Source organism: Larkinella arboricola (genome assembly GCF_003259745.1).
Taxonomy (GTDB): Bacteria; Bacteroidota; Bacteroidia; order Cytophagales; family Spirosomataceae; genus Larkinella; species Larkinella arboricola.
The window spans coordinates 1-57,671 of sequence record NZ_QLMC01000008.1 but is presented as its reverse complement, the minus strand read 5'-3'; the positions used below and the strand labels follow the sequence as shown (position 1 = coordinate 57,671).

46 protein-coding genes and 1 pseudogene (1 of these 47 running past the window's edge) are annotated in these 57,671 nt (G+C 51.6%); 12 read left to right on the top strand and 35 right to left on the bottom strand.

The window, feature by feature from the left end; translation table 11 throughout:
• On the top strand, positions 1-482 hold the 3' portion of the coding sequence (locus tag LX87_RS25295; RefSeq protein ID WP_111631101.1) for a DNA topoisomerase IV subunit B. It extends 1,405 nt beyond the left edge of the window; 482 of the gene's 1,887 nt are visible here — the last part of the coding sequence; its start codon lies beyond the left edge, outside the window; it ends in the stop codon at positions 480-482.
• A gap of 213 nt (positions 483-695) precedes the next feature.
• The gene (gene pheA, locus LX87_RS25290; RefSeq protein ID WP_111631100.1) at positions 696-1,772 is read left to right on the top strand and encodes a prephenate dehydratase; all 1,077 of its coding nucleotides are present in this window, start codon (positions 696-698) and stop codon (positions 1,770-1,772) included.
• 3 nt (positions 1,773-1,775) lie between these two features.
• Here the strand turns inward: pheA and LX87_RS25285 are convergent, their stop codons facing one another.
• The 7 genes from LX87_RS25285 to LX87_RS25255 form a co-directional block, all read right to left on the bottom strand.
• Positions 1,776-2,720 carry a bifunctional riboflavin kinase/FAD synthetase gene (locus LX87_RS25285; RefSeq protein WP_111631099.1) on the bottom strand — a complete coding sequence of 315 codons (945 nt, stop codon included), beginning with the start codon at positions 2,718-2,720 and terminating at the stop codon, positions 1,776-1,778.
• Positions 2,717-3,406, bottom strand: a complete 690-nt coding sequence (gene truB / locus LX87_RS25280) for a tRNA pseudouridine(55) synthase TruB (RefSeq protein WP_111631098.1) — start codon at positions 3,404-3,406, stop codon at positions 2,717-2,719. The genes LX87_RS25285 and truB overlap by 4 nt, the downstream gene beginning before the upstream one ends.
• A 104-nt stretch (positions 3,407-3,510) precedes the next feature.
• Complete coding sequence (locus LX87_RS25275) at positions 3,511-4,290, bottom strand: undecaprenyl-diphosphate phosphatase (protein ID WP_111631097.1); 780 nt, start codon at positions 4,288-4,290, stop codon at positions 3,511-3,513.
• A complete protein-coding gene (locus LX87_RS25270; protein WP_111631096.1) occupies positions 4,287-4,490 on the bottom strand; it encodes a DUF3098 domain-containing protein in 204 nt (67 codons plus the stop codon). Before LX87_RS25270 ends, LX87_RS25275 begins: the two co-directional genes overlap by 4 nt.
• Before the next feature lie 54 nt (positions 4,491-4,544).
• Positions 4,545-5,420 carry a cell division protein FtsX gene (locus LX87_RS25265; RefSeq protein ID WP_111631095.1) on the bottom strand — a complete coding sequence of 292 codons (876 nt, stop codon included), beginning with the start codon at positions 5,418-5,420 and terminating at the stop codon, positions 4,545-4,547.
• Between the two features lie 284 nt (positions 5,421-5,704).
• Complete coding sequence (locus LX87_RS25260) at positions 5,705-6,091, bottom strand: DUF779 domain-containing protein (RefSeq protein ID WP_111631094.1); 387 nt, start codon at positions 6,089-6,091, stop codon at positions 5,705-5,707.
• A 111-nt stretch (positions 6,092-6,202) separates the two neighbouring features.
• Positions 6,203-7,741 carry an aldehyde dehydrogenase family protein gene (locus LX87_RS25255; RefSeq protein WP_111631093.1) on the bottom strand — a complete coding sequence of 513 codons (1,539 nt, stop codon included), beginning with the start codon at positions 7,739-7,741 and terminating at the stop codon, positions 6,203-6,205.
• Positions 7,742-7,937: 196 nt separating this feature from the next.
• Here LX87_RS25255 and LX87_RS25250 point away from each other — a divergent pair, with 196 nt between their 5' ends.
• Positions 7,938-8,867, top strand: a complete 930-nt coding sequence (locus LX87_RS25250; RefSeq protein ID WP_111631092.1) for an AraC family transcriptional regulator — start codon at positions 7,938-7,940, stop codon at positions 8,865-8,867.
• A gap of 6 nt (positions 8,868-8,873) precedes the next feature.
• On the opposite strand, the gene LX87_RS25245 is transcribed toward LX87_RS25250, so the two are convergent.
• From LX87_RS25245 to LX87_RS25225, 5 genes are all read right to left on the bottom strand, one after another.
• Complete coding sequence (locus LX87_RS25245) at positions 8,874-9,308, bottom strand: DoxX family protein (RefSeq protein ID WP_111631091.1); 435 nt, start codon at positions 9,306-9,308, stop codon at positions 8,874-8,876.
• Positions 9,309-9,411: 103 nt separating this feature from the next.
• Positions 9,412-11,562, bottom strand: coding sequence for a tetratricopeptide repeat protein (locus LX87_RS25240; protein WP_111631090.1), 2,151 nt, complete (start codon positions 11,560-11,562; stop codon positions 9,412-9,414).
• Positions 11,563-11,789: 227 nt separating this feature from the next.
• Positions 11,790-14,462 (bottom strand): MGH1-like glycoside hydrolase domain-containing protein, encoded by a 2,673-nt coding sequence (locus LX87_RS25235; RefSeq protein ID WP_111631271.1) that lies wholly within the window; start codon positions 14,460-14,462, stop codon positions 11,790-11,792.
• A gap of 314 nt (positions 14,463-14,776) precedes the next feature.
• Positions 14,777-15,298, bottom strand: a complete 522-nt coding sequence (locus tag LX87_RS25230) for a hypothetical protein (RefSeq protein ID WP_111631089.1) — start codon at positions 15,296-15,298, stop codon at positions 14,777-14,779.
• Positions 15,299-15,339: 41 nt separating this feature from the next.
• The gene (locus tag LX87_RS25225) at positions 15,340-18,747 is read right to left on the bottom strand and encodes a methylmalonyl-CoA mutase family protein (protein WP_111631088.1); all 3,408 of its coding nucleotides are present in this window, start codon (positions 18,745-18,747) and stop codon (positions 15,340-15,342) included.
• 84 nt (positions 18,748-18,831) lie between these two features.
• Between LX87_RS25225 and LX87_RS25220 the strand changes: the two genes are divergently transcribed.
• A complete protein-coding gene (locus tag LX87_RS25220) occupies positions 18,832-22,080 on the top strand; it encodes a cyclic nucleotide-binding domain-containing protein (RefSeq protein WP_111631087.1) in 3,249 nt (1,082 codons plus the stop codon).
• On the opposite strand, the gene LX87_RS25215 is transcribed toward LX87_RS25220, so the two are convergent.
• The 11 genes from LX87_RS25215 to LX87_RS25165 form a co-directional block, all read right to left on the bottom strand.
• Positions 22,061-22,654, bottom strand: coding sequence for an HD domain-containing protein (locus tag LX87_RS25215; RefSeq protein WP_111631086.1), 594 nt, complete (start codon positions 22,652-22,654; stop codon positions 22,061-22,063). The genes LX87_RS25220 and LX87_RS25215 overlap by 20 nt on opposite strands.
• 214 nt (positions 22,655-22,868) lie before the next feature.
• Entirely contained in the window at positions 22,869-23,279 is a 411-nt protein-coding gene (locus tag LX87_RS25210; RefSeq protein ID WP_229310819.1) for a hypothetical protein, read from the bottom strand.
• Between the two features lie 111 nt (positions 23,280-23,390).
• Positions 23,391-23,840 carry a hypothetical protein gene (locus LX87_RS25205; protein WP_111631085.1) on the bottom strand — a complete coding sequence of 150 codons (450 nt, stop codon included), beginning with the start codon at positions 23,838-23,840 and terminating at the stop codon, positions 23,391-23,393.
• Between the two features lie 44 nt (positions 23,841-23,884).
• Positions 23,885-24,445 carry an RNA polymerase sigma factor gene (locus tag LX87_RS25200; protein WP_111631084.1) on the bottom strand — a complete coding sequence of 187 codons (561 nt, stop codon included), beginning with the start codon at positions 24,443-24,445 and terminating at the stop codon, positions 23,885-23,887.
• A 91-nt stretch (positions 24,446-24,536) separates the two neighbouring features.
• Positions 24,537-25,493 carry a transketolase family protein gene (locus LX87_RS25195; RefSeq protein WP_111631083.1) on the bottom strand — a complete coding sequence of 319 codons (957 nt, stop codon included), beginning with the start codon at positions 25,491-25,493 and terminating at the stop codon, positions 24,537-24,539.
• The gene (locus LX87_RS25190; protein ID WP_170139453.1) at positions 25,490-26,005 is read right to left on the bottom strand and encodes a DUF4276 family protein; all 516 of its coding nucleotides are present in this window, start codon (positions 26,003-26,005) and stop codon (positions 25,490-25,492) included. Before LX87_RS25190 ends, LX87_RS25195 begins: the two co-directional genes overlap by 4 nt.
• A gap of 41 nt (positions 26,006-26,046) precedes the next feature.
• A complete protein-coding gene (locus LX87_RS25185) occupies positions 26,047-27,066 on the bottom strand; it encodes an AAA family ATPase (protein ID WP_111631081.1) in 1,020 nt (339 codons plus the stop codon).
• Between the two features lie 2 nt (positions 27,067-27,068).
• Positions 27,069-27,926 (bottom strand): transketolase, encoded by an 858-nt coding sequence (locus LX87_RS25180; protein WP_111631080.1) that lies wholly within the window; start codon positions 27,924-27,926, stop codon positions 27,069-27,071.
• Positions 27,927-28,002: 76 nt separating this feature from the next.
• Positions 28,003-28,452: a thioredoxin-dependent thiol peroxidase gene (bcp, locus tag LX87_RS25175; RefSeq protein ID WP_111631079.1), complete on the bottom strand. Its 450-nt coding sequence runs from the start codon at positions 28,450-28,452 to the stop codon at positions 28,003-28,005.
• 65 nt (positions 28,453-28,517) lie between these two features.
• On the bottom strand, positions 28,518-30,497 hold the full coding sequence (locus LX87_RS25170; RefSeq protein WP_229310818.1) for a M23 family metallopeptidase: 1,980 nt from the start codon (positions 30,495-30,497) through the stop codon (positions 28,518-28,520).
• Between the two features lie 36 nt (positions 30,498-30,533).
• Positions 30,534-31,145 (bottom strand): fumarylacetoacetate hydrolase family protein, encoded by a 612-nt coding sequence (locus LX87_RS25165; RefSeq protein ID WP_111631078.1) that lies wholly within the window; start codon positions 31,143-31,145, stop codon positions 30,534-30,536.
• A 151-nt stretch (positions 31,146-31,296) separates the two neighbouring features.
• On the opposite strand from LX87_RS25165, the gene LX87_RS25160 reads away from it, so the two are divergent.
• Positions 31,297-32,124 (top strand): M48 family metallopeptidase, encoded by an 828-nt coding sequence (locus LX87_RS25160; protein ID WP_111631077.1) that lies wholly within the window; start codon positions 31,297-31,299, stop codon positions 32,122-32,124.
• 107 nt (positions 32,125-32,231) lie between these two features.
• Here the strand turns inward: LX87_RS25160 and sucC are convergent, their stop codons facing one another.
• The gene (gene sucC, locus LX87_RS25155) at positions 32,232-33,455 is read right to left on the bottom strand and encodes an ADP-forming succinate--CoA ligase subunit beta (RefSeq protein WP_111631268.1); all 1,224 of its coding nucleotides are present in this window, start codon (positions 33,453-33,455) and stop codon (positions 32,232-32,234) included.
• Between the two features lie 162 nt (positions 33,456-33,617).
• Here sucC and LX87_RS25150 point away from each other — a divergent pair, with 162 nt between their 5' ends.
• Positions 33,618-34,286, top strand: a complete 669-nt coding sequence (locus LX87_RS25150) for an ABC transporter ATP-binding protein (RefSeq protein ID WP_111631076.1) — start codon at positions 33,618-33,620, stop codon at positions 34,284-34,286.
• Between the two features lie 297 nt (positions 34,287-34,583).
• On the opposite strand, the gene LX87_RS25145 is transcribed toward LX87_RS25150, so the two are convergent.
• A complete protein-coding gene (locus LX87_RS25145; protein ID WP_111631075.1) occupies positions 34,584-35,282 on the bottom strand; it encodes a hypothetical protein in 699 nt (232 codons plus the stop codon).
• A 176-nt stretch (positions 35,283-35,458) separates the two neighbouring features.
• Between LX87_RS25145 and LX87_RS25140 the strand changes: the two genes are divergently transcribed.
• Both LX87_RS25140 and LX87_RS25135 read left to right on the top strand, forming a co-directional pair.
• Positions 35,459-36,520 carry a PA0069 family radical SAM protein gene (locus LX87_RS25140; RefSeq protein WP_111631074.1) on the top strand — a complete coding sequence of 354 codons (1,062 nt, stop codon included), beginning with the start codon at positions 35,459-35,461 and terminating at the stop codon, positions 36,518-36,520.
• 145 nt (positions 36,521-36,665) lie between these two features.
• The gene (locus LX87_RS25135) at positions 36,666-37,529 is read left to right on the top strand and encodes an alpha/beta fold hydrolase (RefSeq protein WP_111631073.1); all 864 of its coding nucleotides are present in this window, start codon (positions 36,666-36,668) and stop codon (positions 37,527-37,529) included.
• Between the two features lie 72 nt (positions 37,530-37,601).
• Here the strand turns inward: LX87_RS25135 and LX87_RS29480 are convergent, their stop codons facing one another.
• The 3 genes and pseudogenes from LX87_RS29480 to LX87_RS25125 all read right to left on the bottom strand — a co-directional run bounded on the left by LX87_RS29480 (position 37,602) and on the right by LX87_RS25125 (position 39,849).
• Entirely contained in the window at positions 37,602-38,027 is a 426-nt protein-coding gene (locus tag LX87_RS29480) for an AAA-type ATPase lid domain-containing protein (RefSeq protein WP_510186292.1), read from the bottom strand.
• A pseudogene (locus LX87_RS25130) lies at positions 38,013-38,942 on the bottom strand (sigma-54-dependent transcriptional regulator); the annotation flags it as partial. The pseudogene LX87_RS25130 and the gene LX87_RS29480, both read right to left, overlap by 15 nt.
• A gap of 34 nt (positions 38,943-38,976) precedes the next feature.
• Positions 38,977-39,849 (bottom strand): helix-turn-helix domain-containing protein, encoded by an 873-nt coding sequence (locus LX87_RS25125; protein WP_111631071.1) that lies wholly within the window; start codon positions 39,847-39,849, stop codon positions 38,977-38,979.
• A gap of 292 nt (positions 39,850-40,141) precedes the next feature.
• Between LX87_RS25125 and LX87_RS25120 the strand changes: the two genes are divergently transcribed.
• Positions 40,142-41,260 (top strand): Gfo/Idh/MocA family protein, encoded by a 1,119-nt coding sequence (locus LX87_RS25120; protein WP_111631267.1) that lies wholly within the window; start codon positions 40,142-40,144, stop codon positions 41,258-41,260.
• A gap of 98 nt (positions 41,261-41,358) precedes the next feature.
• Positions 41,359-45,141 carry a PVC-type heme-binding CxxCH protein gene (locus tag LX87_RS25115; RefSeq protein WP_111631070.1) on the top strand — a complete coding sequence of 1,261 codons (3,783 nt, stop codon included), beginning with the start codon at positions 41,359-41,361 and terminating at the stop codon, positions 45,139-45,141.
• 63 nt (positions 45,142-45,204) lie between these two features.
• Here LX87_RS25115 and LX87_RS25110 read toward each other — a convergent pair whose 3' ends face one another.
• The 3 genes from LX87_RS25110 to LX87_RS25100 all read right to left on the bottom strand — a co-directional run bounded on the left by LX87_RS25110 (position 45,205) and on the right by LX87_RS25100 (position 47,958).
• The gene (locus LX87_RS25110; protein ID WP_146624550.1) at positions 45,205-46,485 is read right to left on the bottom strand and encodes a sensor histidine kinase; all 1,281 of its coding nucleotides are present in this window, start codon (positions 46,483-46,485) and stop codon (positions 45,205-45,207) included.
• A 408-nt stretch (positions 46,486-46,893) separates the two neighbouring features.
• Positions 46,894-47,337 carry a hypothetical protein gene (locus LX87_RS25105; RefSeq protein WP_111631068.1) on the bottom strand — a complete coding sequence of 148 codons (444 nt, stop codon included), beginning with the start codon at positions 47,335-47,337 and terminating at the stop codon, positions 46,894-46,896.
• Positions 47,338-47,415: 78 nt separating this feature from the next.
• Entirely contained in the window at positions 47,416-47,958 is a 543-nt protein-coding gene (locus tag LX87_RS25100) for an RNA methyltransferase (RefSeq protein ID WP_111631067.1), read from the bottom strand.
• Between the two features lie 166 nt (positions 47,959-48,124).
• On the opposite strand from LX87_RS25100, the gene mutS reads away from it, so the two are divergent.
• Positions 48,125-50,806, top strand: coding sequence for a DNA mismatch repair protein MutS (gene mutS, locus LX87_RS25095; protein ID WP_111631066.1), 2,682 nt, complete (start codon positions 48,125-48,127; stop codon positions 50,804-50,806).
• 81 nt (positions 50,807-50,887) lie between these two features.
• Here the strand turns inward: mutS and LX87_RS25090 are convergent, their stop codons facing one another.
• On the bottom strand, positions 50,888-52,012 hold the full coding sequence (locus LX87_RS25090) for a hypothetical protein (protein ID WP_111631065.1): 1,125 nt from the start codon (positions 52,010-52,012) through the stop codon (positions 50,888-50,890).
• 197 nt (positions 52,013-52,209) lie between these two features.
• On the opposite strand from LX87_RS25090, the gene LX87_RS25085 reads away from it, so the two are divergent.
• A complete protein-coding gene (locus tag LX87_RS25085) occupies positions 52,210-53,430 on the top strand; it encodes a nucleoside permease (RefSeq protein WP_111631064.1) in 1,221 nt (406 codons plus the stop codon).
• A gap of 164 nt (positions 53,431-53,594) precedes the next feature.
• Here LX87_RS25085 and LX87_RS25080 read toward each other — a convergent pair whose 3' ends face one another.
• The 3 genes from LX87_RS25080 to LX87_RS25070 all read right to left on the bottom strand — a co-directional run.
• A complete protein-coding gene (locus LX87_RS25080) occupies positions 53,595-55,118 on the bottom strand; it encodes a malate:quinone oxidoreductase (RefSeq protein ID WP_111631063.1) in 1,524 nt (507 codons plus the stop codon).
• Positions 55,119-55,321: 203 nt separating this feature from the next.
• Positions 55,322-56,425, bottom strand: coding sequence for a lipase family protein (locus LX87_RS25075; RefSeq protein WP_111631062.1), 1,104 nt, complete (start codon positions 56,423-56,425; stop codon positions 55,322-55,324).
• Positions 56,426-56,596: 171 nt separating this feature from the next.
• On the bottom strand, positions 56,597-57,671 hold a 1,075-nt coding region (locus LX87_RS25070; RefSeq protein ID WP_445471863.1), incomplete at its 5' end, for a DUF6909 family protein.

Sequence of the window (57,671 nt, the reverse complement as noted above, 5' to 3'; positions counted from 1 at the left end):
GTCTGGATAGTCTGCGCTACAACCGCATTGTGATTGCCACCGACGCCGACGTGGATGGAATGCACATCCGGCTGTTGATGATGACGTTCTTCCTTCAGTTCTTCCCGGATCTGGTCCGGAATGGTCACCTGTACATTCTGGAAACGCCGTTGTTCCGGGTGCGGAATCCAAAAAACCACAAGGAGACGGTTTACTGCTATTCGGAAGAGGAGAAACAGCGGGCCATCGACAAATTAACGAAAGGCGGTAAGAAAGTTGAAATCACCCGGTTTAAGGGATTAGGCGAAATTTCTCCGGAAGAATTCGGGCTGTTTATTGGCGACAATATGCGGCTGGAGCCGGTGATTATGGAGAAAGAAACGTCTATTCCGAAACTGTTGAGCTACTACATGGGCAAAAACACGCCCGACCGCCAGCGGTTCATTATCGACAACCTCCGGATTGAGAAAGACATGGAGGAAGTGGCGCTGGTGCTGAATTAAAAGTTAGTGAGTTCTATCGCGGAGTTAAGCGGAGCCTCTGATATCCTCCGCTTAACTCCGCGATAGAATTTTATACCTCTTCAACTCTTTTTCTGAAGCCGGGCAGATCCCGGCCGGATTTAGAAAATTAAAACCGTTCGTCCTGATTTTTTGGGTATTTTTGTGCGTTGAAGCCTGTATTGCTTCCCGCTTTTACCCAAAACGTTTTTGCCAGTGACGCTCGAATCCCTTCGTATCCAGATTGATAGTATCGACGACCAACTGCTGCAACTGCTCAACCAACGCATGGAGGTGGTCAGGCAGGTTGGCGAACTGAAGAAATCCAGCAAATCCATCATTTATCGTCCCGAACGGGAAAAGCAGATTCTCGACCGCCTGCATCAGGCGAGCAAAGGCTTGCTGACTCCGGCGGCTATTGACGCTATTTACCTGGAAATCTTTGCGGTATCCCGAAACCTGGAAATGCCGGAGCGGGTAGCCTACCTGGGTCCGGAAGGAAGTTTTACGCACCAGGCCGCCGAAAGCCGGTTTGGAGCCATGAGCGAATACCTGGCACTACCCACCATCCGCTCGGTGTTTGAGAGCATCGAAACCGGTCGGTGCCGGTTTGGGGTCGTGCCGATTGAAAACAATCAGGAGGGTGTGGTCAACGAAACCATTGACTTACTGAACGAAAAGGACCTGGTCATTGCCGCCGAAGCTCAGATTCCGGTGCATTTTACCTTTGCCACCCAAACCGATGTACTGAGCGAGATCACGCACATTTACTCGAAAGACATTGCCTTCGGACAGTGCAGCAAGTTTTTACGCGATTACTTTGACGGTCTGCCCGCCGAACTGGTGCCGGTAGAATCCACCTCCAAAGCGGCAAAACTGGCGGCTCAGAATCCCAAAGCTGCTGCGATTTGTTCCAATATCGCGTCAAAACTGTTCGGGGTACCGGTCTTGTTTGACAACATCGAAGATACCGACCTGAACCGTACACGGTTTCTGGTGCTGGCCAAAGACTTCGTGAACCAGAAAAGCGGGCACGACAAAACCACCATCGTAGCTCAGTTGCCGAATACCAACAAACCGGGGGTTCTGGCGCAGTTTCTACAGGAGTTCGACGCCCGCAACATCAACCTCACCAAAATCGAAAGCCGTCCGCTGCGCGAAGGTGCCCGTTTCCGCTACTGGTTCCTGATAGAATTTGAAGGCCACATCAGCGATCCCGGCGTTCAGGAAATTCTGCAATATCATTCCGCCAATGTAAAGTGGCTGGGCAGCTACGTCAATTCGCTGGGCTAAGAATCAGAGCTTCAGAATCCGGCGGGCCTGCTCAACGTCCAGGTGCATCTGGTCTACCAGGGCCGCCAGTCCTTCGTACTTCAGTTCGGGCCGCAGGTATTCGATGAACCGAACCGTCAGGTGCTCGCCGTAGATTTCCTGGTTGAAATCGAAGATGTAGACCTCCAGGGTGCGGTGCGTACCGCCAACGGTCGGGCGGGTACCGATGCTCATGGCGCCCCCCAGTCGTTTGCCTTTGTAAATCACTTCGGTCGCGTAAATACCGTTGGAGGGCACCAGCTTGCTCGGATCGTCGACCTGAATGTTGGCCGTCGGGAACCCAATGGTACGGCCCAGTTGCTGGCCTTTCACGATGGTACCGCTGAGGCTGTAGGGACGGCCCAGGAATTTCGTAGATGTTGCCAGATCGCCTTCCAGCAATGCCTTCCGGATTTTGGACGAACTAACGCCCACATGCTCCACATCCTGACGCGGAATCTCTTCGATCTCAAAACCGTATTCGTGTGCGTGATGCTGGAGGTATTCAAAGCTGCCTTCGCGGTTCCGGCCAAAGTGGTGATCGTAGCCAATGACCAGCTTTTTAGTGCCAATTTTATCAACCAGAATCTGCTGAATAAATTCTGCCGACGACAATTCTGAAAAAGAGCGCGTAAACGGAATAACAACCAGGTGATCAACACCGGCGGCTTCGAGCAGTTCGGTTTTTTCCTCCAGCGTCGAGAGCAGTTTGAGCCCCTGGCTGTCGTTGGAAACCACCGTGCGCGGGTGCGGCCAGAAGGTCAGCACAACGGTTTCGCCTTTCTGACCTTTGGCGTCGCCCCGCTGGGCTATTTCGGTCAGGCGGCTAATGATTTTCTGATGACCCAAATGAACCCCGTCGAACGTACCGCTGGTGACAACGGCGTAGGGGATGGGGTGAAATGTATCGGTTCCGTGGTAAATCTTCATGAAGGTAATGACTCAGCGGGGCGGCATTTGCGGATAAATCCTTCGACGGTATCAGCATCTTCAATCCGAAAATCACCGATTCGCGTCCGGCGGAGAGCTTTTAAATACGCTCCGTTTTGCAAAAGCAGTCCCAAATCGCGCACTAAGCTACGGATGTAAGTCCCTTTTGAGCAAACAATCCGGAAATCAATTTCGGGAAATCGTTCCGCATCGACTTCAAAGACAGAAACCGTAATGGTGCGTGATTTAATTCCACCTTCCACTTTATCGGCCGTTTCGCCCCGGCGAGCGCGTTCGTAAAGCCGTTCGCCGTTGACCCGTACCGCCGAGTAGATAGGCGGAATCTGCTCGATCACACCCGTCAGTTGCTGGGCGGCTGCCCGAATGGCTTCAGTCGTTAGGTCGGAAACATCAAACTCGGCATCAAAAGCCGTTTCGAGATCAACGGAAGGGGTGGTTTTTCCGAGCACAAGCGTGCCGGTGTATTCTTTTTCCTGCGCCTGGTAGCTGTCGATCTGCTTGGTCATTTTGCCGGTGCAGAGAATCAGTAAACCCGTTGCCAGCGGATCGAGCGTGCCGGCATGACCGATTTTCTTGAACTTGCACCCGTATTTGAGCTTCTTGACGACATCAAATGATGTCCAGGTGAGCGGTTTGTCGATGAGAATAAGTTGACCTTCGTCCATAAAAAATTCGTCTTAAACCCGGATTCGGAGGATTAAAGGAGTAATCAGGATGGCTACACAATTCACCACATCGTAGTTAATCCTTTAGTCCTTGTAAGCCGCGTTTAGACAACATCCAGTTTAACGCCCGCAGCAATTAAGCCGAGCAAAAGCAAACCCAGTGCAATGCGGTAATAACCAAATACTTTAAAACCATATTTGGTCACAAAGCCGACAAAACCACGGATGGCAATCAGCCCCACCACAAAGGCGATGGCGTTACCGATCAGCAACACCTGAATGTCGTCAGACTGAATGGTCTTGTAGCTTTTCAGCAGTTTATAACCGGTTGCGGCCGCCATCGTCGGCACGGCCAGGAAGAAGGAAAACTCTGCGGCCTGTTTGCGCGTAAGGCCCTGCGCCATACCACCGATGATGGTAGCGGCTGAGCGGGATACCCCCGGAATCATGGCGATACACTGATAAAAGCCGATTTTGAGCGCTTCCGGAAACGTAACGTCGTAATCGCGCGGAATTTGCTTGAAAATTTTGTCGATGTAAATCAGCAGAATACCGCCTAAAAGCAACGTAATGGCCACAACGGTTACGTTTTCAAGCAGCGAATCAATAAAATCGTTGAGTAAGAAACCGATAACGGCGGCTGGCAGAAAGGCCACAAAAAGCTTCAGATAGAAGTCGGTGGTTTGCAGAAACCGGCGTCGGTAAAGAACCAGTACCGAGATGATACAGCCAAACTGGATATTGATGGTGTACAGCTTGGTGAATTCCGATTTGCTGATACCAACCAGAGAGGAATAAATGATCATGTGCCCCGTGGAGGAAACCGGCAAAAACTCGGTCAGGCCCTCAATGATGGCCAAGATAATCGCGTGGAGGATACTCATTGATTCGTGGGACGGCGCAGGATGGCAAAAAATTCAAGAATAAAACCGCCCATCACAATCAGCGGTCCGATGGTAAGACCTAAAGCTCCAAAGCCAAACTCCTCAGAGTCGAGGCTCATAACGATGAAGCCGAACAGAATAACGACCACGCCAATGATCATCAGGGTGTAATTGGCGCGTCCGAAGGGAAGTTTACTCATAAGTCTGAACTAGGATTACACAGATTAATTGATTCACCAGGATATTCTTTGTAATTAATACAACTCGTCTAGCGATAAACGCAGGTACCGGTGTACGGCCTGGAATGTGCTGATCAGGCCAATAATGATGCCAAGAACAACTACCGCGCCCAGCAGAATACCGATTTTTTCGGGCTCCTGGAGGGTCGCCAGACCGTCGATGTTGCGCAGAGCTACCTGGAGCAGAATGAACAGGAGCGCAGCGGCTACCAGCCCACTGATAAGTCCCTGCATCATGCCCCGCCGAAGAAACGGAAGCTGGATGAAGCTGTTGGTAGCCCCTACCAGTTGCATACTCCGGATTAGCAGCCGTTGCGAATACAGCGCCAGCCGGATTGTATTGTTCATTAAAACGATGATAATCACGAGCATAATCACCGCAAAAACCGACATGATGATGTAGATTTTTGTGATGTTCTTATTGATTTCGTCCACGATATTTTCTTGGTAAATAACCTCGAAAACACCGTCAACGTCCTCCAGGTCAGCTTTTACCTGTTGCAGTTTGGCTTCTTCAAAATAGTCTTCCTGCAATTTGATGCGGTAGCTGTCACGCAATGGATTCTCGTTCAGGAAGTTGGTAAAGTTCTCCTGCGTGTCGGCCATAAATTCCTTGGCGGCCGTTTCCTTGCTGACAAAATTGACCTGCGGGGCCGTACCGTTGTACAGGACAAACGGCTTTTTAACAATCTGGCCGTGAAGCTTTTCGAGCTGCTTCTTATCGAGGTCTTTGTCCAGAAACACCCGAACTTCGTTGTTTTCGCGGATGTACCGAACCAGCTTCTTGGATTGGAGCACCAGCATTCCGCAAAAACCGATCAGAAACAACGCCGAAGTCAGGCTGAAAAGAATCATCCCACCGGGGTACGCACCTACTTTCTTTTTGGCCATAGAAAACGCAATCTGTCGACAGTATGCATCTAGTTTCGCACAAAAATACGGATTTTGCCCAAACCGTTGGTGTGCCGTGCGGGAAGAACGGGAGATTTAGGAAAAATTAAGAGAGTTTGCGTCAGGAGCGACGGGTTTAGTAATTCAAGGAAACGCTTTTCGTTCGTTAGTATAAAAAGTTTCGGTTAGCCGTACACGGTTTGGGTCAGATGGTGCCTTGCCTGCTAGCCCGCTGAAAACCGTATGCCACTAACCGAAAACTAAATACCGAACACTATCTTACTCTATTCAGCTTCTACCGGACCCACGTGAACGGGCGGCAATTGCTCAAGTTCTTCCATTTCAAAAAGCCGCGAGCGAATCAAAAAGCGGATGCCCAACGGAATTTCAAGCGAGAAACTGGCACCCCGGCCCGGTGTTACATCGACCGTCAGGTGAGTGTGTTTCCAGTATTCAAACTGATCTTCGGACATGAAAAAATCGCAGCCATGAATCTGACCCAGCCAGACATCAGAGGAGCCGATCCGGAAGTCGCCTTTTTCAAAACACATCGGCGACGATCCATCGCAGCATCCTCCGCTCTGGTGGAACATCAACTCGCCATGCTCCCGGCGCAGTTTGTCGATGATAATTTTAGCGGCTTCCGTTACGTCAACGCGGGAAATAGCCATAGGTTTTTGAATGATAGAATGAGCGAATGATAGAATGAGTGAATAGTTTCACCAGTTGTTTGACTTTGCGGAGCTATTCACTCATTCCATCATTCGCTCATTCAAAATTACTTAAAAGAACCCGAGTTTGTTTTTGCTGTAGGAGATCAGCAGGTTTTTCGACTGGCGGTAGTGGTTGAGCATCGACAGGTGGTTTTCCCGACCAAAGCCCGACTTTTTATACCCGCCAAACGACGCGTGCGCCGGGTAGTTGTGGTAGCAGTTGACCCACACCCGACCCGCCTGAATGGCGCGCGGTATCCGGTACAATTCGTGGGCATCGCGGGTCCAGACGCCCGCACCCAGACCATACAGGGTATCGTTGGCCATTTCGATGGCTTCGTCAACGGTTTTGTAGGTTGTCGCCGAAACCACCGGGCCGAAGATTTCTTCCTGGAAAATCCGCATTTTGTTGTTGCCCTTAAAGATGGTCGGTTCGATGTAATAGCCGTTTTCAAGGCCATTGTTCAGCCGGGCGGGGCCGCCACCCGTTAAGACTTCAGCCCCTTCCTGCCGACCTATCTCAATGTACGATAGAATTTTTTCGTATTGATCGTTGGATGCCTGCGCGCCCATCATGGTTTCCGTGTCGAGCGGATGGCCCAGCTTGATGGCTTTGGTGCGTTCGATCACGCGTTCCATAAAGGCGTCGAAAATACTTTCGTGCACCAGCAGACGCGACGGACACGTACAGATTTCGCCCTGGTTCAGCGCAAACATCACGGCTCCTTCAATGCATTTGTCAAAGAACTCGTCGTCGGCATCCATGATGGACGGCAGGAAGATGTTCGGTGACTTGCCGCCCAGTTCCATTGTGACCGGAATGAGATTTTCCGACGCATACTGCATAATCAGCCGCCCCGTCGTCGTTTCGCCCGTGAAAGCCACCTTGGCCACGCGCTTCGATTGCGCCAGGGGTTTGCCCGCTTCCGGGCCAAAACCATTAACAATGTTGACAACCCCCGCCGGAATCACGTTTTCGAGCAGTTCCATCAACACCAGAATCGACGTTGGCGTTTGTTCAGCCGGTTTCAGAACCACGCAGCAACCGGCGGCCAGGGCCGGAGCGAGCTTCCAGGTGGCCATCAGCAGCGGAAAGTTCCAGGGAATGATCTGGCCTACAACACCGATCGGTTCTTTGATGATCATGGACACCGTGTCGGCGTCGAGTTCGGCGACGGAACCTTCTTCGGCCCGGATAACGCCGGCGAAATACCGGAAGTGGTCCACTACCAGCGGCAGGTCGGCGGCCATGGTTTCGCGAACGGCTTTACCGTTTTCGACGGTTTCGACGCGCGCCAGAAACTCCAGGTTTTTTTCAATGATGTCGGCAATCTTGATCAGCATATTGCTTCGCTCGGTGGCCGACGTGCGCGACCAGCTCGGGAAGGCTTTATGGGCTGCGTCCAGCGCCAGCTCAATATCGGCGGCTTTGGAACGGGGCACGCGGGAAATCAGGCTATCATCGACGGGGGATTTATTTTCGAAATATTCACCGCCGACAGGGGCTACCCATTTGCCGCCGATAAAATTTTCATACTGATTTTTGAATTTAGGTCGTTCCAGTTGTGTGGCTGAACGGGTCGCTACGGGTGCTTCTAAAGTTTCCATGGGTTGAAGAATCTGTTAAACTGATTTTTAGGGTTTGAATTGTGACAAATTTTGCCGAAATTGTTCAATAGTATTTTCACAATCGTCTCAAAAACTTACGGTATCATCTCTTTCTTTTTTGACAGGAACTTACCGCTGGTTGGGTTTCGGTAACAACTCATGAGTAAGGAGATTTCAAAACCGGATTGTTAAGCGTATGACAGTGGCAAGAAAGATTTTACAGCAGCAAGCGGTCGTACCGTCGTGGGGAGGTCGCCTGGACACGTTGGTGGAGAATAAGCTAACGTTGACGCACGAAGTGGCTGAACTGAACCTGTACGAAACCTTCCAGCGGGCTCAACTGGTCGAGCTGGAGTTTAACTCGCCCGTACTAACAAGTATGCTGACGGGAAAAAAGGTGATGCACATTGACAACCTGAAACCGTTCGAGTACCTGCCCGGCGAGTCGCTGGTTTTACCGGCTAACAAGCTGATGAAAATTGATTTTCCGGAAGCGACGGTCCAGACGCCCACCCGCTGCATTGCCCTCACGATTTCGGGTGATTTTATTCAGCAAACCGTCAACCACCTAAACGAAGAATATCCGCGCAGCGAGCCAAATGACCAGTGGAAGGTAGACGTTAATAACTACCACTTTCACAACGGTCTGGAAATCAGTCTACTCATTGATAAAATAATCCGGCTGTATCGGGAAAACAATGTGATGAAGCCGTTTTTTATCCACAACTCGATTCAGGAGCTGATTGTGCGGCTGATGCAGACGCAGGCCCGGCGCGTACTGGTTGATCAGGCTAAACAGCACGTGAACACACACCGGCTGGCGTACGTAGTGGAGTATATTCGTAAAAATCTGACGAAGACGTTAGCCATCGAAGAGTTGTCGAATCAGGCCTGTTTGTCAAAGTCCCATTTCTTTCGTCTGTTTAAAAACGAACTGGGCATGTCGCCGATTCAGTTTATCCTTCAGGAACGCATCCGGCTGGCCAAACAGATTCTGAGTAATCCGGCCAAATCGATTACGGACGCCTGTTTTGAATCGGGTTTTAACAGCCTGACGCACTTTAGCAGCGCCTTCCGGACCCTCGAGCGCATCAGTCCCCGTCAGTACAAACAGCAGGTATCGTGAGCGGTTTTAATGGTCGTGCTTCCGCATGTATTCATCCACCGAAAAGCGGCCTGATCCCAGGACCAGAAAAACCAATAAAAGCAACAGCACCACAACCGATAGCCAGAGTTCGGAATTCAGGGCGGAGAAGCCGCGGGTGACGTTCACAAAAAATACCGCTCCAATCAGGATTGGTAACTGAATCAGCACGGACAGACGCGTCAGGCAACCCATCGCAATAAGCAAGCCGCCGACCAGATGGGCAAAAGCCACGTAGTGAATCAGAAACATCGGAATTAAATCAAACCGGGTGCCACCGACTAAATTGGTAAGATGACCGGTGTCGCTGATGAAACTTACTCCTTTCAGGAACAGGGTAATTCCCAGCATAATGCGAAGTGCGTCAATCCAGGCAGGGTGATGCGTATCCCCCCAATGCTCAACACGTTGTACAACATTCATGACGTAGCATTTTTTGGTGTAACATACCCTAAGTTATCTAAAATTTTTAGACAAAAGCAAGAAGGAATTTAACTAAGTGAATATATGTTCACGCAGCCGTTTACTACAGGATCTTTGGGCACTTCGTGCTGCCTGCCATGCGGGTTCGGCGGGCTTTGGGCATTCGCTTGCGGGTAACCCGGACGGGGGGCGCTACCCGGGCAGTAGTTGACTCTTTAACGGCTTGCATCGCTATCAAATCGTCCAGCGGGCGATAATCAGGTGGAGTAGGCAGGGCGTTCTGGATCGGGAAGTAATGATCGCCAGGAAATTCGTAGTGTTCGAAGTCGTAATCGTACAGGTAGATGTTGATGTAACCGTCTTTGCTGTATTTTGAACTAATTGAGTTCGTCGGCATCAGGTCCTGCCCCTGAAGAATGTCGGGTCGTTTGGCCAGCGAATCCTTGAAAAACTCCTTGTACACCTTATAACGGTTATACCGGTAAACCAGACTGGCCGAATCAATGGTGATAGCAATGTTCAGATAATGCCGTCCGTAATCGCCTTTTGCATTCCGGGCGTACAGAACCCCCAGGTTGTTGATGGCACTGCGGTCGAGGTGGCCGAGGTAACTTTTAACGGCTTTGTCGTATTCGCCCGTATTTTTATAGACGTTCCCCAGGTTGTTGTAATAGGTTTTGTGTGTGGAGTCGAGATCGCGTGAGCGTTCGTAGTCGCGGATCGAGCGGTAATAATACTGCCGGGCGCTGTGCATGTCCTTCTGTTTCTCACGCTTCAGCGCCATATAGGAGCGAACAATCCCCCGGTTGTTGTACAGAAACGCTTTGTGATGACCACGGGTAATCACACTGTCGAGCACCAGTTCGGCTTCTTCGATGCGGTCTTTTTCCAGTAAGGAGATCGAAAGGCCGTTGAGGGCGTTGATATTCTGAGGGTTATGGTTTAAAGCCCAGTGGAAGCTCTCGTAAGCTTCGTCCATGTTTCCCAGCTTCAGATACATATTACCCTTGTTGGTCAGCATCTTATCATTTTGCGGAGACAGGCGGATGGCTTTTTCCAGGTACTCCAGCGTGTAGCGGGAGCTTTCCTTTTTCCGGTACACTTCGCTGGCTCCGGCATAGGCCGCCGGGTGATCTTTGTTAAGCCGCATCGCTACATTCAGATGCACCAGGGCGGAATCCAGTTGGTTCATTTCCAGCTTGGTAAGGCCCAGGCTCAGAAAGCAGTCGGCGAGGTCTTTGTCTTTTGGGTCGAGTAAGTTCGACGTCCTGGCGAAGTGTTCCAGGGCTTCCTCGTGCAAGCCCTGCCGGTGGCTCACCACACCCAGGCCGAGGTGAACATGCGGATCATCGGGTTTGATCGCCAGCGCGGCTTCGTACTCAATGCGGGCTGAGCGGTAGTCGCGGGTACTGCTCAGGGCATTGCCAAGACCCGTGCGGGCTTCCAGCCATTGGGGCCGAAACTGCACTGCCCGCCGAAACTCCGCAACGGCTTTTGTAAATTCTTTCTGGCCATACAAGGCGTTGGCGAGTCCAAAACGGGCTTCGGCCTGGTTGCTACGGTCGCCGGAAAGCAAATAATTTGTAAAACTGGCTGCGGCTTCTTCGTATTTTTTCAGGCCCAGCAGGGCGTTGCCGATCCGCACGGGCAGCATGGTCGCCAGTTTGGCGTCTTTTTCCAGGGCCTGATACGCATTGAGTGCTTCCTGATATTTCTTCAGGCCCAGCAGGGCATCGGCTTTGACCAGCCGGTATATGGGTTCCCCCCCCCGAATCCGGACGGCTTCGGAAGCCGCACGGTTGGCTTCGTTGAACTGACGGGCGTGCAGGTGGGCTACGGCGCGGTTGAAAGCCACTTTGTCGGCATTTTTTCCTCCAGCGGTATTTTCCAGCAGCGTCAGACCGGTTTTTACATCGCCACTCATGCAGAAGAAAATGCCCTGATTGGCCTGAGCGTGGGAAAAAGCCGGAACCTGTTGCAAGAGGTTGGCCGCTTCCTCATACCGTTTCAGTTGGCTTAGAATAATAGCCTGGTTGTAAAGGAGGGTGTCGGAAGGGCGTCCGGCAGCGGCCCGCTTCAGCAATTGAAGCGCACCGGCGTAGTTTTTATTCCGGGCCAGACGGAGGGCTGTGTTATTGAGACGGGGAACCGAATCAGTGGATTGAGTTGCTGTTAATTCGACAGAATACCCGGCTATCGGTTGTAAGACGACACAGTAGAACAGCACAATAGCCTTACACAACAGTCTTGGCATTCGTATCAGAAGTTATGACGGGGTGGGTGAAGATACAGGTTTTAGCCGGACTAGCCAAAGAAAGGGGATGGGCGATTGAAATTTATGATTCTATGGCTGAACAAATGAGGCCGGTTTTTCGTTAAGCGGCAACAACAAAAAGCCAGTCCGTCGCTTCTTGTTGACAAAAAGCAACGGACTGGCCGGAGTAGGGCTTGGAAACGAACCGAATTATGGATTAATAACCGTTACAATACCTTGGCATGAACGGGTTCCTGCTGTTGACGGTGCTGGTATAAAAACTCGATCAGATCGGCTACCAGACCTGTCCAGCCGGTTTGGTGGTTGGCGCCCAGACCGCTGCCGTTGTCGCCGTGGAAATATTCGAAAAACAGGTGCAGATCCTTGAAGTGGGGATCGTTCTGGAATTTCTGATACCCGTTATAAGCCGGAATGTTGCCCGTATTGTCGCGCCGGAAGATGTTGATCAGACGCTCGGCAACCAGCACCGTGGCTTCCTTGATGCTCATGACCTGTCCGGAATTCGTCGGGTATTCGATCTCAAAATCGTCGCCGTAGTAGTTGTAAAACTTGAGGAGCGAGTCGATCAGCAGGTAATTGACCGGAAACCAGATAGGCCCCCGCCAGTTGGAATTACCCCCAAACAGGCTCGTTTCTGACTCATTCGGAACATATTTAACCGTGAAGATTTCGCCGTTCAGGTTGAACTCGTACGGTTTTTCGCCGTGGTATTTCGACAGGGCCCGGATGCCGTAATCGGACAAAAATTCCGTTTCGTCGAACATGCGTTTGAGCAGCATTTTCATCCGGTGACCGCGCAGCAGCGAGAGCAGGTGCGTCGCGCCTTTTCCCGGTTCGTGCCAGCGCGAAACCAGCGACGCCAGATCCGGGCGGTTGGTCAACACCCATTCCACCCGGCGTTTGAAGTCCGGCAGTTTTTCCAGCAGTTGATCGTCCAGAATCTCAACGGCGAACAACGGAATCAGACCCACCATCGACCGGATTTTCAGCAGCATACTGGAGTCGGGTGTGTGCAGCACATCGTAGTAAAACTGGTCGTCTTCGTCCCACAAACTGATGCCCTGTCCACCCAGGTTTTTCATGGCGGCTGCGATGTGCAGGAAGTGCTCGAAAAACTTGGACGCCATGTCCTGATACGAGGGCCGGGTGAGGGCAATTTCGCAGGCAATTCGCAGCATATTAAGCGTATACATCGCCATCCAGCCCGTGCCGTCGGCCTGTTCGATGTGGCCGCCCATTGGCAACGGCTGGCTTCGGTCGAAGACCCCAATGTTATCCAGGCCGAGGAAGCCCCCGCCGAAGATGCTGTTCCCGTTTACGTCCTTGCGGTTGACCCACCACGTAAAATTGAGCAGCAGTTTATGAAAAACCCGTTCCAGAAAGTCAATGTCGCCTTTGCCGTTCATGTCCCGGTCGATTTCATAAACCTTCCAGGTAGCCCAGGCGTGGACGGGTGGGTTCACATCGCTAAAATTCCACTCGTAGGCCGGAATCTGGCCGTTGGGGTGCATATAGTACTCGCGCAGAATAACCGCCAGCTGCCGTTTGGCAAAGTGTGGGTCGAGCCGGGCGAGCGTTAAGGTATGAAATGCCAGATCCCAGGCTGCAAACCACGGATATTCCCATTTGTCGGGCATCGACAGGATGTTGGCCGTGTACATATGCCGCCAGCTGGAATTGCGCTGGTAGGCCCGACCGTGGAATGGCGTCGGCATTTTGGGGTCGCCCTTCAGCCACTCGTTGACGTTGTAATAATAGAACTGCTTGTTCCACAGCATACCGGCGTAGGCCTGCCGCTGAATGTTCCGCAGTTCCGGATCGACCACGTTGCTCTGTAACTGATCGTAAAACTCGTCGGCTTCCCGCAACCGCTGGTTAAAAATTTCGTCGAAATCGGCAAACGGCTGGCTGTTGTGCGTATCCTGGCTGAACCGCAACCGGATGGTCACCGAATCGCCCCCTGGAACCGTCCGGACGTACCGCGCCGAAGCCTTGGAGCCAATCTGATTGGGGTTGACGAATTTTTTGTCGCCCGAAGTAATGTAATTGTTAATTCCGTCCTTGCAGAACAGCGACTCGTTCGGAATGCCATAAAGCCGTTCGGAATTGGTTTCGTTTTCGCAGAACAGCAATTCGTCAGCATCTTCGCAGTAGAGCTTGTATTTGCCGAGCAGCTTATGATCGACCGCAATCTGCGTGGTGGAAATACCATTCAGGATGGGTTTGTAGGCATATTGTTCATACCCCCACGACCAGGTGTTGCGGAACCAGAGCGTAGGCAGGATCGTCAGGGGAGCGTCCTGAGCAGACCGGTTATGCGCCGTAACCTTGATCAGAATATCGTTCTCATCATTTTTGGCGTACTCCATGAAGATGTCGAAGTACTGATTTTCGTCGAAAATACCGGTATCGACCAGCTCAAATTCGGTTTCGAGCCGGTTTCGATGCCGGGCGGCATCCACCAGCCGGGTGTACGGGAAAGGTTGCTGCGGATACTTGTACAGCATTTTCATGTACGAGTGCGTCGGCGTACTATCGAGGTAATAATACAACTCTTTTACGTCTTCGCCGTGGTTGCCTTCGGGGCCAGTCAAACCAAAAAGCCGTTCCTTGATAATGCTGTCCTGGTGGTTCCAGAAGGCGAGTGCAAAACAAACGTGTCCTTTGTTGTCAGAAAGCCCGCCAATGCCGTCTTCTCCCCAGCGGTAGGCCCGGGAGCGCGCCATGTCGTGCGTTATAAAGCCCCAGGCATTGCCGTGAACACTATAATCCTCACGAACCGTACCCCACGAGCGTTCCGAGAGATAAGGTCCCCATTTCTTCCACCCTTTGTTGTCTGCGCGGCTGTAAATTCGCTCGCGTTCAATGTTGTTTTGCATCTTAAGGTTGTATTCCATATGAAGCTTCAGGTACGGCGGTTACGCTAAAAACAATAAGTATGAAGTTAGACGACTTAACAGTCATGAAGTCATTGGTCGCCTTAATTTAGTGTTCTACTTTAACAATCTGGCGTCGGAAAGCTATTAATTTTTGCGAAGTTACTTTATGAAAAGTGCTTCTTTCGCCATTAAAAGCCCGTTTTGTCTTGCTTTATCAGACAAAATAAGACTGCGGAAAGAGCCTGATCATTTTTCGCGCCAGTCTTCCTAGAATCTCTAAAAATATTTGTTACTGGTTTGCATACAGTTCAAGTTTATGTGGGGTTAAAGATTTTATTCAGGTGGTTAAACAGGTCTTTAAACTCCCGGTACAAATTTGGATGGACACAGTGCAATTGGTACCCTTTTTTTACGTGAGGATAGAAACGTTGCACCCATTTCCAGTCGGCCCGGGCGTGCCAGGCAATAATCCAGGCTTTGTACGAACGTTCACCGTTCGCCTGACAAGGCCAGCCATGCCGTTTTACTATTTTCAGCAGGAGAGTCCAGTTTACCAGATCGTTCTGGTTCGTTAAACCGGTAAAATACCGTTCCTTCTCGGTATGGAGTTCATAGCGCATCGAACTGTCCCGGTATTGTTGATCAATCGTAAACATTTTATCGATCAATCGGTGACAGGATTCGCGGGAGAGCCGGTTTATATCCATACCAGAATCCAGTTGGGGCCGAACCCTGAATAAGAAATCGTTTTGCCAGCTTCTTTGTTTGGAAAGCTGAGCCCATAAAACGGTGGGCAACAGAAAAATAAGGATACTGACGGCCGTTGCTTTCATCATTATAAAGAAACGGGGTTTTTATGTATTTGTTGGTCAGGTATTTACATGTTTCGACGGTATTGGCCGCCAACGGCATACAGCGCTCGCGACAATTGGCCCAGGGTGCAAACTTTTGTGGCTTCCATCAGGGCTTCAAAAATGTTTCCGTTCGACAGGGCCACCGTTTGCACCTGTTTCAAGGCCGTTGCAGCCGCTTCCCGGTTCCGGTCCTGAAAAGCCAGCCGCGATTCGATGGCATAGCGTTTTTCCTCGTCCGTTGAGCGGATAATTTCCTGCGGAATGCGGGTCGGAGAGCCATTCGGGTCCAGGAAGGTGTTAACGCCCACGATGGGCAGTTTGCCGCTGTGTTTCTGCATCTCGTAGACCATCGACTCGTCCTGAATTTTGCTGCGCTGGTACATCCGTTCCATAGCACCCAGCACACCCCCGCGTTCGTTCAGACTGCGGAATTCGTTCAGAACGGCCTGCTCAACCAGATCGGTCAGTTCTTCGATGATGAAAGCGCCCTGCAACGGGTTTTCGTTTTTGGCCAGCCCAAATTCCTTGTTGATAATCAACTGGATGGCCATGGCCCGCCGGACGCTTTCTTCCGTCGGCGTCGTGATGGCTTCGTCGTAGGCATTCGTGTGGAGCGAATTGCAGTTGTCAGACAAAGCCGTCAGCGCCTGAAGTGTCGTCCGGATGTCGTTGAACGCAATTTCCTGCGCGTGCAAACTCCGCCCCGACGTCTGAATATGGTACTTCAGTTTCTGTGAGCGCTCGTTGGCTTTGTATTTATACTTCATGGCTTTTGCCCAGATCCGGCGCGCTACCCGGCCCAGCACCGAGTACTCCGGGTCCATGCCGTTGGAGAAAAAGAAGGAAAGGTTCGGCGCAAAATCGTCGATGTGTATCCCGCGTGCGAGGTAATACTCCACAAACGTGAACCCGTTTGACAGCGTGAAGGCCAGCTGGGAAATTGGGTTGGCCCCGGCTTCGGCAATGTGGTAACCCGAAATCGACACCGAGTAAAAATTGCGCACCTGCCTGTCGGTGAAATACTGCTGAATATCGCCCATCATCCGCAGGGCAAACTCGGTCGAGAAAATGCAGGTGTTCTGCGCCTGATCTTCCTTTAAAATATCGGCCTGTACCGTTCCGCGCACCTGCCGGAGCGTATCGGCTTTGATTTTCTCGTATACTTCCCGGGGCAGAACCCGGTCTCCGGTCGTTCCGAGCAGGAGCAACCCCAAACCGTCGTTGCCGTCGGGCAACGGGCCGTTGTAGTGGGGTAGAGCGGTCTGGGTATAGGGTTCGCTGGTTTTTCCCTGCTGGCGCAGCCATTTCTCACATTGCTGGTCGATGGCGGCATTCAGGAAAAAGCCGAGCAGCATCGGGGCCGGGCCGTTGATCGTCATCGAAACCGAGGTGGCCGGGTCGCAGAGATCGAAGCCGCTGTAGAGTTTTTTGGCATCGTCCAATGTGCAGATGCTGACGCCTGAGTTACCGATTTTTCCGTAAATGTCGGGGCGGTAATCCGGGTCTTCGCCGTAGAGCGTAACAGAATCGAACGCCGTGGAAAGCCGTTTGGCAGGCATCCCTTTTGAAACGTAGTGAAACCGCCGGTTGGTGCGTTCCGGACCGCCCTCACCGGCAAACATCCGGGCCGGGTCTTCTCCCTCGCGCCTGAGCGGAAACACCCCGGCGGTGTAGGGGAATTCACCCGGTACATTCTCGGTCAGCAGCCAGCGCAGAATGTCGCCCCAGTCTTCGTAGGTGGGCAAACTGATTTTCGGAATCCGTACGCCGGCCAGAGACGTAGAAAATAGGCTCTGGTGAATCGTTTTGTCGCGCACCTGATAGTGGTATGTATCAGCCCGGTATTGCGCTTTCAGGTCCGGCCACGCTTTCAGCAGTTGCCGACACGCATGGTGAAGACGGTTTTCGAAATCCTGGTAAATCGCCGTCAGGGCATCCGCCGTTTCCGCTCCATTTTGGCTGGTTCTGAGCGTTTCCAGAACGCCGTTTAGCTGGTATAGTTTGCGGGCAATAGCGACCTGTTCCCGGACAAAAGCGTCGTACTGATCGCTGGTTTCCACAATCTCGGCCAGATACCGTACCCGGTCGGGTGGAATGATGGACGCCGGAGCAGGCGGGGAAGAAGAGGCAACCGGAACCTCTTCCAGTAACGAAATGCCGGTTTTCTGCCCAATCAACTGCATCAGTTTGGTAAACAGCACGTGCATCCCGTCGTCGTTGAACTGAGACGCAACGGTACCGAAAATGGGCAGTTCGTCATCAGCAGTTTCCCAAATAGTGGGGTGGGTAGCAGCGTGGTTTCGGCGGTATTGCTTCCGAACGTCGCGCAGGGCATCCAACGAACCCCGTTTATCAAACTTGTTGATGGCAATGGCGTCGGCAAAGTCGAGCATGTCGATTTTCTCCAGTTGCGTGGCCGCGCCGTACTCGGCGGTCATGACGTACAGGCTCACGTCCGAATGCTCGGTGATTTCCGTATCCGACTGCCCGATGCCGGAGGTTTCGATGATGATCAGGTCAAATTGTGCCGTTTTGCAAATCTCGATGGCGTCGCGCACATGTTGGCTCAGGGCCAGATTAGCCTGCCGGGTTGCCAGCGAGCGCATATACACCCGCCCGGCTGACAGATCGGGGTGGATCGCGTTCATCCGGATGCGGTCGCCCAGGAGCGCCCCGCCGGTTTTCCGCTTCGACGGATCGACGGACAGGATGGCCACGGTTTTGTCCGGAACGTAAATCAGAAACCGCCGAACCAACTCATCGACCAGCGACGATTTACCGGCTCCGCCCGTGCCGGTGATGCCCAGGACCGGAACGGTTTTCGTCCGGTTTTCGGCGGGTTGCCAGAGGGGGCGGGTACGGGTGTAGCGTTCCGGTTCATTCTCCGCTATGGAAATTAATTGCCCAATCAGGTTAACGTCTTTGGCCTGCGTCCGACGAAGCAATTGCCCGTTCAGCGTTTCTAGTGGCAGTGGTGTTTGGGCGGTCTGGTTACATTTTTCGAGTAAATCATTGATCATGCCCTGCAAACCCATCGTGCGTCCGTCGTCCGGTGAATAAATCCGGGCAACACCGTATTGGTGCAACTCCTCGATTTCAATGGGCAGAATGGTCCCGCCCCCTCCGCCAAAAACCTGGATATGACCCGCACCCTTTTCCCGGAGCAAATCAATCATGTACTTGAAAAATTCGAGGTGACCACCCTGGTAAGATGTCACGGCAATGCCCTGCACATCCTCCTGAATGGCGCAATCGACAATCTCCGCGACCGAGCGGTTGTGGCCCAGGTGAATCACTTCGGCCCCGGATGCCTGCATCAGCCGACGCATGATATTAATGGCCGCATCGTGGCCGTCGAACAGGGCCGCGGCCGTTACAATCCGAATCGGTTTCTGGAGTTGAGGATACGTTGGTGTTTGTTGCGATACCATGATCAAATTGGAAATTGTCTGTAAAAGTAGGCAGAATGGCGGAAAAGCCGTATTATTGATAGGTATTACCAAGCTGAAAACGGCATGTCGCCAGTGCAAAAGTTTTACCGTTCGATAGGTGTTCGCCAACACGAAGTCAGAACGGTCTGGTTGTTTTTCCTACATAATTTCTTTCTCGGTATCGGAACAATTCTGGCGTATGTTTCGGCCAATGTCATTCTGCTTGAAAATCATCCCGAAACCAGCTTACCGATTGCCTTTATAGGCTCGGCCATTGGCATGATGCTGGTCGGGAAACTCTATGCTCATTATGAACACCATCTGGCGCTGCGGAGTCTGGCCGTTCGGGTGTTGTGGGCGGTAATTGCGCTGACATTTGTGCTGGCTGTGCTGGTGTTGGTGGGGCACTCGGTCTGGGCGGCCATTGCCATTATGGTGGGGTATCGGCTGATCTATTTATTGACAAGTCTGGAGTTCTGGGGCGTATCGGCGGTGGTGTTTGATGTGCGGCAGAGCAAGCGGCTTTTCAGCGTCATTAGTTCGGGTGATATGCCCGCCAAGGCGCTGGGGGCTATTCTGGCGGCACTGGTACACGCCCATACCGATATGTTTTTCCTGCTGCTGGTGGCTTTCGGGTCTTTTCTGGCGGCCATTTACATGCTGCGGCTGACGTATCGTTCCCACGATATTCACACCTCACACGGGTCGTCGCGAGTGCGGCAACCCAGTCAGTCTCGGATTGTCGAGCAACTGTTTGGCAATAGCCAGCTGATTACGCTGATGTGCCTGAGTCTGGTTGCTGTGGCCACGGTTGCGGCCAGTGTCGAATACGCGTTTTTTATCAACGTCAAATACAAAATTCACGCGACGACTTCGCTGCTTCAGTACGTGAGTCAGGTATTGGCCCTGACGTACCTGGTGGCGATGCTGGTGAAAGTACTGCTTTCCCGTCGGGCGCTGGACCGGCTGGGCGTTCGGCAGTCGTTGCAATTGTTGCCGCAGACGGCTTTCGTGGCGGTACTGGTTTTTGCGGCTGTTTATCTTTCCAATGTCAGCGAATCGGCCTGGCTGCTTTATTACTGCGCGCTTTACCTGGCCTTCGAGGTGATTCGACGTTCGCTGTTCGATCCGGTTTTTCTGGTTCTTTTCCAGCCACTCAGCACCTCGCAACGCTTACAGGGGCACACGCTCGTTAAGGGTTTCTACGAACCGCTGGGAATGGCCCTGGCGGGTATTCTGCTCTACGCATTTCATGCCTATCCGGAACTGAACGAGTGGGCGCCGTTTGTCTGGATGGGGCTGGGTACGCTGGTTGCGTTCTGGCTTCTCGGGCGGACCTATCGGCATTACCTGAACGAATTGAAATCGGCCCTGAGCCGACGCTTTCTGGAAACAAACGAACTGGCGGCCCCCGATGAGGTCGCGAAACTGATTTTGCGAAATCTGAAAAGCGACCGGGTGGAGGAGGTTATCAACGCCATCGACTGGTTAAAGCTGCATCGCCCGGATAAACTGGCCGACCGATCAACAAAGTTGCTTCAGCATCCCGATGCGCAGGTCCGCCGGTTTGCGCTGGAAGCGTTTACGGACTTATCCTTGACCGCCGATGCTTCCGTTCTATACCAGTTAGCCACTCAGGATGCCGAGCCGGCCATTCGGGAATTGGCCAGCCGGTTGTACAGCGGGGCGTCCAGAGCGGAAGCGAAACAAGTCTCGGACCTGCTGCATCATACCGATCTGATTGTCCGGAAAGGGGCCATTCTGGGAAGTTGGAAAAACCGTCCGTTTTCGGCTCAGGCGGCTGCGAGCTTTAATGCGCTGAGCGAATCATCCCAGACCGCTGATCGACTGGCGGTACTGGATATTATCCGGATGCTGCAACTGGAGCAGTACGATACGCTGGTAAGCGACACGTTGACAAGCAGCGATGCCGATGTGACCAAAGCCGCAATCCGAACCGCTGGCGTCATGAACCACCCGGCGTTAACCCGGCATCTGGTCAACCTGCTAACCAACCGGATGTTCTGGCGGTCGGCCGCTCAGGGGCTGAGCCACATGCAGGAAGCGGCTCTGCCTTTTCTGGAGAACGCCCTGCAAACCGCCACCGATTCCGTACTGATTCGCCGGATTGCCGGGGTTTGCGCCAAAATCAGGACGCCGGAAAGCCATCAACTGCTGACGAGCCTGATCAGCCGCCCGGACTTGTCGGTACGAACCGCGGCTTTGAAGGCGCTTAGTCATTTTGAGTTTTCAGGAGCCAACCCGGACGTGTACCACCAGGTGTTGCAGGAAGAACTGAAACTGGCGCAACGGTTGCTCCACGGCAGTCTGCACAAAAACGACAAGGAACTGCTGGCCTGCCTGGATTACGAAATGGGGCTGCTGCTGCAACGGGTATTTTTTCTGCTCATGCAGTTGTACGACCGCGATGTGATTGCCAGCGTCCGGACGGGCATCGACCATGCATCGCGGGAGCGGAGGGCCAACGCCCTCGAAATGCTCGACAACCTTATTCCGCGGGTGGTGTACCAGTGTTTGCAGGCAATGGTCGATGAGATTCCCATGACCGAAAAAGTCCGGCTGATCGATGCGCAACTGGGGGTATTCCAGGCCGCAGAATCGTTGCTGACGTACATTCTGGATCAGGGGGAGACGGTATTTTCGGCCTGGACCATCAGTGTGGCCATGCGCCGGTGGCGGCCCCGGTCGTTGCCCAACGCGCAGTTGCTGGGCGGTTATTTGCACCATTCGGTTCAGCTCCTGAGCGAAAGCGCCAACGGGGTTTTGCAGGTGGTTCAGGTGGAGCATCCCGACTGGTACCAGCGGTTACTGGCCGATTATCCCACGATTTCTGTTGAACTTATGAAATCAATTGAAGAAGAGCACATTTCTGATTTTGAACGGGTTATTGTTCTGAAAAATACCCGGCTGTTTGCTGATACGCCCGAAAACATCCTGAGTACGATTGCCCCCATCATGAAAGAAGTCCAGTTTCAGGAAGGGCAGACGATCTTCGAAAAAGGAGAAATTGGCAATTGCATGTTCGTGATTTATTCGGGCGCGGTTGATATTTATGACCGTCAGGAACGGCTGGCGCAGTTTGAACGGGGCGATGTGTTCGGCGAACTGGCCCTGCTGGATACCGAACCGCGGTCAGCGTCAGCCATTGCAGCTTCCGAGGTGCTGCTGTTCCGGATCGATCACGAAGATTTTTACGATTTAATGGAAGAACGGGAGGAAGTGCTGCGGAACATGATGCGGATTCTGTGCCAGCGTATCCGGCTTCAGAACGAGAAGCTGCAAACCCTGGCGGTCAGACCGGATAATGGCTGACAATCTCTTTTAGATGGTCCAGTTGCCGCTGTTTGGCCGCCCGTCGCAGGGCGTTGGCGGTGGGGGTCCAGTATTGATGATTCTCCAGAAAATTCACCTGCGTCCGGTTCCAGGTGGGTTCGTCGCTGATCAGGTTGCGGGCTTTTAGTTCTTTAAAAAGGGTACGGGCAATCGGATCAAAGTCCGGGCGTCCCAGGTAATCCAGGTCGGCGTCACACAAAATCCGTTCGAGCAGATTCTGCGGATTCTGCGGTATCTGGGTAGCCATAATCATTGCGCAAATCTGTTCAATTTGTCCGGTTGTGTATCCAAATTCCGGCAGCGTTTCGCGGGCGTAGCGGCAGCCTTCCGCTTCATGGCCCTGATAAGTCGTGACAAAGCCGCAATCGTGGTACAAAGCCGCCGTTCGGAGCAACGCCAGCGTCTCGGCATCGGTAATGTTTTCGGCCCTGGCCAGCTGCAACGCCACTTCCACAACGTCCCGTGTGTGATGAATACCGTGATAATACAGCGTGGGCGCGAGTTCCCGCTCTAATCGGGCTAGAATAAATGCTTCGGCCTGGGGTAAATTCATCGTGATGTATGGGCTGCCTCAGTGCTAAAGTAAACGAAATAGAGAGGAAACAGAAACGTTTACAGGCTCATTTTTATCCGCTTTTTCTGTCCTAGGTCCATAAGCCGTCAAGTTGATTGTTTTGGTCTTTCGGCACTACTTTTCTGATGGGTACAAACACAAAGCCCGGCCAAGTGGCCGGGCTTGTTGCAGGTGTAGTATAGCAAAGTTTTGTTTAATTCGATCGAAGCTGATCCATCAGCATTTTGTTGAACATACGTTCGGTATTATGCAATTCCTGAAGCTGCTGCGGACTAATCACCCGCAGGAATTTGGCGTTATAATCCTTTTCCAGATCCACCAGCTTCTGTTTCAACTCGACCGACTCGTTTAATTCATTAATGGGCGCAGTACCGCCGGGTTTACTCGACCGGCGCAATTGCCGCGTAATGTCCCGCCGTTTATCACTGTATTCATTGTAGATCGCCCAGAATTGCGGAGCCTGTTCCGTCGTTAGGTTCAACCGATTGGTAATCAGGCCAATTTTTGCACTTTCTATTTTTTGGCGATCCTGATTCTGGGCAGCGGCTGGCAGGGTAAGCACCAGGCCAAAGAACAGGATCAGTAAGCGAATGAACGGTTTCATAGTAATACGTAAGAATAAAAAATCGGTCATAATCAGGCAGATTGGGTTTAGCGTTTAGGGTCTATCGGGTCAGAATGAGCTACGAACCTAAACGCTAAACCGTTTAGCTACTCAGATGGTTATGGTACCGGACGCATCTTCCTCAATCATCTGCTGGATTGATTCCGGCGAAACGTGCAATTCGTGGATCAGCGTTGAATCGTTCGGCATTTTGTGCGAATCAATTAAATCCGAATAATCTTCCAGGTAAATATCCTGATCCTGAAGGTATTCGACAACCGAAGCCGAACTGACATTGCTCAACAGTTCCGGTTCCAGCGAATCCTGCTTTTTCGGGTACGTAAACCAGACCAAAGCTGCCACCAAACCCGCACCCGCCAGCGTCGACGCCGACCGTTGCCACGACCAACTTATCGTGAAACGGTGTGAACGGCGGGTGGCTTCGGCCTGAATCCGCGATGGAAGCGTATCAAAGTAGCCTTCCGGTGCCGAAAACGGTAGCTGCCGCAGGGCGTGTTGCTGATCTAGTTCGTCAAGTCGTATTGGTTTTTTTGGTTCCATTGTCTTATAAACACAACGGTTTGACAAGCAAGTCGGTAACAGGTTTAATTCCCATTCAGATATTCTTCAATTTTTTTAACCGCCAGGTGATACGACGCTTTCAGAGCCCCCACCGACGTGCCGGTAATTTCGGAAATATCTTCATATTTCATATCATCGAAATACTTCATATTGAAGACAAGGCGTTGTTTTTCAGGAAGCTTAAGCAAAGCCTTCTGCAATTTCAACTGAATCTCCTCTCCGGAAGGTTCCGCGCCCGACGTTACAAAGTCTGAATTGCTTTCCAGCTTTTCCATCAGTTCGCCTTCCACATCGCCGATGGGCAGGAAAAACCGTCGGCGCTTCTTATTCAGAAAGTTCAGACACTCGTTGGTGGCAATCCGATAAATCCAGGTATATAACTGGGAGTCGCCCCGGAAGTTCTCCAGGGAATTCCAGACTTTGATGAACGTCTCCTGCGTCAGATCATCCGCATCATCGTGGTCAATGACCATCTTCCGGATATGCCAGTAAATTTTCTGCTGGTATTGGCGTACCATCAGATTAAAGGCATAGTTCCGGCTTTGCGGATCGCGGTATTTTTGCAGGAGTTCCTCGTCAGTCATTTTATGCGTTTAAGGTTTAAAGCTTACGGTCCACGGTCTGCCATTTAACGAACTCTGGAGTCATGAAACGACAAACCGTGGACAATAAACATTAAACAACGCGGGACTTCGCCCGCAGTGCGGCTTCGACAATTTTCTCGGCGGTTAAACCGTATTTTTTCATCAGCTGATCGGGCGTGCCGCTTTCCCCGAAACTGTCGTGTACACCAACCATTTCAAGCGGAGCGGGGAAGTTACGGGCCAGCGCCTGAGCCACACTGTCGCCCAAACCTCCGTTCAGTTGATGTTCTTCCGCCGAAACAGCGCAACGGGTTTTGCGGACCGACGCCAGCACGGCTTCTTCATCAAACGGCTTGATCGTATGAATGTTAATAATATCGGCTTCAATGCCCTGTTCGGCCAGCATTTCGCCGGCTTTGATGGCTTCCCAAACCAGGTGGCCCGTGGCAAAGATGGACACATCCGGACCTTCGTTCAGCACGAGGGCTTTCCCGATTTCAAACTTCTGGTCGGCGGGCGTGAAAATGGGCACCACCGGACGGCCGAACCGCAGGTAAACCGGGCCAACATGATCGGCGATGGCGATGGTTGCGGCTTTGGTCTGGTTGAAATCGCAGGGGTTGATAACGGTCATGTGGGGCAGCATTTTCATCATGCCCAGGTCTTCCAGAATCTGGTGCGTGGCGCCGTCTTCACCCAGCGTCAGACCCGCGTGTGATGCGCAGATTTTGACGTTTTTGTTGGAATAGCAAACCGATTGCCGGATCTGGTCGTAAACCCGTCCGGTCGCGAAGTTAGCAAACGACGTTGCAAACGGTATTTTGCCACCGATGGTCAGACCGGCCGACACGCCGATCATGTTGGCTTCCGAAATGCCGCACTGGATATAGCGATCCGGAAACTCCTTCATGAATCCTTCCAGTTTGAGCGATCCGGCCAGGTCGGCGGTCAGGGCGACGACGTTCGGGTTGGTGCGGCCCAGTTCAAGAATGCCCGCGCCAAATCCCGAGCGGGTGTCTTTTTTTTCAGTGTATGTATATTTCTTCATGGTCGTAAGGATTGCAATTTAGTTAAAAAGTAATTGGCACTCGGGCAATGGGGGTGTTGGGCGGCTTTTTCGACGGAGAAGCCACGTCTAGTCATTTTATTAGCGAGATTTACTTTACTTCCGCAACCAGCACCGGTTCTTTTCAGCATTAATTTCTTTATAAAATCATATGGGTTATGTTGAGCTTCTGGTGTTTCGGACGAAAAATCACTTTTAAGTAATTTACTTATGGTTTCAGAATCTGCTAAAAACCAAGATTCTATTTCTTTTACGGCAACGATAATAGTTTGATTAGGACGTTCCGTAATTCGTTCTCTGGTTAGTGTAATACAGGCTTGATCATCTAAATCAGTCAGGATAAAAATATGCTCAGCGCCAGAATCAATTAGCCGTTGCCGAAAATGTTCTATGTTTTGTGGAAGTAGGTTTCCGGCTCCCGCTGCATCGATAACAGATTCGGTACATTCCAGCCCTAGAGCAGTTAAAAGGGATTGAAACGCGTCGGACTTCACAATAACGGTTTCAGTTTCCCCTTCACAAATAAAACCCACTTTTACCACGGAAGCCCACCTCCAAGAGCATTGGTTAGCCAGGCTTCGTCCATGCGAAGACCGTAAAAATTTTCGCCTTTAAATTGTTTGATTTGTGTCGAGCCCTTCTTTTTATCAACCAGAATAAGCTCTTTGGGCTCTAGTTTCGATACTAGAGTCTGGGAATGTGTATTAAGCCAGATAAAATGGCCTTTTTCTTCGCAGGCATACCGGCAAAGATTAACAAACTCCCTTACAACTTTAGGATTTAAACCGTTTTCGGGTTCTTCAATGCAAAGAAATTGTGGTTCTTCACTTTGGTAAATAGCTGTTAATAGAGCAATAATGTTATAAGTGCCATCAGAAATTAAAGTTTTGTTAAACGGCTTTTCGATATATTTATCCTTTAGCAAGAGAGAGTCAGTTCCACTTATTGAATCAGAGTGAATGGTAAGGTTTTCATAACCAGGAATGAATAGAGATAGCCAATCGTCGAATTCTTCTTTTACAAAAGGGTTACTAAGAATTCTTTTTAAAACCTTTTCGAGATTATCCGCGGATAAGTTAAGTGATTCGTCATCTTGATATGGAAACTTCTGTATATCTAAATTCTTTACAAATAACCTAGAAAAGCTAAAGTGAAACTGTTTATATATTAGATCGGTATTAATGTCTTTACCCAAAAAATAATCTTTGAAAAGGTCATTTGGAATTCCTGCCGAAGCTCCTTTGATATGTGAACCATCTTCGGAATAAAATAAATGAACGTGGTATTCGGGCAGAATGGAAATGTCAAAATCTATATTTAGTTTAAAGATTCTGTCTTGAGTTTTTTGGTTAATAACGCTTTGAATTCCACCGTAAAGCCTAGCAATAGTAAATGGGTCATTTTTAGCCACTGCGTTCGCAAACTCCAGAGCCTCGAAAATATTCGATTTCCCCGACCCGTTAGGGCCGACAAAGACCGTGAACGGATTGGGCTCAATAAGCTCAATCCGTTCGATGGACTTGAAATTTTCGATGACCAGGCGTTTGATCTTCATGCTTAATAGTCTTCCATTCCCGCCGTCAGGGGCAGTTGGTTCAAAGCCGTTGCTAACTGCTCGTCGTTCGGCGCGACACCGTGCCATTTGTGGCTACCCATCATGTAATCGACACCGTAACCCATTTCCGTCTTCATCAGAATCAGGGTCGGTACTTCTGCGTCCGTCTTCGACTGGTGCAGGGTTTTGATGATGTCGCTCATGTCGTTGCCCTGCATCTCGGTCACGTTCCAGCCGAAGGCCCGGTATTTGGCGCCCAGGTCACGGTTGTTCATGACCAGATTCGTTGGGCCGTCGATCTGCTGGCCGTTGAGGTCGATGATGGCCGTCAGGTTGCCCAGCTTGTGGTGGGGGGCAAACGAAGCAGCTTCCCAGATCTGACCTTCCTGCTGCTCACCGTCGCCCATCAGTACGTAGACGTGTTTGTCGTCGCCGTTCAGCCGTTTGGCAAAAGCCGCTCCGCAGGCTACCGACAGGCCCTGACCCAGCGAACCCGACGCAATGCGGATACCGGGCAGGTGCTCGGCCGTGGCCGGGTGACCCTGCAAGCGGCTGTCGATTTTCCGGAACGTAGCCAGTTCCGAAACCGGGAAGTAACCTGAACGCGCCAGAACGCTGTAAAAAACCGGCGAAATGTGACCGTTTGACAGGAAAAATACGTCTTCGTCGCGGGCATCCATGTCGAAAATGGCTTTTCCTGCTTCGTCCCGCTTCAGGCGCATCACGTCAAAATAAAGCGCGACCAGAAGGTCGGTGCAGCCCAGCGAACCGCCGGGGTGGCCGGAATTAACGGCGTGGACCATCCGGACAATATCGCGCCGGACCTGCGTGGCAATGTGTTGTAGTTCTTGGATTTCCATATTCAGACAAGGGAGTTGTGACAAGAGCGTTATGACGTTCAAATAAACCTATTGGCTCTTGTCTATATTCTAACTTCTATTTTAAAATCTGTTCAGCGTGCTTTTCCGTATCAATTTTCGTGATGATCTCGGAAATGGTGCCTTGTTCATCAATCAAAAAAGTGGTGCGGACAATACCCATGAATTTACGCCCGTACATCGACTTTTCGTGCCAGACGTCGTACGCTTCCACAATTTTATGATCGGTATCGGCCAGCAACGGAAATGGCAGGTTGTATTTCTTGATGAATTTCTGGTGCGATTTTTCATCATCAACGCTCACACCCAGTACCTCATAGCCGACTTTTTGCAGATGTTCATAATTGTCGCGCAGGCTACAGGCTTCGGCCGTACAGCCGGGCGTATCGTCTTTCGGATAAAAATACAGCACGACCTTCCGGCCCCGAAAATCCGATAACCGAACGGGGTTGCCGTTCTGATCGCGGGTTTCGAAGTCGGGAGCTGCGTCGCCAATTTGGAGAGCCATAGTTTTCAGGTTTATAGTATTCTGACTGACAAGTAACGGCAAACTCTAAAAGAGGCTGCCAACGGTTATTTTTCGTTCTCCCGAACGTCTGACGAATCAACGGTCATTGGTCGGGGAGCGGGTGGCAGCAAGACCGTTACCGTGGTTACGTTACCGGCCCGGTCTTTTGCTTCTAACACCACCGAGCCTTCAAACGGTTTCGCAGGATCCAATTTATCCGACCAAACCAGGGCTCTTTTGTAATCGTACTGCATTAAAATCCACTCGCCGTTGACCATCGCCCGCACGGTATCCAGCCCCGACAGATCATCTTTTACCGTTGCCACCAGCGCGGTGTGGTCTTTTCGCAGAAACTTGACCGTGGGCGGGTTCGGATCGGTTAGCAACTGAAACGTGCCCAGTTGACGGCTTCGGAACTGAAAATGGTTGTTTTTCCAGAAACCGCCCACATAATAGCGCCGTTTGCCGTTGATCAGATACATCTGCGTTTTCCGCGGATCTTCTACCGGCTCGGCAGGGATAAAGTCAACCTCGATATGGTCTTTTAACGCAATCGTTCCCTGATTGATCGTCAGCCGGTTGCCGGTTGTCGAAACGGCCAGGTGCAGCGTATCGTACAGGCTTTCCGGACCAAACGCAACGGTAATGGATGAATCACGGTACGTATCTGCTTTGCCGGGCAAAATCCGTTTCCTAAAATTCAGCGGCAAAACGGCTTTGCCAATCTGTACCGAATCCGGCAGGTTTTTCTGTAAATCTATAATGTAGTAAGCTTCATTGGCCCGAATGTAACTCGCTCCTAAACCCATCACGGCATTCTTCATAAACACCTGAGCGGTGGGAGCCTCCGCCGTCGGGAAATTACGGGCTCTGATAATCAGCGTATTTTCTTCTACCGAACTAGAAAGGACCGTTGGTGATTTGCTCGGCGTCAGCTTACCCAATACGGCATTTTCGGTTTCGGGCAAAACCGTAAACCGCAGGCTGGTGGTGTGCTGGAAACAGTCGTATAATGTAATGCGGACTTCGTGGGGTTTGCCGTCGAAGAGCGGCAGTTTTCCCTGTCTTTGATCATAGCGGTACAGGTTTAACGTATTACCGTCGGCAATGTAACACCGGTGAAACCGCTGGCCCGTCAACTGCTCAATCCCGTAATTCATGTGGAGATTAATCAGCCGGGTTTCCTCGTTCGGGAAGTTGTTCATGTTGTAGGCAAATACCTCCTGATCGTCCAGTTGAATTTCGATGCAGGTGAGCCCGTTTTTGAACGGCGAACCACTGGTACGGTCGTGAGCCAGCACTTCCAGCCCAATCAGGCCACTGGCCGAAACGGGCTGCGTCAGCACATACGTGCCGTTGGACTGCCGAACCGGTGTGAGGGCCAACCGACCAGCCTGGCCGTTGACGCGGGATGTGGGCGTCAGGGGTTGCAGGGCAATGCGTTCGAAGAAAGGAGGAACGTTGTCTTCAATTTCCTCAAAGCCAAAAAGCAGCGGATTGAGCAGGTTATTCTTATCGTCCCGGATTTCAAAGTGCAGGTGCGGGCCGCCCGATCCGCCGGTATTCCCCGACAGAGCAATGATCTGACCTTTTTTTACCGGAAACTGGTTCGGTTCTGGACGCAGATCAATTTCAAATGTCTGTTTTTTGTATTGTTCGGCCCGTAAATACTGGCCCAGCGTATCGTTCAGGGTTTTTAAATGGCCGTAAACCGTTGTCAGACCGTTGGGGTGTTTGATGAAAACCACATTGCCGTACCCGCCCGTAAACACCGCAATGCGTGAAATGTAGCCGTCGGCGGCTGCGTACACATCCAATCCTTCGCGCTGGGCGGTTCGGATGTCAATACCGGCGTGGAAGTGGTTCGGACGCAGATCGCCCAGACCGCCCGAGAGCGAGTTGGCTTCGCCGGGCATAATAGGAAACAGAAAATAACCGGGTTGAACGGCTTTCAGGATGGTCTTGTCTGGTTTTTGCCCGAAACCCGCCCACTGAATCAGCAGGAAAAAGCCAGCCAGACTTGTATAAAATAACTTTTTTCTCACGATTTCTACCATAATCCCACTTCCTGAATCCGTTGGCTATTTTACGTCAAATTCCAACATTTTCCGGTCTTCAATGTAAGCCGTCAGCCGGTCGCCAACCTGTACGGGGCCAACGCCTTTCGGCGTACCGGTAAAAAGGATGTCGCCCTGAAGGAGCATAAAATAGTTGGAAACAAAGGAAATCAGATAGTCAATCTGGAACAGCATCATGGACGTATTGCCCACCTGCCGGGTTTCGCCGTTTACATCGAGCCGGAAATTCAGGTTTTTCAGGTCCGGGAAATCCGTTTTGGGTACAAACGCCGACATGGGAGCCGAACCGTTAAACCCTTTGGCCAGGTCCCACGGCAGTCCTTTGGCTTTCAGCTTCGATTGCAGATCGCGCGCCGTAAAGTCGATGCCAACGCCGATTTCGTCATAATAGCGGTGCGCAAACTTTTGCTCAATGTTTTTACCCGTGCGGCCGATGCGCACGACAATCTCCACTTCGTGGTGAATATCGGTCGAAAAGTCGGGGTAGAAGAAAGGATCGCCGGGGCGCAGAATGGCCGTCTCTGGTTTGGTGAAAATAACCGGATCGTCGGGCTGCTCGTTATTCAGTTCTTTGATGTGCTCCGCGTAATTCCGTCCAACGGCGATGATTTTCATGCGATTTAAACTTTTTCTCCGGTCGCAAATCTAAACAGGAAAGACGGCTCAACCGCACGCTTGTTAAAAAAATTGAACAAAGTCGAGCTAACAACAGTCTCTTGTAAATAGTTTTGGCGTCAGAATTTCTAAACACAATTATATTCTAATTATGAAAAGAGCGATAATGGCCATGTTGATGACTGGCCTGGTAATTGCCTGTCAGAAAGTGCCGCTTACCGGTCGGAACCAACTGGTGTTAATTCCTAATAACCAGATGTTACCGTTGAGTTTTTCAAATTATAAAGGCGTTCTGGATTCGAGCCGTGTGGTTCGCTCCGGAGGTCAGGAAGATATGATTAAACGGGTAGGGGCGCGTATTCAAAAAGCCGTAGAAACGTATATGGCCGCGAATAACCTGAGTGAAAGGCTAAACGGATTTCAGTGGGAATTTAATCTGATCGAAAGTCCGCAGGTGAACGCCTGGTGTATGCCGGGTGGAAAGGTTGCTTTTTATACGGGTATCCTGCCTTATACACAGAACGAAGCCGGTGTTGCTACGGTCATGGGGCACGAAGTGTCGCACGCCATTGCCGAGCACGGGAACGAGCGGATGAGTGAAGAGCTGGTTGCCAACGGCTTATTGCAGGGAGGTCAGTTGGTACTGGGCTCGCTTTCGCAAAACCAGCGTAGCCAGACCAATGCGCTGCTGCTGCAAGCCGTAGGAGCGGGGCTTCCGGCGGCTTATCAGGTGGGCCGGGCGCTGCCGCACAGCCGGTCGCAGGAATCGGAAGCCGACAAGCTGGGCCTGATTTTTATGGCTATGGCGGGTTACAATCCGCAGGAAGCCGTCAACTTCTGGGGCCGGATGGCCAAAGCCGGATCGGGCCAGAAACCACCGGAGTTTTTGTCAACTCACCCGTCCGACGAGCGCCGGATTCGGGATCTGGAAAAACAAATGCCGGATGCAATGAAGTACTATCAGCGGGCAAGCCGCTAAAAAGTTTCGCGGAGTTAAGCGGAGAACAACAAGATGAGCGGAGTTTCCTCTGCTTAACTCAACGGTTCTCCGCTTAACTCCGCGAAACAACTTTTTCTAACAGGCTCTTAAGCCCCCATTTCTTCCAGCACCTGCTTCACTTTCGCAGCGGCATCTTTCAACTGGACGGCTGAGAATACTTTCAGGCCGGATTCATCGATGATACGGGCACCTTCTTCGGCGTTCGTTCCCTGCAACCGGACAATGATCGGTACTTTAATATCGCCAATGGCTTTATAAGCTTCCACAACCCCGGTAGCAACGCGATCACAGCGAACAATACCGCCAAAGATATTGATCAGAATTGCTTTCACGTTCGGGTCTTTCAGAATAATCCGGAAGCCTGCTTCTACGGTTTTGGCGTTTGCACCACCCCCTACATCCAGGAAGTTGGCAGGCTCGCCACCCGACAGTTTGATGATGTCCATCGTAGCCATCGCCAGACCGGCACCGTTTACCATACAACCTACGTTACCGTCGAGTTTGACGTAGTTCAGGTCGTTGGCCGTTGCTTCCACTTCCAACGGATCTTCTTCCGCAATGTCGCGGAGGTTTTTCAGGTCGGGGTGACGGTACAGGGCGTTGTCGTCCAGGTTCACCTTGGCATCCACCGCCAGAATTTTGTTGTCCGATGTTTTCAGCACCGGGTTAATTTCAAACATGGATGAATCCGTTTCGACATACGCTTTGTAAAGCGCTCCGATGAACTTCACCATTTCTTTGAAGGCTTCCCCTTCCAGACCCAGCGCAAAAGCGATGTTTCGCACCTGGAACGGTTGCAGGCCGATGGTGGGATCAACCCATTCCTTAACAATTTTTTCGGGCGAATGCTCGGCTACTTCTTCAATGTCCATACCGCCTTCGGTGCTGGCCATGATCACGTTGCAGGCTTTAGCCCGATCCAGCAGAATACCGATGTAATATTCTTTTGGCTCGGAAGCGCCGGGATAATAAACATCCTGAGCAACCAGAACTTTATTGACTTTCCGACCTTCGGGACCGGTCTGGTGCGTTACCAGGACATTGCCGATGATATTTTTGGAAATTTCGCGTACCTCATCAACCGACTTGGCCACTTGAACTCCACGTTGTTCCGAACCCTGGATTTTTCCTTTACCGCGGCCTCCGGCGTGGATCTGCGATTTAACTACGACAAACTTCGAATTAGTTTGCGCCATGATCTGCTTGGCGGCTTCAACGGCTTTTTCGGGCGATTCAGCTACGGTGCCTTCCTGAACCCGGACACCGTAGTGTTTCAATATCTCTTTACCCTGGTACTCGTGAATGTTCATATGGAGCAAAACAAGGAATGGTGAAAAAAACATTACTTTCGCGTGTAAAGATAGTTTAACGAAATTTAGCGGAACAACTTCTTTTGGTTTTAAAATTCAGCAGAGAACTTGACACGCTGATAAAAACCAGTTTTTCGCTCTACTCTGACCCGCTTATCGTCTATGCAACCGCTTCTGGAAGCCATCCATATAACCCGTTCCCACGGCGATCTGCCCGTTCTGAAGGGAATAAACCTGAGTATACAACCGGGAGAAGTTGTTTCCATCGTTGGCGCTTCCGGTGCCGGTAAAAGCACACTGCTGCATATTTTAGGGACACTTGACCGTCCGGATTCAGGCCAGATTACGCTGGCGGGGCAGAATGTGTTTAAATTAAACGAAAAAGAACTGGCCCGCTTCCGAAACGAACGGATTGGCTTTGTTTTCCAGTTCCATAATCTGATGGCCGAGTTTACGGCCCTGGAGAATGTCTGTTTACCGGGATTTATTGCCGGTCATGACGAGAAAAAGGTGCGTACCCGGGCCGAGGAATTATTAAATATTCTGGGCGTAGGTGACCGTAAGGGCCATTTACCATCTCAATTGTCGGGAGGAGAGCAGCAGCGAACAGCCGTTGCCCGGGCCTTGGTTAATTCTCCCGCCATTATTTTCGCCGATGAGCCCAGCGGTAATCTGGATTCGCATAATGCTGAGGAACTTCACAAGCTATTTTTTCGGTTACGTGATGAGTTAGGGCAGGCTTTTGTGATTGTAACCCATAATGAGTTACTGGCCGATATGGCCGACCGGAAGCTTACTATTCGGGATGGCTTGATCCTGAATGATGTCTGATAAGTAATAGTACCTAAATTGGGTTTTCGTAGTCAGTTTTTAGTTTACGGTTAAGTAGTTGATAAACAAAGTGTTGTTTCGGGTTTGTTAATGGTGTAAAATTTTTTTGACTATTTTAAATTTTATATCATAACTAATCATATATATTTGCATTGAAAAGAAAAGTTTTTCATAACGTTGAGTAAATCAGAAAGCCATGAGGGAAATCCCGCATGGCTTTTTTGTTTTCTAGGTATAACAACTTACTGGGCAAGTAACTTCTAAGTATACTTACTAGAGGAGATAAACGCTTTAAAACTAGCGTTTAAAGGCTTTTAGGCACTGTAAGATGGCAAACGTCAGTTCGTATTCGCTGGCTTGCAGGATTGCCATGTCGTCAAGCTGGCAAAATTCCTTAAATTTTTCCAGGTCGTTGCCCGTCAGATCGGTTGCGCGGCCTGCCACCAGTTCAAAGCGGTAAAGGGCTAGTTTATGCCTCCGATCTTCCTGCATCAGCACAAGTGCTTTGCGGTCGGACTTGGCCCGTCGGCTGAATGCTTCGTAGAGTAGGGTAATTACTGAGCCCGAAGCCGCCCGATCCAATACCTGTTCGGCCGTTACGCCCCGTTTGGCTTCGGGTTCACTTAGCAGTTGTTCGAGTTCGCGTTTGAGTTCGGCTTCCTGTTTGCCCCGTACCGTAACCTCTGCCAGATTAATCACATTATCCGCCAATTCGCGCTTCATCCGTAGCACCGGCTGCTGGGTGGTTCCGTCCCAGCGGAATGCTTTCCGGCCGTGGGTGGGGCTGGTTACGACCACCGAATCACCGGGTTTTACCTGCAAGTAATAATTGCCAATCTGATTGGTGCGCCCCACCGCCAGCGAGCGTTTGTTGATCACGCTGGCATTGTTAACGCCCTGATCCGTTTCCTGATCCAGTACTTTGCCGATGATGTACTTCGGCGTTTGACACAAAGCAGCAGAGGTAACAAAAAGAAAGACAAACAGGAGTTTCATATGCGTGGCAAGTTCGCGATAAACAAATGGGTTGGCAATAATCGCTGAAGCTTTAAGAAAAATTAACACCCCAACCCGTCGTCTATGCTACTATAAAGATAAAAAACCTTGTGTGTTACTTGTGGCTTATATGTTTTACTTGTATCATTGATCGTCCATTATTGAAATATATTACTATGAAAAACGATTATCTCAAAGGACGCGGGGCACAGGTGAATACCCATAATCGTTTCCAGAAACTTCAGATAGAACCGGACGGGGAGCAGAATGTTCCGGATGAGGATTTTCCGGAACCAACCGTGCAAACGCGGTTTTATGAAGACAATCCGAAGCAAATAATTAGCCGTCCCAACAGCTCGGACATTGGTTTTATGGCTTCCGTAAATCCCTATTTGGGCTGCGAACACGGTTGCATCTATTGTTACGCGCGTAATTCGCACGAGTACTGGGGCTTCTCGGCGGGACTCGATTTTGAAACCAAGATCATGGTCAAAAAGAATGCGCCGGAGTTGCTGGAAAAAGAGTTTCTGTCTAAAAACTACCAGCCGGAAGCGATTCATTTATCCGGAAATACCGATTGCTACCAACCCGCCGAACGCCGGTTTCGGCTGACCCGCCGTATGCTGGAACTGTGTCTGCTGTACCGCAATCCGGTTAGTATTATCACCAAAAACGCCCTGATTCTGCGCGATAAAGACCTGTTGCAGCAACTGGCGGCTCAGAACCTTGTCGTGGTCTTGATAACGATTACAACGCTGGACGAAGAGTTGCGCCAGAAGATGGAACCCCGTACGGTGACGGCCCAGCGCCGGTTGCAGGTTATCAAAGAACTGTCGGGCATTGGCGTTCCGGTTGGGGTGATGACGGCTCCTATTATACCCAGTCTGAACGAGAAGGATGTTCCCCGATTAGTCGAACTGGCGGCACAACATGGCGCAATTTGGGCAGGGTATACGATTGTCCGGCTGAATGGTGCCGTCGGTCCGTTGTTTGAAGACTGGATTCGGAAAAATTACCCCGACCGGGCGGGCAAAGTGCTGGACCAGATTCGGGACTGCCACGGCGGACAGTTGAGCGACTCCCGGTTTGGTACCCGCATGGCGGGCGAGGGCAGGTTTGCGGAGCAAATTCGGCAGTTTCACCAGATGGCTATTAATAAGTACATGCCGGATAGTGGATTGCCCAGGCTGGATACCACCCGTTTTCTGCGCAAACGACAGTTGAATCTGTTTGATTGAAATTCCGTGTGAGCCGGGTGTTGAGGATCGGCGGTAGTATTTTGTCCTGCTGATTTTCAGGCTATTCAATCAGTTTCCTGCTGAATAAAAATCCAACCAGGCGGCAGAACCGTTAGTATAGCGATCACTTTAATCAATCGACGTTATGAGTTACATTCAAGCTGGAACCGCTGCCAATGGTGAGCCGGTCAATCTCTTCTATCAGGATTGGGGAACGGGCAATCCCGTGGTATTGATTCATGGTTGGCCCCTGAGCCACGAAATGTGGGAATATCAGATGACCGAACTGCCCAGGCACGGTTTGCGCTGCATTGCCTACGACCGCCGGGGTTTTGGCAAATCGTCGAAACCGTGGGACGGTTATGATTACGATACACTGGCGGCTGATCTGAAAGCGGTTCTGGACGAACTGGACCTGCGTAATGTCACGCTGGTCGGCTTTTCGATGGGTGGGGGCGAGGTGGTGCGGTATGTAAGCCGGTATGGAGCCGATCGGGTTTCGAAAATTGTTCTGGTAAGCGCAGTAACGCCGTACTTGCTGAAAGCCGACGATAATCAGGATGGCGTTGATCAATCGGTTTTCGACGAAATGCTGGAAAAAATACAGGCCGACCGCGCCGACTTTCTGGCGACATTCGGCAAACAATTCTACGGCGTCAGTCTGCTGAGTCATCCGGTGAGCGATTCCTTCCTGCAATGGAATCAGACGCTGGCGTTGCTGGGTTCACCCAGGGCCACCATCGAATGTGTCAGGGCTTTTTCGGGCACGGATTTTCGTTCGGATATGGCGGCCATCAACATTCCAACGCTGATTATTCATGGTGATTCGGATGCCACTGTGCCTTTTGAGGCATCAGGCCAGAAAACACACGCCATGATTCCGCAGTCGCAACTGCTGGTGTACGAAGGAGAGCCCCACGGATTATTCTTCACCCGAAAGGATCAACTAAACAGCGACCTGCTGGCGTTCATTTCATCCACCACCACGGTGACAGAAACCGCTTATTAGAGTTAAGAATTGAGAGTTAAGAATTAAGAGTAGCGTTGCGGTAGCCAACTCATCACTCTTAATTCTTAACTCCTAATTAATCCGGTATTCTGTGATTTTGCGGTAGAGCGTTGTGAGGCCGATGTTGAGGAGCCGGGCGGCTTCGGCTTTGTTGCCGTTGGTGTGGTGGAGAACGTAGCGAATGTGGTTTTCCTCGATCTGCGCCAGATCGTAAACCGGTCCGTTTGAAATGGTTTTTCCGGCATACAGCAGATCGTAAGGCAGCAGATCCAGGGTTAATTCCGGTCCATCGGCGAGAATAACGGCTCGTTCAATCACATTTTTCAACTCCCGAATATTGCCCTTCCAGCCGTGCTGACGGAGTTTTTGTTCAAAATCCGGGCTTAACGTCACGTCGCGTTTGCCAATTTTCAACGCACTTTGCCGGGCAAACTGCCTGGCGAGGGCCGGAATGTCGTCGCGCCGGTCGCGGAGGGAGGGGAGTTCAATGCGAAACACCGAAAGCCGGTAATACAAATCCAGTCGGAAATGTCCGGCTGTGGCTTCCTGCTCCAGATCCCGATTCGTTGCCGCCACCACGCGCACATCCACCCTGGTTGGTTTGGTATCGCCCACACGCATGAATTCGTGCGTTTCCAGCACCCGCAGCAGTTTGGCCTGTAAATCAAGCGCCATCTCACCAATTTCGTCCAGAAAGATGGTGCCTTTATGCGCTTCTTCAAACAACCCTTTCTTATCGCGGGAAGCTCCCGTAAAGGCCCCCGCCCGGTGCCCAAACAACTCACTTTCCAGAATCTCCTTGCCCAGTGCGCTGCAATTGACGGCGACAAAAGTGCCCGCCCGCCGGGAACTGGCCTGATGAATGGCCTGCGCAAAAACTTCTTTGCCGGTTCCGGTTTCACCCGTCAGCAGAACGGTGGTGTCGGTAACGGCTACTTTTCGGGCCAGATCAACGGCTTGCCGGATGGCTTTCGATTCGCCAATAATGCTTTCAAAACCGTAGCGTTTGTTGACCTTCTCCTCCAGTTGCCGTATGCGAAACTGTAATTGGGCTTTTTCGATGGCCCGGCTAACGAGCGGGATAATGCGGTCATTGTCGTCGCCCTTCGTAATGTAGTCGAAGGCGCCATTTTTAATGGCGGTTACCCCGTCGGCGATCGTGCCAAAAGCCGTTAGCACAATGATTTCGGTGGTCGGATAAAGCTGTTTGATCTGAGCGGAAAGTTCAATACCGTTTTTGTCCGGTAGTTTGACATCGCTGATCACCAGATGAATTTCTTCCTGTTCGAGTATGCGGAGGCCGTTGCGGGCGTTGTTGGCTTCCAGAACCCGATAGCCTTCAAGGCTGAGAAGACGAGCCAGAAGCTGGCGAAGCCGGTCTTCATCGTCGATAATTAGAATGGTGCCCTGCATGGGCGCAAAGATAGCAAAAGCCCACAGTCGGCCATTATACCGCCCGGACGGTTCGGACGTATTCCGACGGTGTTTGGCCCGTAATGCCCTTAAACTGTCGGTTAAAGTTGGAAAGCGTACGATACCCGCTTTCGTAGCTAACCTGCGTAACACTCAGTTTACCCTCCATTAGTAACTTGCAGGAGTGGCCAATGCGGATTTCGGACACAAACTCGGAAAACGTTTTGTTGGCCCGGGCTTTAAAATACCGGCAGAAAGCCGGGGGCGTCATTCCCGCCAGATCGGCCACGGTATCCAGACTGATATCGTCGTGGAAATGTCCCAGCACGTAATTATGAACCTGCTGCATCCGGTCCGTTTCCGACGGCTTGACGGTGTTGGTGTAGCCCAAACTCGTGATAAACTGGAAATCGGTGGCGTGGGAAAGTTCATCAAACAAACTCAGCAGGGTCAGAACACGGGTAAAACCCAGGGGTTGAGCGATCAGCTTATGCAGGGTATGGCGAACCCGGTCGCGGGTGGGGCCGGTCCATTCCAGACCCCGCCGGGCGTGCAGCAGCAATTGCTGGATTAAGCTCATTTCCGGTTTGTCGAAAAATTGATCGCCCAGGAAATCTTCCGAAAAATACAGAACAATGCCCCGGGTGATGCGGCCCGAGTCGCGCTGGAAAAAAATCTGATCGCTACGCCAGAGGTGGGGCAGATTCGGACCCAGAAACACCAGGTCGCCTTCCGCAAACGGCTTGATCGAATCGCCAATGAAACGGGTTCCGGAGCCTTCTTCTACCAGAAACAACTGGTAATGCGGATGAAAGTGCCAATTGGGGTCAAAATGAGGGTCAATGAGTTCTTTGACAATAAACGAAGAAGCGACGGGTTCAAGGTCTTTACGCAGGGCGTTCCGCATGGGTTTGCTCTCTTTTGCTGTTTTTGCCAAATTTATCAAACTTTTTTGGTTAAAATACAATCGGTATTGGACAAGAAAAGCCGAGAAGAATCGCCATTTGTTCGTTACATTTGTGGTAATTGTTTGAGAATAAATAGGAATTAGCCGGAGTGGACAAAAGAGCTCCTCCCGTTTAAGGTGCCGAATGGACCCGTATTTATCAATCAATTTATAAACCCGTGGCCGTCATCACCCGTTGCCGGTCATTCCAAATCCAAATGAAGAGACGAAGTTTAGCTTTCGTCTGACGCGTATGAAAATCAATGTTGCTATTGTTGGACTGGGCTTCGGAGCCGAGTTCATCCCCATTTACCAGCGCCATCCGCATACGAACATGTATGCCATCTGCCAGCGTAACACCGAGAAACTCAACGAAATCGGCGATGCGTTCGGAATCGAGAAACGGTATAACAACATCGACGACCTGCTGGCCGACCCCGAGGTGGATGCAGTACACATCAATTCGCCCATTCACAACCACGCCGAGCAATCGCTGAAGGCGCTGCGGGCCGGAAAGCACGTTGCCTGCACGGTGCCGATGGCCACGACGGTCGAGGAGTGCATGGAAATTGTGAAAGCCTGCAACGAAACCGGCAAGAAGTACATGATGATGGAGACGGTGGTTTATAGCCGGGAGTTTCTGTTTGTCAAGGAATTGTATGAAAAAGGGGAGCTGGGTAAAATTCAGTTTCTGAAAGCGAGCCACCAGCAGGATATGGACGGCTGGCCCGGCTACTGGCCCGGTTTGCCGCCGATGCACTACGCAACGCACTGTGTAGGTCCGGTGTCCGGTCTGCTGAAACTGGAAGCCGAATACGTCTCGTGCTTTGGTTCCGGAACGATCCGCGAAGAGCTGATTCCGCATTACAATTCGCCGTTTGCCATTGAATCGGCACACATCAAGTTTAAGAACAGCGATTTGTCGGCCTACGTCTACCGCTCCCTGTTCGATACGGCCCGCCAGTACCGCGAAAGTTTTGAAGTCTACGGTTCGCAGAAATCGTTCGAATGGCCGTTAATTGAGGGCGAAGATCCAGTGATTCACACGGCTAAAAAAGCCGAACACGAGATTCCGGAGCGGGTGAAAGTGCCGGATTATGCGCACTACCTGCCCGAAGAAATCCAGCAGTTTACGACGCAGGGCGTTTACGATCTGGCCGAAAATTCGCACCTGTCGTTTGTACAGGGCAGCGGCCACGGTGGTTCGCACCCGCACATGGTGCACGAATTTGTGTCGGCCATTGTCGAAGACCGCGATCCGTTCCCCAATGCCGTGCAGTCGGCCAACTGGACGAGCGTCGGAATTCTGGCGCACGACTCAGCGATGGAAGGCGGAAAACTGAAGAATCTGCCGGACTTCGGGAGCTTATAATTTTTGAGAAACACCGGAGAAAGACGCTGGTCATTGCCATCAACTGCCGTCAGCCCCCGGTGTTTCTTGCTGATAATCACTTCGTAAAATAACCTATCATGAAAAACTATAACCTGTTCCTGACCCTGGGACTGCTGGTTTTGCTGACGGATTGCGCCCGTCGGCAACCGGCCAGCAATCCGCGCGATATGGGCGGACGAGCGAGTGTTTCGGCCACAAACGCCGACAAACCGCGTCGGACAGAGATTCTATTTCTGGGTGATAACGGCCACCACCGACCCGCCGAACGGGTGCCGGAGCTGATGGCCGCCCTGGGCGACAAGGGCATTAACTTTACGTATACCGACCGGCTGGAAGATCTCAACGCCGAGAACCTGTCGAAATACGACGGCTTGCTGATTTACGCCAACTGGGACAGCATTCCGAAACCGCAGGAGAAAGCCCTGCTCGATTTTGTGGCCAGCGGCAAAGGACTGATTCCGGTTCACTGTGCTTCGTACTGCTTCCGCAACTCACCGGAGTACGTCAAGATGGTGGGCGGTCAGTTCTGGCGTCACCGGATGGATACCATCCAGACGGTAACCGTGCAGCCCGGCCACCCGGCCATCATGGGGCTGAAGCCGTTTAAGGCGTACGACGAAACCTATCTGCACAGCCAGCTTCAGCCCGACAACAATGTGCTGGCGGTGCGCGACATCAAGGCCGATCAGGCCAACGACAAACCCGGCGAGAAAACCGAACCGTATACCTGGACCCGTACCTACGGAAAAGGCCGCGTTTTCTACACGGCTTACGGCCACGATCAGCGGACCTGGACGGTGCAGGGTTTTCAGGATTTGCTCGAACAGGGCATTCTGTGGGCCGTTGGGGATAAAGTCAAGAAACTGCACGACGACCTGAAACCGCAGGCGTTCCAGTATGTGGAGGCCAATCTGCCGAACTACGAAAAACGCTCGGGGCCGCAGCTGCGCCAGTTGCCGCTCTCGCCCGAAGAATCCATGAAGCACATTCAGGTGCCGGTGGATTTCACGCTGGAACAATTTGCCCACGAACCCGACGTGATGCACCCGATTGCGATGGCATGGGATGAGCGCGGACGGCTTTTTGTTCTGATTACCAAAGATTATCCGAACGAGCGCAAGGATACCGGCGGTACCGATTACATTGTTATTTGTGAAGATACCGACAAAGACGGCAAGGCCGACAAGTTTACCAAGTTTGCCGATGGACTGAGCATTCCAACGGGTCTGGCGTTCTACAACGGTGGCGTCATCGTGTCGCAGGCTCCGCACATGCTGTTCCTGAAAGACACCAACGGCGACGACAAGGCCGATGAGAAAAAGATTCTGTTTACCGGCTTTGGAACGGGCGATACCCACGCCGGACCGTCGAACCTGCACGTCGGTTTCGATAACTGGATCTGGGGTTGCGTGGGGTATTCGGGTTTTGTCGGTAAAGTTGGCGGAGACAGCCTGAAATTCAGCCAGGGCTTTTTCCGGTTCAAACCCGATGGCTCGAAGCTGGAATTTGTGACCAGTACGTCCAACAACACCTGGGGCTTTGCCTTCAACGAAACGGGCGATGTTTTCGGCTCAACGGCCAACAACTCGCACGGCTGGTACCAGGCCATTCCGCACCGGTATTTCCCGGGTGGAATGGGCAGCGGAAGCCGCAGCACCGATACGCACAAAGACATGAAACCGATTACCGAAAAGGTGCGGCAGGTCGATGTATTTGGTGGATTTACGGCGGCTGCCGGGCATAATTTCTACACCGCCCGCGCGTTCCCGAAAGCGTACTGGAATAAAGTTGCCTTCGTTTCCGAACCGACCGGCCACATTGTTCATCAGAACATCATGGTGAAAAACGGCACCGACTACGAAGATACCGAAGGGTTGGGCTTCAACCTGCTGGCGGGTGCGGACGAATGGGTAGCGCCGGTTTTTGCCGAAGTCGGACCGGATGGTGCGGTTTGGGTGGTCGATTGGTACAGCTTCATTATCCAGCACAATCCAACGCCTAAAGGGGCCAAAAACGGACCGGGAAATGCGTACGAAACGGATTTGCGGGATTACACCCACGGCCGGATTTACCGGATTGCCTACAAAAAAGCACCAGCTTACACGCCCCTGTCACTGAGCAAAGACCGTCCGCAGGAATTGGTGGCGGCTTTGAAAAACAACAATATGTTCTGGCGGCAAACGGCGCAGCGTCTGCTGGTCGAACGCGGACAGAAGGATGTGGTGCCGCAACTGCTGGAACTGGTGAAAGACCAATCGCTGGACGAAATCGGCATCAACCCGGCGGCTATTCACGCGCTGTGGACCCTGCACGGTCTGGGCGCGCTGGACGGTTCGGATGCCAACGTGCTGCAAACGGCTACGGCGGCTCTGAAACATGCCTGCGCGGGTGTTCGGAAAACGGCGGTTCAGGTGTTGCCCCGGAATGAGGCTTCGGTTAATGCACTGCTACAGGCGAACGCACTGAACGATAAAGAACCGCTGGTGGTGCTGAACACGCTGCTGGCGTTGTCGGAAATGCCCTCCAGTTCGGCGTCTGAAACGGCCATTTTAACCCGTCTGAACAGCGCACAGGAAATAAATGACCGTTGGCTGCCCGATGCCTTTGCCTGCGCTCTGACCAGCCACGATGGCAAGCTGATGCAAACCTTCATCAAGCAACTGGCTCAGAACAGCAAAACCGCGGCCAAACCGCAGGAGTCGATGAGCGGCCACCACGATCACGGCGCCATGACAGCCCAGAACACAAACCAATCGGAGGCCGCATCGTCGGACGATAAACCGGATCTGGTGGTGACGAAAATCCGGACCGAACCGGCTTCTCCGTTTGTTCGTGAATCGGCCCGAATCTTTGTGGAAGTAACGAACAAAGGCGGTGTTGCCATTCCGGAAGGAACGCCCATTCCGCTGAACATCCGGGTGGAAGGCCAGGGCCGGAGAGTGGAATACGTTAGCCAGAAACACACGGCAGGTATTAAACCCGGCGAAACCGTCACCATTCAGGAAGGGAACAACGGTCCCTGGAACACCAGCTTTTACGTGTCGTTTGAGAGAGCCGGTGACTACGCGATTGTGGCCACTGTAGACGGCAACAACGTGCTGCCCGAAGGGAAGGAAAATAATAACGTCCATACGCACAAGCTGACGTACCGCCCCCCGCAGAACATGAACGCGTTTGTGCTCGAACGCGCCATCCGGAACTACACCGTTGCTGCCCCGGCCGAATCGGTCGTTGACTTGCTGCGGGCCTCTCAGCAACTGGACCCGGCGGGCAGTGCGGCTATTCTGAAAGGCGTATCCGAAGGCTGGGCTCCCCGCCGGAAAGCGACGCTGAAGGATGCCGACAAAACCTTTATGGCGAGTCTGGTCAATACAATTCCGTCCGAAAGCCGCGACCGTATGGGCCGGGTGCTGCAAGCCTGGGGTTTATCAACGGAACAGGCCGCTGATCCGAATGTGGAAACCGTGCGTTTGAAACCGATCAAGGAAGCCCTGCAATTCGATAAAAAAGAATTCACGGTAACGGCTGGCAAACCGGTGGAAATTATCTTCGAGAATATCGACGCCATGCAGCACAATGTGGTGATTGGTAAACCGAAGTCGCTGGAGGTAATTGGTGCGGCTGCCGACAAACTGATTACGGCGAAAGACGGAGCGGAAAAGAACTACGTGCCCACGATTCCACAGGTAGTAGCGGCAACGCCCCTGGTGAATCCCGAGCAGACGTACCGCCTGAAATTTACGGCTCCGGCCCAGCCCGGCGAGTACCCGTTCGTTTGTACATTCCCCGGTCACTGGCGAATCATGAACGGTGTCATGAAGGTGAAAGCCGCCCCCACAGCGGATAAAGCGGCTAAATAAATAAGTGAAGGATTAAGAGTTAGGAGTGAAGAGTGATGAGGTAGTAAGGCGTCAGCCAACCCATCATTCTTCACTCCTAACTCTTAACTCTTTTTGAGTGTGGGCGGTGTGCTGAGGAATCCGGATGCAGAACGAGGTTCCCTGACCAACGGCACTGTTTAAGGTAAGTTTCCAGTGGTGCGCTTTTATAATCTTCTGCACATAGCTCAATCCCAGGCCGAACCCTTTGACACTATGGGCATTAGCACCCGGTGCGCGGTAATAGGCGTCGAAAATATGGGACTGGTGTTCGGGGGCAATGCCAATGCCGTTGTCCTGTACAACCACAACCAGTTGATCGCTTTCGTTATAGGTCATCAGTTGGATGATCGGATTCTTGGGGGTGTATTTAACAGCATTATCTACTAAATTTCCAATCACATTAACCAGGTGCATCCGATCCGCCTGGATAATGGAGTGCTGTGCATTCAGTTGCAGATGCAGGTAATCCCCGTGCCGGTCCGCCAGATGAAACAGCAATTCGTGCATATCGATACAGATCGGGTGGAGCTTAATCCCGTTACTATCCTCGCTGCGGGCTACCGTCAAAACCGTCTCCACCTGCTGTTGTAACCGCATCGTTTCTTCCTGCACCATCCGTACATACTTTCGCATCCGCTCGGGTTGTTCCGTGATTTTGGGAGAGAGCAATATATCGGCAGCCAGCTTGATGGACGCAATGGGCGTTTGCAGCTCATGCGTCATGTTGCTCATGAATTCCCGTTGCTCCTCCGTACGGCTTTTCTGCTTGAACAGCCCGTAGAAAAAATAGATAAAAAAGGCGGTAAGCAACAGGACAATGACCGACAGCAGAATCTGAAAATCCATCTGTTGCGTCAGGTAATGAAACTGACTCGGAAAATGAACCACAAAATAATAGGGAGACTGAATCGGCTTTACAAACCCGTTCGCTGATAAGGTTTCTAAGGTTTGCTCGGGGAGATTCTGGTAGACAATCTGCCTGACGCGGGTATCGTATAAACCGTAATCGAAGCGAGCCCTAACCTGATGAAGTTCAAGCTCATTGCCTAAATGAAAGTCGAGCTTTTGCGAATTAAACGGAACGTTCAGATTGACCAGATACTGGTCAGGCGATAGAGTAATAACCTGAGCATCAACCGTAACGTCGTTGGTCGGCTGGGCTACGTGCGACGCTACCTTATGCAGCGCCCTGGTTACCCTGTGAAGAAATTGCCGTTCCTGAAGTTCATATTCATTGCGCATCCAGTAAATCTGGGTTAACACAATGCCCGTGATTAACAGAGCCGAGAGCACAGTCCAGATGCGAATAGTCGTACGTGGCATAAACCATTTCAAATTAAATTGAACACAAGATAGAGGACCGGTTTAAACGGCCTAACCTTGAATGAGTCAGCTATTCGGAAAAGTTTGCAAAACACGCGCATGAGGATTCCACCCTGACGGGATACGATCTCACATACATTGCTATAAGAGGAAGGTTAACTACTAACGGATATGGCTAATTACCAGACTAGGTTATCGGTGAGTGACCTTGCTAAATAATTGAAGGGTAAATAGTAAAGCAAGTTTTTTACGTTAAAATTAATAATTAAAGTATTTTAAAAATGTATAAACGGAGTGTAAGTCCCAGAAAGAAAGGCATTTGTTGGGCTCGGTCCATAAAAGAAAAAAGCGTAGAACGCCTGTTCTACGCAAAGAAAAATTACAAAAGTAGCTGGCTGACGGCTGCCATCAGGCTTCAGAAGATGTAGAGTCTGGCTGGGTGTTGGCGGTCGGGGTCTGGCGAGATCGGGACCGGGCCGGGGTGGTAGTAGACGTTGGCGCAGTTCGGGGTTTAGCCGGGGTTGTAGGAGTAGAGGCCGTGATCGGTTGCGGGGTCACTAAGGCTGGTGTGGCTGCTGCACCCTGATTGTTCTGCTCGGTTTTAACTGTTTCCTTCTTGGCTTTTTTACTGGCTTTCTTGCTCTTCTCGTCGGCTTTTTTCTTGGCTTTGGCGGCTTGTTTTTTCTTTTTCTCTTCTTCTTTCTTGAAGAGTTTACGAATCCGGTCCGCTAATTTGCCCGCCGATTTCTCGATGGCTTTCTTTACTTTTTTAGATTGTTCGCCAGCTTCCGCTAATTTTGTTTCGATCGAACTAGCGATCTCATTTGCCAGTTCCTTCTTTTTTGTCTTCATCTGGGAGTATGTTAATAAGGGTATCTGAGCTAGAAAATTCTACAAACAACTAGGGGAAATTTAGCAAAAACAAAAGGGTTATGTAAACGTTTTGTTAAGTTTTGCCAGAAAATCCCAGCAGATAATTCCGGCGCTAACGGCGATATTCAATGAGTGTTTGGTGCCGTATTGCGGAATTTCCAGGACAAGATCGGCCTTTTGAATGACAGCGTCGTTGACGCCGGCAACTTCATTACCAAACACAAAGGCGGTCTTTTTGTTGGCATCGGGCAGAAAGTTCTGCAAACTAACGCTTCCTTCCGCCTGTTCGATAGCCGCCACCGTCCAGCCTTCCTGTTTTAGCTGATCAACCAGTGTCACGATGTCCGGCGCGTATTCCCAGTCGACGGACTCGGTGGCTCCCAGGGCGGTTTTGGTAATATCGCGGTGGGGTGGGGTCCCTGTAATACCGCAAAGGTAGATTTTTTCGGCCCGAAACGCGTCGGCGGTACGGAACACCGAACCCACGTTATTGAGGCTCCGGACGTTATCCAGAATCAGGCAATAGGGATTTTTCGGGGCTTGTTTGAAATCCTCCACGGAGAGACGATTAAGCTCGTCCAGGCTTACTTTTCTGGGCATTTTTTGGTATTTTTGAAGTAATAAAAGGCAAAACTGGGATTATCTGCGAGAATAAAAAGGCGCGCATCTAAAATTTGTTCACGGGTTGCGGTGAACGCCATTCGAAGGAGATAACCGAAAGCCCCGATTTGATATTGCGTATTCATTAGCATAAAACAGTACTGATTTGGCACATTCTGCATCACCCGCAAAAACCCAAAAGAACTCCAAAGAAACTCCCTTAAACCGGCAATACAATCAGATTAAGTTAAAATATCCCGGCGCAATTCTGCTCTTTCGCGTGGGTGATTTTTATGAAACCTTCGGTGAAGACGCCGTTAAAGCCAGCCGGATTCTGGGCATTACCCTGACCAAACGAAACAACGGTGGGGCCAATGAAGAACTGGCCGGGTTTCCGCATCATTCGCTGGATACGCACCTGCCCAAACTGGTGCGGGCGGGCGAGCGCGTGGCCATCTGCGACCAGCTCGAAGACCCGACCATGGCCAAAGGTATCGTGAAACGGGGGGTAACCGAACTGGTAACGCCCGGGGTTTCGTTTAACGATAATGTGCTGGATATGCGCCGGAACAACTACCTGGCAGCCGTCCATTTTGCGAAAGGAGCGGGGTCGGAAGCGCAGTTTGGCGTCGCTTTTCTGGATATATCAACCGGTGAGTTTCTGACGGCGCAGGGCAATGCGGCTTATGCCGACAAACTACTGCAAAGTTTCAATCCGTCGGAAATTCTGTTTTGTAAAAAACACCGTAAGGATTTTGTCGAACTATTCGGTGATAAATTTCATACGTATACGCTCGAAGACTGGGCGTTTACCCACGACTTTGCCTACCCGCTATTGACCCAGCATTTTCAGACCTCGTCGCTGAAAGGTTTTGGGGTCGAAAACCTCACGGACGGTATTGTGGCCGCTGGGGTTATTCTGCATTACCTGCACGAAACCGAACACAAGGATGTTGGCCACATTGCCCGGCTGACCCGGCTGGAAGAAGATAAATACGTCTGGCTCGACCGGTTTACGATCCGAAATCTGGAACTGGTGGTTCCGCAGCAGGACGGTGGTATTCCACTCATTCAGATTCTCGACCAGACCGTTACACCGATGGGGGCGCGGCTTCTGCGGAAGTGGCTCTTGCTGCCGTTGAAGGACAAACCGTTGATTGAAGAGCGGTTAAATACCGTTGAACTGCTCAAAGACGGTCAGTCGGAGGATGGGCACCTTAGTTTGCGGGAGGCCCTGGAGCAGCACCTGAAACAAATTGGGGATCTGGAACGGCTCATCTCGAAGGTGGCCGTCCGGCGGATTTCGCCCCGGGAAATGGTGCAGTTGAAGCGTTCGCTGGCGCACATTCTGCCCATCAAAGAGTTGCTGATTAACGCAATGGCGCAGCAGCCGATGACCTCGTCGATCAAAAAATACGCCGATCAGCTCAATGCCTGTACGTTTCTGGTGGATAAAATCGAATCCGAACTGCGCGAAGAAGCGCCGGTGGTGAGCAATCAGGGCGGCATGATCAAAAGCGGAATCAATGCCGATCTGGACCAACTGCACGAGATTGCGTTTTCGGGTAAGGATTATCTGGTGCAACTCCAGAACCGGGAAATCCAGCGGACGGGTATTGGTTCGCTGAAAGTTGCCTACAACAAGGTATTTGGTTATTACCTGGAGGTGTCGAACGCCCATAAATCGCGCGTACCGGAGGACTGGATTCGGAAGCAGACGCTGGTGAATGCCGAACGGTACATCACGCCCGAACTGAAAGAATATGAGGATAAAATTCTCAACGCCGAAGACCAGATTTTTCTGATCGAACAGCGGATGTTTAACGATCTGGTTCTGGCGGCTGGCGAATACGTCAACCACATTCAGCAGAACGCCCGGGTGATTTCGGTACTCGACGTGCTGGCGTCGTTTGCCCGCGTGGCTGAGAAAAACCGGTACGTCAAACCGACGATTACGAACGGGAAAGCCTTGCAGATCAAAGACGGACGACATCCGGTGATTGAGCAGCAACTGCCCCCCGGCGAACCGTATGTCCCGAACGATCTGTTTCTGGACGACGAAACGCAGCAGATTATCATCATTACCGGTCCGAACATGGCCGGTAAGTCGGCATTGCTGCGGCAAACGGCTTTGATTGTGCTGATGGCCCAGACGGGTTGTTTCGTACCCGCGTCGGAAGCCGAAATCGGGATTGTCGATAAGATTTTTACGCGCGTGGGGGCTTCCGACAACCTCTCGCGGGGCGAATCGACGTTCATGGTGGAAATGACCGAAACCGCCAGCATCCTGAACAACCTCAGCGAGCGTAGTCTGGTGATTATGGACGAAATCGGGCGGGGAACCAGCACGTACGACGGAGTTTCCATTGCCTGGTCGATTGCCGAGTATCTGCATAATCATCCGCAATACCGGGCCAAAACCCTGTTTGCGACCCACTACCACGAACTGAACGAACTGGCGACGGATTTGCCGCGCATCAAGAACTTCAACGTGGCCGTCAAGGAAATGGGCAACAAGGTGATTTTCCTGCGGAAACTGAAAGAGGGCGGCAGTGAGCACAGTTTCGGGATTCACGTGGCCCAGATGGCCGGGATGCCAACCCGGATTGTCAGCCGGGCCGACGAAATTCTGAAACAGTTGGAAAGCCAGCGCGAAGGGGCAGGCGACAACCGACGCGAAACGCTGCGGGACATGCCCAAAAACAACGACATTACGCTCAAAATCTTTGAAGCCGGTGATCCGAAAGCCGAAGCCATCAAGGAGAAACTGCGCAAAATGGACATCAACACCCTGACACCCATCGAAGCGTTATTGAAACTGAATGAGTTGCTGAAAATGATTGAGTAACCCTCGGGCTTCCGGACTAAAGACCGTGTTAAAATCAATCCGCTGAGTTAGTTCTTACGCGGTCTTTAGTACGGATAGCGGTTACTGCACGTGCCGCGACGCCATCTGATGTTTGGCCAGCAGCTTCTTTAGCTCCTCCGACCAGCCGATGTATTTCTCGCCGTCTTTCGTATCATACCCGTTTTTGATGAGCCCCACGGCTTCTTCGCTGGCCTGGTCGGGGCGGTCGAGGAGGTAGTTTAACACCATCAGGTTGTAAAAAGCCGAATACCGCATTTTCTGATCGCGTTTGTCGCTGCCGGTGTACTTGGTTTTCAGCTCCTGAAAATAATCCAGGACGGGCTGGAGGTCGCGGGCCAGCTGATCGATGGGTTGGGTGGCCGTCATCCGTTTCGACAGTTCCTTCACGGCTTTGATGGCTTCCTGCTGAATCGGGTATTCGGGGTGGCTTTTCGAATCCAGAATCCACAGAAACTCCCGCGTCTGGGTGGGCACGTAACCGTACCAGCGGTTGGTGTCTTCGTTTACCCGGATTAGGGCGTCGTTGACATACTTCGTAATCAGATCGGTGCGGATGGTTTGCTGATTTTGCTCGATGTAGCGCCGGGCGTCGGTCAGGCTTTTGTATTCGATGGTCGTATACGAGAGTTCATACGGAAAATAACCGCTTGTGGTAACACTCTTGGCCGGATCAGCCTGCGAAGCGGCCTGCAAAAACCGGTTATTCTGGAGGTCCTGCGCTTTGGCCTTCTCTTTGCGGCTCAGCGATTTTTCGTCGGTCCGGCTCCCCAGAATCTTGTAATTGCCGCTGAAGCTGTAGCGTACCGTGATGGAATAATAATCGGTTTTGCTGGTTACTTTGCCGTCCTTATCTTTTTTCTCCTCGGTGCGGACTTTGGTTTCGCTTTTCTCGAACCGTACATTGCCAAATTCAATCACAATACCGACCGCCGGATCGTTTTCAACCCGCTGAAATCCCGAAAGGCCAATTTTCTCGTAGATCGACGCTTCCGGGTAGGCCGACACCACCGAGGGCGAACAAAGCAGCCGAACGCCAAACGTACGGTTTTCTGCCGGGGTAAACTCGCGCGGCAGAATCAGGTAACCGGCATCGAAGTAAAACCGGTCAAGGTCAACTTTCTGGGCTTGAATCGGCTCGTAAACCGTTACCAGAAGGAGGGCTAGGAAGGCGTAAATCAGTTTCATGCTCCAAAAGTACGGCCTGTGGCAGCAGGAAAAAGCAGACTATTTATCAAACGTGAAAGATTATGACTGAACTGAGAAAAACGGAGGGCGGGGTGAAACTTCTGCACACAACATTGGACACTTAGGACATTTCCGTTAACTTCAAAGCCGCAATCGAGTGCCGCACTGAATATGTCATTAACTACTAACGTAACCCAATGAGCCTAAAAACCCGCATTCAGCTCTCCATGATGATGTTTCTCCTCTATGCCGTGTGGGGAGCCTGGTATGGACAGATGAGTAAGTATCTTTTCAACCAATTGAACGCAACCGGTGATCAGGTCGGGAATGCCTACACGGCTTTCTCGCTGGCGATGCTGGTCGCGCCGTTTTTCGTCGGTCTGATTGCTGACCGGTATTTTGCCGCTCAGAAAGTGCTGGGCGTTCTGAATCTGGCCGGAGCCGCCATTCTGTTTTTTCTGATTCAGGAAAACAATCCTGACCAGTTTTTCTGGCTGATTCTGGCGTATTGTCTAACCTTTGCGCCCTCCATGTCGCTGACGACTTCCATTGCGATGCAGCACATGGACAACCCGGAGAAAGAATTTCCGGGCATCCGGGTACTCGGAACGGTCGCCTGGATTGTCATTACCAACATCGTCGGTTTTCTGAACATTGGGGGCGAGGTGACGATCTTCCAGATTGCCATGTACATTGCGCTGTTTTTCGGTCTTTTCGCGTTTACCCTACCCGATACGCCCCCCAAACCGACCGCTAATGCGACGGTGGGCCAGATCCTGGGTGTCGATGCCTTCAAACTGCTGAAAGACCGTTCGTTCGCGATTTTCTTCCTGTCGTCGGTGCTGATCTGTATTCCGCTGTCGTTCTACTACGCCATGGCTAACCCGTCGCTGACGGATTCGGGCATGACCAATGTGGAAAATAAAATGTCGCTGGGTCAGGCTTCCGAGTTTTTCTTTATGCTGATGATTCCGCTGGCCTTCAAACGGCTGGGCGTTAAATATATGCTGGTGGTCGGGCTGGTGGCCTGGATTATCCGCTTCCTGATGTTTGGTTACGGCGATGCCAGTACAAGCGAATGGATGTTGTACATTGCCATTGTTCTGCACGGGGTTTGCTACGACTTCTTCTTTGTGACGGGCCAGATTTATACCGACAACAAAGCCGGTGAACGCATCAAATCATCGGCGCAGGGGCTCATTACGCTGGCGACATACGGTATCGGGATGGGCATTGGCTCCAAACTGTCCGGGATTGTTGCCGATATCTATACGGTAAACGGTAAAGTAGACTGGACTTCGGTCTGGATGGTTCCGGCGGGTATTGCAGCCGTCGTGCTGGTGCTGTTCATTATCATGTTCAACGACCGGAAAAAGCCGGTTCCTGCTCAGGATGAACTGGTACCGGGGCCGCTATAAGCCGTCTTTTCATAAAAAAGCGAAGGGTGCCGCGTCAGCGGCACCCTTCGCTTTTTTATAGGAAATACCGTTGTTGGGAATGCAGAAAAATCTGCTTACCAATAAAAAGAGCGGTTTGGCACCAGGGCCAAACCGCTCTTTTTATATCATCTAAACGGAATACCTTAATCCGTTGTGTAAACCGCTACGTCCAGTCCGAGCACCTCGCTCGTTGTCCGGCGGATTTCGTCGGTAAGCGCCGGATCTTTCGCCAGTGATTTACCGTACGACGGAATCATCTGCTTTAATTTAGCCTGCCACTCTTCCGAAACCATTTGGTCTTTAAAGCAGCGGCCCATCAGTTCAAGCATGATGGAAACAGCCGTTGAAGCACCCGGCGATGCACCCAGCAGGGCGGCAATGCTGCCGTCGGCGGCACTGACCACTTCCGTACCGAATTCAAGCACTCCGCCTTCTTCTTCGTCCTTCTTGATTACCTGTACGCGCTGCCCGGCAACTTCCAGGTCCCAATCTTCCATTTTGGCGTTCGGGAAGTATTCGCGCAGGGCCGCCAGCCGGTCTTCCGGCGATTGCATCACCTGTTCGATGAGGTATTTCGTCAGCGGAATGTTGTGCAGACCCGCCATCAGCATCGGTGCCAGATTAGCCATCTGGATAGACTTCGGCAGGTCCATATACGAACCGTGTTTCAGAAACTTGGTAGAGAAACCGGCGTAAGGCCCGAACAGCAGTTCCTTCTTATCACCAATCATGCGGGTGTCGAGGTGCGGTACCGACATCGGGGGCGCACCGACCGAAGCTTTACCGTACACTTTGGCCGCGTGCCGTTCCACGATGTCGCGGTTGGTGCATTTCAGCCACTGGCCGCTCACCGGGAAACCGCCGTACCCCCGGCTTTCGGGAATATCCGATTTTTCGAGCAGCCGCAATGAACCGCCCCCGGCTCCGATAAACACAAACTTGGTGTGTACATCCCGAACGTGTCCGGTCGTGACATTCTCAACACGAACTTTCCAGCCACCCAGGCTTTTCGACCGCCAGAGATCGCGGACGTCGTGGGCGAAGTTGATTTTAACGCCCTTCATGTTGTACAGCCGGTAGAACATGGCGCGGGTCAGCGCACCGAAGTTAACGTCAGTACCGATGTCCATGCGGGTAGCGGCCACCTTCTCGTCTTTTTGCCGGCCTTCCATCACCAGCGGAATCCATTTTTCGAGCTGCGTCGGGTCTTCCGAGTATTGCATTCCGTGGAAGAGGTGGCTTTTCTGAAGGGCTTCGTAGCGTTTGCGCAGGTACTCCACATTCTTATCGCCCCAGACAAAGCTCATGTGCGGAATGGCCCGGATGAAGTCAGGAGCATCCTGCAGAAAATTCTGCTGAATCAGGTACGCCCAGAACTGCTTGGAGACTTCAAAAGACTCCGCAATCTTGATGGCTTTCTTCGTTTCGATTGTCCCGTCCGGTAGTTCGGGCGTGTAGTTCAGTTCACAAAAGGCCGAGTGACCGGTGCCGGCGTTGTTCCAGGCGTCGGAACTTTCGGCGGCTGCTCCGTCGAGTCGCTCAAAAATTTCGATGGTCAGGTCGGGTTGTAGTTCTTTCAGCAGAACGCCGAGGGTGGCGCTCATGATACCAGCCCCGATCAGAACGACGTCGGGGGTACTGGATACGACTTTATTGCGCTTTGGCATGAGAAGACGTTTGGCAATGGTTATTTCTTGAAAAAATTACAAAATACAGGGTAAAGTTGTTCCAAAAAATTAGTATAGAGCACAAAGTCTTCGATAAATTAAAGAAGTTCGCGGATTTGTAGAAACGGCGCGTTAAGGTCCCTTTGTCCGGCCTTTTGAATGAAAGACGGATACCAATTGCAATCGCTCAGGTCGAAACGGCTTTACTGGCCCAATTTGTCCAATAAATACAGGTACGGTTTGTGAAAATGATGGACAAAAATGGTTTTGGGATCGTCGGGAAACAGTTCGTAATAAGCCGAATCGGCCAGCAGAACAACGCTGGCACCGGTTCTGACGTAATCATTGCTGCGGAAGTAATCGGGCGGCACGAAATCTTTAAGGCTTTTTCTGACAATACCGGACGTCATCTTGCCCAGGTACTTTTCGTAATTTTTCTGCGCCCGGCGGGTGGGGCGGTTCAGTTTATTAAAGACGTGATTGAGGGCAATTCGTTGCCAGAATTTCTGTTTTTTGATGATGGCCTTTGCGTTGACGAACGGGTTGGTGTTGTTGTAGTCGTTCATTGTTTGAATGGACATCGGGGTTTGCGGCACCCAATCGGCGGAATTAACCACGTTGAACGCCCAGCCGTTTTGCGTGAGCGTTTCATATGCATAGGCGTAATAGAGATTGCCGGGCTTCGGCCCCGCACTACAGTAGGTTTTAAAGCGGATGTCGGCAGGTATCGCCTTCTGTTTCTGTAAGTTATACAGGTAGGAGGTTAACAAAAAGTTGATTGCTCCGCCCTGGCTATGGCCCATAAGAAGGATATTTCGGGTCCCGGCTTTGTAGCAGGAGTCAATTTTAGGAAGAATATCCCTGGATAAATAGGCCATGCCCAGCAGCCAGCCCACGTGTACGGCGGCTTTCGGATTGGCGGCCAGTTCATACGTAAACACGTCCTTTTCCGTCAGTTTTAATTCTCCTTTTGCCGGAACCATGGCCGCGTAGAAATTGCCAATCCAGCTTTCCGGTTTATCCGTTGTGCCCCGGATGCTAATGACGGCGGTAGACTGGTTATCGGTCCATAAATCCCACAGGTTATCAAGCCCCATAATGGGCGATCGATACACCCTTTTAAACCGTTTGGGTTCAGGAATATCGGCGTAATAAGTGGGCGTTAACGCACCCGTCCGGGCCGATATATACATTAATTCACGGTATTCTTCCTGATCAAAACCGGGTTTTAAGGATTGGCAAAAGGAGTGGTCAGCCAGCAGAAAGGCGATGGACAAAGCCCATAAACAGACCCGGTTTGTTCTCATCTGATTAGTGTTTAAAAAGCATCCGTAGAGGACCGGTTTTCGAATACAAGTTGAACTGCTTTCCGGTTTAATACCGCAATATAAGAGGAATTATGAAAGCGTCAACCGCCCCGAAAACCGGGCCGTGCGGATGATTTTAAACGGCTGTCCGTGCCCGAACGGCAAAGGATATTAAGCGGGATTGCTCTGCCGTGTTTCCGGACTTTTGCCCAGAATTTTTTCCAGGCATTTCATCGTAATCAGATACGTTGGTTTGACGCCCAGCGTGCCTAAACTGCCGGAAGCCAGCGTGGCGCCAGTGAGCAGCGGGTTGTCGGAAGCGTAGTAGGCGTACCGGATTTTGATGTCGGGCTGGACACTGCCCCGGATTTTGGCGTGCGACTGAATGGCTTTCTGGTAATGGGCTCCCTCCATTTCCAGCCCCACGGCCTTCCAGGATGAGTTTTTGAAGTAAGCCAGAATGTCTTTGTTCTGAAGCGACGTGCCCAATACCGTAATCATGGCACCCTCGTATACATCAATGCCGTGGCCTTCAAAATCGGCTTTGGTAAAGTCGTTGTCGAGCGGGTAATTGTCGGCGGTTCCTTCAAAAATATGGGAAGTCGGAATCATCAGGTCGCCTTTGTCGCCGGTCAGGATACCGGCCTTGCCCATGATTGAGATGGAAGCCACATGGAGCGTAAACGCGTTATCGCCTTCGAACGGTTTCAGCAGTTCGTCCATGGTTTCAAACGCCTGTTCGCCGAACGCGTAATCCATTACCAGCAAGAGCGGTTGGGCGGATTTGATAAGTTTTGGATCGTGGGCGAGTTCTTTCGACAAGTGCCGGGCCTCAAGCCGGGCCGTATCGATCAACTGAACGAGCAGATTCGTGCCGCCCGGATCTTCCAACTCGTGTAATCCGTGGGTTTTGGCGTAGTCGGCAACCTGCTGGCGGAGTTCCTGCTGAGCGGGCTGGCTGAGCTTGTAGGCCAGATCGAAAAGATTATCCCAGGAGGTCGCTTCGGCCAGGGCCGCCGGAGCATACAGGCAGTTGACCACGCTGTGCGGATTGGCGCTGATGATGTGAATGGGCCGGGTTTGCCAGCCATTTTCCAGAATAAACTGCTTGATGCGGGTGGCCCAGCGTTCGCCGTACAGGTGCTGGCCGACGCGATCACGCAGCATGGGCGTGAAGTTGATTTCGCGGTCCACGTGCTGCTCCTGAATTTCCCGAACCGAGGTCCGGCCCAATCCGTAGACAATC

Excerpts from the sequence above, each read along its gene's own strand:
- LX87_RS25285 (WP_111631099.1), bottom strand. The coding sequence starts at position 2,720 with ATGAAGATTTACCACGGAACCGATACATTTCACCCCATCCCCTACGCC.
- truB (WP_111631098.1), bottom strand. The coding sequence starts at position 3,406 with ATGGACGAAGGTCAACTTATTCTCATCGACAAACCGCTCACCTGGACA.
- LX87_RS25275 (WP_111631097.1), bottom strand. The coding sequence starts at position 4,290 with ATGAGTATCCTCCACGCGATTATCTTGGCCATCATTGAGGGCCTGACC.
- LX87_RS25270 (WP_111631096.1), bottom strand. The coding sequence starts at position 4,490 with ATGAGTAAACTTCCCTTCGGACGCGCCAATTACACCCTGATGATCATT.
- LX87_RS25265 (WP_111631095.1), bottom strand. The coding sequence starts at position 5,420 with ATGGCCAAAAAGAAAGTAGGTGCGTACCCCGGTGGGATGATTCTTTTC.
- LX87_RS25260 (WP_111631094.1), bottom strand. The coding sequence starts at position 6,091 with ATGGCTATTTCCCGCGTTGACGTAACGGAAGCCGCTAAAATTATCATC.
- LX87_RS25255 (WP_111631093.1), bottom strand. The coding sequence starts at position 7,741 with ATGGAAACTTTAGAAGCACCCGTAGCGACCCGTTCAGCCACACAACTG.
- LX87_RS25250 (WP_111631092.1), top strand. The coding sequence starts at position 7,938 with ATGACAGTGGCAAGAAAGATTTTACAGCAGCAAGCGGTCGTACCGTCG.
- LX87_RS25245 (WP_111631091.1), bottom strand. The coding sequence starts at position 9,308 with ATGAATGTTGTACAACGTGTTGAGCATTGGGGGGATACGCATCACCCT.
- LX87_RS25240 (WP_111631090.1), bottom strand. The coding sequence starts at position 11,562 with ATGCCAAGACTGTTGTGTAAGGCTATTGTGCTGTTCTACTGTGTCGTC.
- LX87_RS25235 (WP_111631271.1), bottom strand. The coding sequence starts at position 14,462 with ATGCAAAACAACATTGAACGCGAGCGAATTTACAGCCGCGCAGACAAC.
- LX87_RS25230 (WP_111631089.1), bottom strand. The coding sequence starts at position 15,298 with ATGATGAAAGCAACGGCCGTCAGTATCCTTATTTTTCTGTTGCCCACC.
- LX87_RS25225 (WP_111631088.1), bottom strand. The coding sequence starts at position 18,747 with ATGGTATCGCAACAAACACCAACGTATCCTCAACTCCAGAAACCGATT.
- LX87_RS25220 (WP_111631087.1), top strand. The coding sequence starts at position 18,832 with ATGTCGCCAGTGCAAAAGTTTTACCGTTCGATAGGTGTTCGCCAACAC.
- LX87_RS25215 (WP_111631086.1), bottom strand. The coding sequence starts at position 22,654 with ATGAATTTACCCCAGGCCGAAGCATTTATTCTAGCCCGATTAGAGCGG.
- LX87_RS25210 (WP_229310819.1), bottom strand. The coding sequence starts at position 23,279 with ATGAAACCGTTCATTCGCTTACTGATCCTGTTCTTTGGCCTGGTGCTT.
- LX87_RS25205 (WP_111631085.1), bottom strand. The coding sequence starts at position 23,840 with ATGGAACCAAAAAAACCAATACGACTTGACGAACTAGATCAGCAACAC.
- LX87_RS25200 (WP_111631084.1), bottom strand. The coding sequence starts at position 24,445 with ATGACTGACGAGGAACTCCTGCAAAAATACCGCGATCCGCAAAGCCGG.
- LX87_RS25195 (WP_111631083.1), bottom strand. The coding sequence starts at position 25,493 with ATGAAGAAATATACATACACTGAAAAAAAAGACACCCGCTCGGGATTT.
- LX87_RS25185 (WP_111631081.1), bottom strand. The coding sequence starts at position 27,066 with ATGAAGATCAAACGCCTGGTCATCGAAAATTTCAAGTCCATCGAACGG.
- LX87_RS25180 (WP_111631080.1), bottom strand. The coding sequence starts at position 27,926 with ATGGAAATCCAAGAACTACAACACATTGCCACGCAGGTCCGGCGCGAT.
- bcp (WP_111631079.1), bottom strand. The coding sequence starts at position 28,452 with ATGGCTCTCCAAATTGGCGACGCAGCTCCCGACTTCGAAACCCGCGAT.
- LX87_RS25165 (WP_111631078.1), bottom strand. The coding sequence starts at position 31,145 with ATGAAAATCATCGCCGTTGGACGGAATTACGCGGAGCACATCAAAGAA.
- LX87_RS25160 (WP_111631077.1), top strand. The coding sequence starts at position 31,297 with ATGAAAAGAGCGATAATGGCCATGTTGATGACTGGCCTGGTAATTGCC.
- sucC (WP_111631268.1), bottom strand. The coding sequence starts at position 33,455 with ATGAACATTCACGAGTACCAGGGTAAAGAGATATTGAAACACTACGGT.
- LX87_RS25150 (WP_111631076.1), top strand. The coding sequence starts at position 33,618 with ATGCAACCGCTTCTGGAAGCCATCCATATAACCCGTTCCCACGGCGAT.
- LX87_RS25145 (WP_111631075.1), bottom strand. The coding sequence starts at position 35,282 with ATGAAACTCCTGTTTGTCTTTCTTTTTGTTACCTCTGCTGCTTTGTGT.
- LX87_RS25140 (WP_111631074.1), top strand. The coding sequence starts at position 35,459 with ATGAAAAACGATTATCTCAAAGGACGCGGGGCACAGGTGAATACCCAT.
- LX87_RS25135 (WP_111631073.1), top strand. The coding sequence starts at position 36,666 with ATGAGTTACATTCAAGCTGGAACCGCTGCCAATGGTGAGCCGGTCAAT.
- LX87_RS25125 (WP_111631071.1), bottom strand. The coding sequence starts at position 39,849 with ATGCGGAACGCCCTGCGTAAAGACCTTGAACCCGTCGCTTCTTCGTTT.
- LX87_RS25120 (WP_111631267.1), top strand. The coding sequence starts at position 40,142 with ATGAAAATCAATGTTGCTATTGTTGGACTGGGCTTCGGAGCCGAGTTC.
- LX87_RS25115 (WP_111631070.1), top strand. The coding sequence starts at position 41,359 with ATGAAAAACTATAACCTGTTCCTGACCCTGGGACTGCTGGTTTTGCTG.
- LX87_RS25110 (WP_146624550.1), bottom strand. The coding sequence starts at position 46,485 with ATGCCACGTACGACTATTCGCATCTGGACTGTGCTCTCGGCTCTGTTA.
- LX87_RS25105 (WP_111631068.1), bottom strand. The coding sequence starts at position 47,337 with ATGAAGACAAAAAAGAAGGAACTGGCAAATGAGATCGCTAGTTCGATC.
- LX87_RS25100 (WP_111631067.1), bottom strand. The coding sequence starts at position 47,958 with ATGCCCAGAAAAGTAAGCCTGGACGAGCTTAATCGTCTCTCCGTGGAG.
- LX87_RS25090 (WP_111631065.1), bottom strand. The coding sequence starts at position 52,012 with ATGAAACTGATTTACGCCTTCCTAGCCCTCCTTCTGGTAACGGTTTAC.
- LX87_RS25085 (WP_111631064.1), top strand. The coding sequence starts at position 52,210 with ATGAGCCTAAAAACCCGCATTCAGCTCTCCATGATGATGTTTCTCCTC.
- LX87_RS25080 (WP_111631063.1), bottom strand. The coding sequence starts at position 55,118 with ATGCCAAAGCGCAATAAAGTCGTATCCAGTACCCCCGACGTCGTTCTG.
- LX87_RS25075 (WP_111631062.1), bottom strand. The coding sequence starts at position 56,425 with ATGAGAACAAACCGGGTCTGTTTATGGGCTTTGTCCATCGCCTTTCTG.